This is a genomic window from Limosilactobacillus balticus (assembly GCF_014145615.1).
Classification (GTDB): Bacteria; Bacillota; Bacilli; order Lactobacillales; family Lactobacillaceae; genus Limosilactobacillus; species Limosilactobacillus balticus.
This window is the reverse complement of sequence record NZ_JACIVH010000064.1, coordinates 1-55,630: the sequence shown is the minus strand read 5'-3', so window position 1 is coordinate 55,630 and position 55,630 is coordinate 1. Positions and strand designations below refer to the sequence as shown.

The window sequence follows — 55,630 nt, the reverse complement described above, 5'->3', positions numbered from 1 at the left end:
CAACTTAGGTGCCTTACCTCACTACGCTGTTTATCCAAACTTCAAGTGGGGTAAAGCTATTCCACGTGCCGAGAACACTGAAGGTGGTCAAGTAATTGGTTGGACTTATAAGGCTAAAGGTTGGGAAAATGATCCAAATGCTTACGTTTACATTGTTGTTCAAAACAGTGACAAGAGTTGGGAAACAATTGCCAAGACAATGGGTCATCCAGAATGGGCTACTGATCCACGCTTCGAAGGTTGGCAAAACCGGCAATTACACAAGGAAGAACTTTACCCATTAATCGAATCATATACCAAGAATTACGATAAGTTCGAGTTAACTAAGAAGTTAGGTATCGCCGGAATTCCAGTTGGCCCAGTTCTTGACTGGCATGAATTGGAAAACGATCCGGACCTTAATGATGATGGAACAATTGTCACCATTGATCAAGGTGGTAACCGGGGTAAGTTCAAGACAATTGGTCTGCCATTTACTCTTGCTAACTATAAGCCAGATTACAAACGGGCACCAGATCTTGGTGAAAACAATAAGGAAATTCTTAAGTCTCTGGGCTACGATCCAACTCAAATTGACGAATTAGTAGAAAAAGGTGTCATTTCCAAAGTTAAGAAGCCAAGTAACCCTCGAACTAAAGTTATTAAGGGCGAAGAATAATATTAAAACTGAGAATAGTAAAAAATAAAGAGGATAAAAATATGAATCGTACCCTGTCAAGGGCACATGTAAATATATAAAGTTGTTAAGCAGCTTGATTCTGGTATTCTACTGGGGTTAAGTTGTTTTATTTTTCTTGATATCGTCTGTTGTTGTAAAAATTCATGTAACGGTGAATTGACTGCGCTATCTCTTCGAATGTGGTGAATATTTTGCCATTATAACTTTCGTCTTTGTAATATCCCCAGAAGTTTCCCATTTGAACGTTATCAATGAATCGACCATACTATGAGTAACTTGATGTTCAGTAGTAAACGCGCATACTCCTTAAAAGGATATTAAAACCCACAATCACTAGTCAATAACGGATGAAAGTTAGGAATCGTTGCATTTAACCATTCAGTTACCCATTTTTCATTCGTCCACTAGACTGTGAAATTACGATTTAATAGGTTATGTTCAAAGTTATGGCCCTTAGAGATAGTGCAACTATGTCTTGCTCGTCTGAGAACTAACCGCAAACCCAGTTCACGCATTAAACCTAAAACCCGTTTATGATTACAATGCCGACGGTAATCGTGATTGAGCACCATAGTAAAACGGTAACCCTGTTTACCTTCAAAGTGATAGTAAAGTTTTTGGATGAGTTGCTTCATTATTCGTTTGCTTGAGACTCTCAGGATGCTTCTTCCACTGGTAATTTTAGATCTTGAAACCTTACAAAACCGGCAAATAGGAAAATACTGGATAGTAGCACTTATTGCTTGGTATCGTTGTTCGTAGTCGATTTGTTCGATTTTCCTAGGGCGTGCAATTTTTAGTAAAAAGTTTTGTGTCTCCTTCTCAAGCTTCTGGATTTGGAGTTGTAGGCGCTGTGTTTCACTCAATGACTCACTTGAACGTTGAGATAACTTTTTCCCTCAGTTATTTTCAAGGCTTTGCGCGCCTTGTGATTCATACTTACGTACCCACGTGTAGACCTGTTGATAAGAAACATGGTACTTAAAATCTCTATTATAAACGAGAGCATCATGGACAATCATTAAACGTTCATCATATGTTATTTTGAGTGCTTTAGTTTTATTCATCGTGGTAGAACTTTCTCGGTACTGCCTCAAGGTTTTACCACTAGTATACTTGTGAACCCACTTTGTGAGAACGCTATGACTAGAAATATTATATTTACGGCAACATTCTTCTAAAGAGAAATCATCACTTAAGTAGTCAAAAATAGCTGCATATTTTAGGCTTAACGAGTATTTACGCTAGCTATGTGATTGCCTTGGCCCTTCAATACCATCTTGCGTATCCAAGTGTTAACAATGGACCATCCTAGACCTAGCTCACAAGCAACTTTGTTAATTGAATAATTATCTGAAACAACTCTTAGTACTACCACTAGTGTGCATAAAAACTCCCCTTCAGGATAAACATGGATTTTATATATTTCCATGTCCACCTAGAGGGGGGAACATATCACTTTTTCCTATCCATTTTTTTGCCTTGGTGACCAGTTTTTGTACCATAGAAGAGACAATTGCTACCTTCGTGTTATACAATCAATTCATCATAAAATCATGTGAAGTTATGCAGATGTTTCAAAATAATTCTATTCGAAATTTCCTTAGAAACAAAATATTCGCTGGTCACTTGCAAAATTGGTTTAAATAAACGAAAATAAAAAGAGTTAATATTGTTTAGAAAAGGACTACGCCAATGACAGATTCAGATCTAAAAAAGATTCATATTGTTTTTAATGGTCAGGATACTCCACCGTTAAAGATTAGCCAGCTTTTTGATGCTAATAAGTTCAATCGATTAACAGCAGTTACTGGTAATGTAACTGCCGACTTCATTAATCAGTATTTAAGTCGATTCATTAAAGTCGAAGTTGCGCTGAGCAGCCCTGAAAATTATGAAGCTAAAACTGGCGATGAAGTAATCACTAAGGTAGCTTTAACCAACGCATTGCTATCTGCTGCTAATAAAAAGCCTGCTAAAGTCTTTGAAGCATTAACTAGCGACAATCAAGCAAACGTGTTGAACAATCTTTTTCAAGTTGCAATTGCACCAACTCAGGCTATCCATTCACGTTTTTATCTCCTAAGTAATTCCGAGACCCATGATACTCGTGTGATTTTGGGAAGTCTTAACTTAGACAGTGCTTCATTTGATAAAGAGCGCAACCAATATGAAGAAATATTAGTCTTTGATGATGACATTCGGCTATTTCAAAATCTTGATAATCACTATAAGAATGACATCAAGCCAGTTTTGCGACCATTTTTTACCGAAAATCTTTTAAATGCAGCCCAAAATCAAATTGATGAAAGCCTAAAAGATAGTAAGGGAACTAAGAATGCGGTTGTAATTCTTGATAATGAAGTCACTGATCAAATTGCAGCTGCAGATATGACTGACTTAATTAGTCATGATGTTCAAAAACAAATTGATGAAAATAAAATTCCCGCAATGATTACTAGATCAATGCGAGATATCACGACTAACCGTTCTCAAGATAAAGAAGAAGCAGAACGACAAATTCAGCAACACGATACAATTTATACTTTGCAAAAAACAGCTGTATCGCCACGAGCAGCTAAACCAAAATTGAAATCGCGAGAAAAAATTTTTAAGCAAGTTCAAGATGCATTGATTAGTGGTATGACACCACAACAACGATCAGCAGAAAAGAAATACACAACGTTCTTATATGATCGTCCAATGGAAAGAAATCTGGTTAATAATAATAGTGGCCTGTATGTCCCCAATGATACTGGCACGCACCCAATCCAGTTCGGAAAAGTCGCAACTATTAGTCAAATTCGTGATGGGTTAAAGAGTATTGATGCAGTATTAAAAGGTTATCAGCAATACGTTGTTGACTACAACGATGATTATGGTAAACGATTCTATGAAGCTATTTTATATAGTTTTACGGCACCATTTTTATGGGAAATTCGTGCGAAAGCTAGTTTGAATCCTGAAGATGGTAATGACATTCCTAACTTCTTGATTTTAGGAGCGACTGCTGGTTCTGGAAAGTCAACATTATTACGGATTATTAATCAACTGACATGGAATACTGATCGGTCATTAATTGATTTCGGGACTATCTATCCTACAGATACACCGCAGAAAAAGGCCAAGACTGTCGATGCAATTGAGCATTACATGAAGCTTGGAAGTTCATATCCAGTTTTAATGGATGAGATTGAACCATACTTCTTCCAACAAGACCAATATAGCCGCCACTTGGTTGTTGATACGATGAATGAATTGGTTAACAATCCCCATGCAATTGCCCCGTTAATCGGAACAACAAATTATGATTCTGGTTTTACGATGCTTCGTGAAACTGCACGACGAACTTATTATCTTCAAATTGATAAGGTTATCGATGATCAGCAAAAAGGAGAAGCAAATAAATATATCTATAACGTACGCCAAACCTTAAATAATACGTTGTTTAAGGATTTTGTAATGCGGATGGCAAGCTTACTAGAAGACGATGAAACACCATGGCGAGCATTCGACGAAAAAACTGGTAAACTTGACTTCTTAGCAAATACCCGTAAGATTTTCCGCGATTACTATCAAATGGCGGATATGGAAGTACCTCCTTACTTTGCAGATGAAATTTGTGATGACTTTAAGGAAAGTTCTCGTAACCGCTGGGCTAAGCTTTACCTAACACAAGAAGAAGACTTTAAATATCGCCAACAAGATCATAGCTTGTTATTTGATATCTCAAAGCTTAATACTTTCAATGGATTTACTGCCGATAGTATTGAAAAGTACCGAAATGCATTACCAATTGAACTTTGTGTAGATGGTATCAATGGTAAACGGGGTAAGTTTGTGGAGATAAAAGCTGATGAATTCTTTAAATGGATTGGTGAACGCAACCCATATGCTGAGAACATTGAGGAGAATGAAGCGGATAATGAGGAACTGGTAACTACAAATACAGCTGAAAAAGTTACGGAATCGCCTGTGAAAGAACAAAAGAAGGGATTCTGGGCACGATTATTTGGCTAATATAAAAAGGTCTGGGACGCAAATAGCATTCAAGACCTTTTTATTTACTATTAATTTTTTGTGTCTTTTGTTTTGGATGATGTTTCAGGTTTTCAAGCCGTTTTACCAAGGGTTTTGCATATTTTATGTAGAGTGGATTACTCAGGAGCCAATTATGAAAACGTGGTGAGATTTTAGTGATACACCATATTGTGAGGAGGAAAAATGGGACTTGCGGAATTACAGGAAGAAGCATTCCAATTATGCCACCGATGAATGAAATGCTCCCTAACAAGATCCATCCAAGTTTTAAGACTAATTTGAAGATCATTAAGAATTTCCTCCTTTCTTTCATACTATAGTTACTATTATTTTATCATGAACGTACGAAAAAAGGGTGGAGAGCTGCTTAAGTTTTTATTACATTTAAATTAAGGAGAGAAATAAATTGACATTTTATACAATTAGTTATTTATCAAATCACCAACACATGAATCAACTATTCAATTACATTGCTATTATCATCTTTGTACTTCTGATTGCAGTAATGGCACTTTTATATTTACGGCATCGCCTTATTACCCGTTATCGTGATTTAGGAATAATTTTCTTTTTGCTATTGTTACTTTTTATTGGTTTTCAAGTTACTGATATGGAAAAAAGTACGACACAGCAATCCCAAACAACGCAGATGATTCCCTTTATTAAGGCGGTTGCTCGTGATCATAATGTTTCTCCACAAAAAGTAGTTGTTAACTCCACAACTTTAACGGATGGAATTCTTGTCCGAATTGAGAATCGAGATTACCGTGTCAATTTAAGTCAAACGGGAGATAATTATACCCTTACACGAGCACATGTTGTTAATCATCAGGTTAATTTAATGAAGTAGGAGAGAAGAATGGATACTTATTCGTTAATCATTATAAAGTTTGTCCTTGGTATGCTATGTTTGATTCTGCAGATTAATTTATTGGGGAAAGGGAATCTTGCGCCAACTTCCGCCATTGATCAAGTCCAAAATTATGTTTTAGGTGGGATTATTGGCGGAATTATCTATAATAGTGACATTTCTGTCCTTGAGTTTATAATGGTACTCTTGATTTGGACATTAATTGTATTTATTGTAAAGTTTGCGAAGGATCATAACATTTGGGTAAGAAGAATCATTGATGGACGACCACAAATATTAATTCAAAACGGCAAAGTATTGGTAGAGAATTGTATGCGCGCGGGAATTAGTGCTAATGACCTTATGTTTCGTCTTCGTGGTCATGGAATTTATGAAGTTGCCAAAGTCAAAAGTGGAATTTTAGAACAAAATGGCCAACTTGTAATCATCGAAAATGATGAAGCAAATGTTCGCTTCCCATTAATTAATGATGGACAGATCAATATTGACGTAATGGAATTGATTCATCATGATGAACAGTGGGTATTTGAACAAATCCATAAAGCAGGATATGGCAGTGTTGATGACATCTATCTTGGTGAATATATTAATGGTAAATTAACTTTAATTCCATATCCAAAAGTTTAAAAGGCCATCCCCTTTATAATTTTCAAGCGTATAATAAGAGGGAGCTACAAAATGAAATGATAAGAAGATGATTTGATGAAAAAGTCGTTAAAAATTGCCGGGATTAGTATTGGTAGTCTAGTTCTTCTTGCATTTGGTATTCAAGGTTTCTTATTACGAGGTACGCCTGGACAATCTTTATCACCGCAAAATTACCAAGATAAAGTGGAGTATTCTTCTGTTCCTACGTTACTTATTCCCGGTTGGGGTGGAAGTACGATTACTTATAATAAAATGATTAAGTACTATCAACAGAAAAATATTGCACAAAAAGTTCTAACGATTTGGGTTGCCCCTAACGGACGTATCTGGACAGAGGGAAATTTTCATGGGCAAAAGAATGCTTTAATTCAAGTTTTATTTACTTGGAACTATAATGGTACCTACCATCCACAGATTAAGCAACTGACGACTGTTTTGAATTATTTGCAGAAACACTATCATATGCAGAAAATTAATGTCGTTGCCCACTCATATGGGGGAACAGAATTTATTCATGCTTATATGGGTTCAAAATATCTTCAAGATCATATTCGGTTAAATAAAGTAGTCTTTTTAGGGGTACCAGTTGAAGAAAGCCTTAGCGATCAGTTAAAATATCGCTATCATTTAGTTAATAAGTCTACCGACAAGAATTTTCACCAATTGTTTTTGGAGATGAAAAATTGGCAATTAAATTATCCTGTTGAGATTTATAATTTAATGGGTAGTGAAGAAGGCAGTAAAACAACTGATGGGTCTGTTCCTCATATCCAATCGGAAATGTTAAAATCATTAGTTAAAATCCATCCATCGATTAAGTATCATCAAAAAGTGTATCCGAAAACTACTCACTTTCAATTACATCACCGCACAAAAATTTTGAACAATATCGCTAACATTTTATGGGAAAGGAATTAGAATGAACAAAGAACACGGGCAAGTAACAGGAATTATATGGCGTGGGCCTGATGACGTAGCTATATACCAACAATTAAAAGAATATGCAGATAAAAAAGATATCTCAGTTTCAAAGGCAGCCAAGCAGTTAATTATTACCGCTCTCAATAAAGATTAAAAAATCCTAATTGGTTAAGTTTATTATTCCATGATAGAATCTTAACTGTACAAAAATTAAAGGGGAGTTCACTTAATGACAAATCAAAAAAGTAAGACAGTATATTTCTGTGCAGGATGGTTTACTGATAAGCAAAATAAAGCTTACGCGGACGCAATGAATGCGATTAAAGCTAATCCTACAGTAGATGTAGAAAATTCTTATGTGCCATTACAACACCAATATAAAGGATTACGGGTTGATGAACATCCAGAGCTTTTACAAGATCGCGAATGGAGTACAGCAACTTACAATGGTGATCGTGTAGGAGTTTCAACTTCTGATATGCTTTTAGCAGTATATATTCCTGAAGAAGAAGATGTAGGAATGGGTGTTGAATTAGGAATGGCACGCGCACTAGGCAAATATATTATGATAGTAATTCCTGATGAGGACTTTGGTAAACCAATTAATTTAATGAGTTGGGGAATTGCAGATAATTTCATTAAAATGTCAGAACTTCCTAATTACGATTTTAATAAACCATCTTACAATTTCTACGATGGTGGAGTATATTAAAAAAAGATGTGCGATTTGAAACTCGCACATCTTTTTTTGTGATTGTTAGTTTACATAATATCTCTAACGGTTAATAAATTGATGTTCAATCTCTGACAATAGCCCAGCATGATTGTTATCGTATCTTGTAACTTTATCAGCAACTTTTAGCAGGTCATCAGTAGCATTTTTCATTGCATATCCATAACCAACTTCTGATAGCATCTCAATATCATTTGAAGTATCCCCGAAAGCAACTACTTGGTCTAGAGTTCCGTTTAGATAGTTTTCAACTAGTCTTTTTAATCCCAAGGCCTTATTTACGCCCGCTGGTAGGATATCAATGCCATAAGCTCCACTATAAGTTGCTTGAATTAAGTTTGGAAACTGCTCATTTAACTGATTTACATATCCTTGGATAATAGCTTGAGATAATTTGCGCTTGGCCCAACCAACGTTTAAGTTATAAATTGGCTCAGTAATTTTTTGCAGGTCAGAAAAATATGTGTGATGGGGATAAAAAGGGACTGGAACATCTCGATACTGCTCGGCAAGGATTGTTTGCGTTTTGCCAGATAAAGATAGGATGTCAGGGCTAGGGAATGTATGCTTAATAAAAGCATAAAGCTGTTGCAGTGTCGCAATTGAATGAGTCTTGTTGTACACAGAGTTGCCGTTTATTATCAGTCGTCCGCCATTTTCTGCTACAAATTCTTTTACAAGTGGACACGGCTGAAAGATCGTTGACAATGCATCGTAACTATTCCCACTTGCAATAATAAAGTGATAGTTTTGTCGTTGTAATAGTTCAATATCTTGATTTAAACGGTTAACGTCGAATTTATCATTATCATCTAGTAAGGTACCATCAACATCGATCGCAATAAAACGGTATTTTCCCATTTAATTTCCTCTCTGAAACACTAATTTGCAGAAGAATCTTGTGCTTTTTCTGCAACAGTTTAATTTTTAAGTTGTTGCTTTAGCTGTGCATTTTCTTTTTGTAGTTGATCAATCTTTTTTTGATACTTTTTTAATTCGTCCTTACTAACACGCGATGATTGTAATTCTTTTAATTGCTTATTAGTTTTGAGATGATTAGAAAATGATAGTAAGTAAATAATAATAGCCCCAATAAGTAAACAGATAAAGATTAGGAGCACTAGTGGCATCTTTACTTGTGCTCCAAAAAGATTGACTACTACAGTTGCTGTATTAAGTAAGGCAAAGATGGCAATTATAATTAGAATAACGATTGAGGCAATAGTTGTGGATTGCTTTTTCATGGAAAATTCCCCCTCATGTTTTTTGTAACACATCTATTATATTAACTTAAGAAGTACTGGTAAAGGAGAAGATCGCCTAGTCGTAAGTATACGCTACCTGTATTTGTATTTTTTAAATAAAATTGACAAATTCTCTTTATTTTTTTAATAAATGCGCTAAAATAAAAATGTAAGGCGTCCTTAGTGTAATGGATAGCACATGAGATTTCGGTCCTCATGATCCGAGTTCGACTCTCGGGGGACGCATTTTTGAGAAAATATGATGAAACATAAAAATCCTACAATCGTTGTTATATCAATGATTATAGGGTTTTTTAGTGTTTTAGAAAAGTATGGAAAAATATAAAAAAGTACAAAGTCGGTACACCTTTGGTACACTAGTGTACCAAACTAAAGTTGGTTCAAAGCATTGACAATCTTGTCATCAGTTTTTCCTTTGTATTCATCTATTAAATAAGCGTAAGTATTCATTGTTGTACGAATGTCACTATGACCAAGACGTTTGCTGATTGGGTATATATCCACACCTTTAGCAAGAAGTAAGGCAACGTGGCTGTGCCGTAAACTGTGGAAGTGAAAATTTTTGCGGTGAATACCCAATTCATCTAATAATTGTCGAAGCATTTTATTAACTGCGTTGCTAGTAGGAATAGTACCAAACTGAGTCGTAAATACCATATTACTAATATGCTTTTCCTTCAATTGAGAAAGCAATTGTAGAAGAGTTTGATTTACTTTGATAGTCCGATTAGACGATTTATTTTTAGTTGGCTTGAAAGAATGAGTGTACATATTCCAGGACTTGCTAACAGTAATGGTTTGATGTAGCCAATTAATATCATTCCATGTTAATGCTTGAATCTCAGATAGTCGCATTCCAGTATAAATGGCTGTGATAATCATATAACGACTGGTATAAATATCTTGCTGACTGATCCCAGCTTCAGCTTTTTCAAGCAGTTTTTTAATTTCTTCTACATTTAAATAATCAACTTTTACTTCTTTATCCTCATTAGCTACTAGTGTAACGTTTTGAGTAAAGTCCTTAATCAGATAATCATCTAACATCGCTGACCGGATACAAGCGCGAACAATGTTATTTACTTCTTTGACAGTATGTGGGGCGTGAGTAGCTCCATACTCATTAATAAATCTTTGATACATTTTGCGATCGATATGTTTGAATTCAGTATCAGCAAAGAAGCTATTTAATGCCTTTCGAGTAAATTCATAACGCTTATAAGTAATTTCAGCTACTTTAGGTTTCTTATACGTCTCAATCCATTGATCGTAATAATCAATAAATTTGATTGTTTTCTTAATGTTGATTCCTTTATTTAGTTTGGCTTTTTGTTCAACTGCCCAATCTTTAGCTAATACTTTAGTAGGGAAACCGCCTTGACTTTTAGTTTGTCGTTTTCCTTCACTGTCATACCATGAAATTCGAGCTTGCCATTTTCCATAACGTTTTATTATTGAAGCCATACTTGTCCCTCCATTATTAAATTGTGTATAATGAAAGGGTTGAATTGAGACCTGTAAATCTTATTCAACCCTGGTCCATCTCCTATGCCAGTAGGGGATGGGCTTTTTTCATTTACCAGCTTTTTAAGTCATCAGGGTTTGGACAAAGGATTAATTATTATTTTTAGGAGAAAATTTCAGGTTCATAAATTCTTTTAACCTTGAAATGAAATTTTCATCAACTTCAAATAAGTCATAAATACTTTTACCGTTGAATAAATTCTTATTTCCATAAGTATTAACAATTGATTCTAATTCATCAATCATATTAGATATAAGATATTGATCATCTAAGAGTACAATGATACTAACTATAATTGAAAAAAGTCCATTACGTGGCAGTTCAATTTCATTACCTGCTTTATAAAGAAATGAAATTGAGAACTCATCTAAAAAACGGATCTTTTGTGTATCAGTTTCACTAAGCTGCAATTTGAAAGTTCTATTACCATGAGCAGAAAGATTTCTAAACCTATAAACTTGTTCCAAACAAATTTTACAGAATTGCAATTTATCATCAGTTTTAACTAATCCTTGTGTAGACATTTTCTGGAGAAAGAAATTTACAACTTCTTTCTTTTCATTAATTGATAAAGCAGAATACCAATTTACCATTGAGCCAAAACTAATAATCTCTGCTGCAATCCACGGTGGCAGATTGCCTTCTTCTTTAATATAGTGTTGAGCAATTTTGCTAGTTTGCTTAGCATCCTCAATTGCTTGTATAAAGTCATTTATTTTACCGCGTTGAGATTTAGATTTACTATAATTTCTTTTATCTAAATACGTTTCTTCGTCAATAGAAAAGTTTCGAGCTACTATATTTGAAACGAGAGCTTTTAATCTCTCTTCTACCGCCAAGGAATATTTAAAAATAATATTGCTAACCTGAATATCTATCCAATGAACTTGATAGAGCATTTCAAAAGAAGTTCCTTTACGAAATATATCAGGTTCTTTCTGCTTTAAGAACATATCTTTATAGCCATTAATAATTGAATAGTATGGGAAAGTCATTAAAGCATTCTTGGCAAACTCATAGTCGTTTATTTCAACTCCACGACTTTTTAATATTGCTATTTGCTCATCAAACGATTTGTAAGGGTGTTTAAAATTTTTAACCATGCAAAAAGAGCCTCCCCACTATATAGCAGAAAGGCTCTTCTTCGCAGGTCACATCAAGGTAACCCATTTCAGACACCTTTATCATACCGTATAGTGTTAATCTCGTCAATCTATTAATCAACAAATTCAACAATATCTCCAACCGAAATTGCTGAATTAGGTTTAATATTTTTAACATCTGAAGCATTTACATGTAAATCTTCAAACCTTGTTTTTGAAGCTTCTTTAATAAGTGGAGGGATACTAGATGCATTTACTTCTTTTTTAACCTTTTTTCTAGCAATTGAATATTTATCACGAACATCGGTAATCTCTAGATAATCAATAGGAGGATTATAGCTTCCGATTATTTCATTCGTTTCGGGGTCTTTTAAATCCATTCCTTTTGACTCAACAACAATTTGTTGGCCAATTTTGGCATGTAGTTTTTCTCCTCTAAAAACATCGGGATTTTCGGGGTCATCTTCATATCCGTAGTTAATAATAATTCTTGTATTATCTGGAATTGCAATAACCTTAATTTCTTTAGACATTATATTTAACCTCCAAAATAAAATTTCTTATTTTTTATGTCCCCAAAAGTATCCAATCATTAAAGTGGCAAATGGAGAAAATACTGAAAAATAATTGGAATAGTCATTTTTTGATAGAAAAGTAGCTGCTTTAGGTATGATGCCTGCAAGTAGTATGAGAATGCAAACAAACATCATTATTATATCGGTTTTTGTCCATCTCTTTTTTGGATCATTGTCAAAAATATTTTTTGTTGCTTGTGGTATAGATTTAATTTCGAATTGAATTTCATTTAAAATAGTAGCTATTTTATTATCTTCATTTGGCTTATTAATTTTACTTTTCAATTCCGCGTTTTCGAGAACCAGTTTGTTAAATGATCTTTGCTCTTCTTCTGTCATGAACTTAATAACTTCTTTCCTTAAAAGATTAAATTTCCTTCCTTATTGCAGCAGGGGATGTTTTTTATTTAGTTGTTGTCGTCGTGCATTACATCATAGAGAGAGTCTCCGTTGTAAGCCATGTATAAGACTTTATCAGTATTTTCAGGATTAACAATTGCAATAGGTGTCTTAACATGGAGATCATCATGGAGAGATTCAGATAAATCATCGAAGGCACTGGTCATGTCATTCCAGTCACTATCAGATTCATCACCATCAAGAACTGCGATCACTTCATCCTCAAAATCTTGACCGATTGGCTTAATAGCAATGACATCATTTTCTTTGTCATAATAAACATCTGCAGTATCACCAAAATGATCTTGCATCATTGAGACGGCTTTCTTGATTTTAGAACGTTTTGACGCTTGAACTACTGTAATATTGCTACTATTCGTATTAACAACAACCGTCGTGGTAGCGAGAGAAACCCCAGCAAGGCCCACTGCCAACATAATCTTAAAACCTTTATTCATAAATAAACTCCTCCGATTTCAGCTTTTAACGTCAATCAGTTTATTGGACGTACATATTTACTTATTCTCTTTTACAAGTTTTTCTAATCTACTTAGATGATCTTCAAGGTCTTTGTTTTGCTGTTTCAGTTCAGCTAATTCTTTTTCCAGATCGTTATCCGTTGAAGTATCAAAGAAATTAGTAAGACTACTTGTTAGCATTCCAATGAAACCAATTCCTAGAAACATTAATAAAATTGCTGCAGTTTTTCCTAATCCCGTAGTAGGAGAGACATCCCCATATCCAACAGTCGTAGCCGTAGTAATTGACCACCATAATGCAGTGCTGAATGATACTTTTTCAGAAATGCAATATAGTGAGGAAGCAATAAGAATAACGGTTAAACTGATGTAGAGATAATAAATAAATCCGTTAGTCTTTAAAAACTTATGTAGTCTTCCAGTTAATCCAACTAACCGAAAAATTCTTAAAAGTTTTAATAGGCGGAATGCTCGTCCAATTCTAGCCATTCGGAAGACATAGAAAAGATTATTAACGGGGATGATAGATAGTAAATCAAAGATATTTTCTTTGAAGAATCTTTTCTTATCCTTTGCATAGAATAGTCTTACAAAGTAATCAATCGCAAAAACAATTAAAATTGAATTATCAATAATACTATAAGGCGGTGAAATGATATTAATTTCATGGGCATAATCTAAAACAATCAGAACAATTGAAATGATAGCAAGTAACGCCATGGAAATATCATAAATATAGAAATTTAATTTTTTCGTTTTACTTACTCCTAATTGAAACTATAGGAATGATGACCAAGAGATCTGCCAATAGTTTGATTATTATTAATTACTTTGACGTTTAGTCCCTTAATAGTGTCATTTTCTTTTATTTTTTTGTGATCAAGAAGGATAGCGGCAGCACTATTTTCTGCTTTCATAATGCTATCTTTCTTATCTTCACTACTAAGACTGTTGAAATCATTAGTTACATAAATATTTAATTTATTTTTGCCTGTATATTTAATTTTTGTGACATAGTTTGCCCAATCAAATTCATCGTTTGCAGATCCGCTATCCGTAGAACTTCCATTTTCATCAAGAGTTCCATTTGCCCAGCCTTTACTTTGAGCTAAAGTATCAGAAATTTCTTTATTTATACTTTTGTACTTATCCTTTGCAGCATATACATAATTATTATTTGCTAGTGAAGTAGTAACCGTTCCTCCACAAATTCCTAGTAAGCTAAGTGCGATTATATTTTTGAACTTCATAAGTAAATCTCCTTAATATAAATCTTAGTTTTTAATGTCAATCGGTATTTGGACGTAGATCATTATTTAATACTCCATGAAACATGAACAGCCTTACCAACAATTCGGCCTGGGTTATCTTTATCTAAGATAATTGGGTCGAATTCTTTATTATCTGGCATTAGCATAATTAGATTTCCTTGGTGCTTAACACGTTTCAATGTCGCTTCATTATCACCATCAACGAGAACAGCAGCTATTTCGCCATCTTCCACTGTGGGCTGTTCTCTAATGGTTACAATCGATCCATCGTGAATGGTTGGCTCCATACTCTTACCTTTACAACGGAGAGCAAAGAGGTTACCTTTTGGAACCGGCTTCTCAAAAATTTCTTCAACGTAGCCTTCAATGTTTTCTTCGGCTGTGATTGGATCCCCACAGGCAATCTCACCAATGAGGGGGATACTGATGCGTTGAAAGTTATCTCCTAATGGATAAATTATATTAGTTGGCCTTTTTTCTGTTTTATTATCAATAACACCTAGTACATTTTCAGGTGTGGTATGCAAAGCAGTAGCGAATTCATCAAGTCTATTAACTGGGAATTCGCGTTTTTTCTTAAAATATAGTGAGACAGTTGACTTTGACATATTAACGCGTCTAGCAAGTTCACTTATAGAGACTTTCTGCTCTTCACGTAAATTATTGAGGTAGTCAACCACTTCAGAGCTATTCCTCATAATTTTCACATCCTAAAATATTTTACACGTATTATTATATTCTTTTTGTTCCTAAAAAGAAACATCTATATATTGTTTTAATAATTATTCGTTGACAATAAAGAACATTGATTGTATTATATATATGTTCTCAAAAGAGAACGAAAGGAGGGGCGATATGTCATTTAATTTACAAAGATTAAAAGCGGAACGTATGGCAGAAGGATATACTCAAGAAGAATTCGCAAAGAAATTGGGGATGTCTAGAGGAGCCTATGCAAAACGTGAAGCAGGAATTGTTGATATTAGTGTTGAAGATTTATCGCGTATAATGGATGCACTTGGTTATGATGCTTCAAAAGTATCGATTTTTTTTGCTCCATCCGTTCGCTAATGAGAACGAATAAAGTATAAAAGGAGAGTAGCAATGTGTAAGAAAAATCACTTTTGGAATTCAATCGAATTTTGGAGCTACATAGTAACAATTATTGTTAGTTGTTTAGCTTCTATCGGCACATCCCTTTTATTAATAAAACTAGGATGGTTGTGATATGGCAAAGAGAGGCGCAATCTTGTGAAAGGAGGGTAGCAATGAAGAATAGACAAAAAGAAAAAGCCACCGTAAAGGCAGCTTCTTTAGAGAAAGAAGTTTCTAAACTGAAGGATGAGAATGCTTTCTTAAAGCAGTTACTAAAAGATAATCCCACCTCATTAAAAGTTGAAAAGATCATTCATATTACGGAACGAATTGGTTCTGGTAGAAGTGATGATCCAGTTCGAGAAGTTCATAAACTTTGGACCAATGATGGTAAGTTTATTACTTCTTTGACTTTTTATCCGGTCTAGAAACAGGTGGATTAGCGATCATTAATCGATAATTTATCCAGCTAATAAAGATTTGAAGATAAGCTTTGAGTTGATTGAGTGTTTCCTCACTATTGAATTGCTCAGGTTGATCCCAATGTGCATAGTCGTTTCCATAAATTCTAACTACGTCTGCAGATACTTGAGCTGTTTGATCATTTTTATAGAAGTGAGCAATTGCATCGTTTAGTGTGTATCCCGCAATCTTATCCTTAGATTCATCGGTAAATTTAACTGCATAATCTTTAATGAGAATTTCAAGAGCTGCTCGGTAGCCCATACCGGCAAGATCAAAGTCACCGACATTTTCAGATCTTTCTGCAGAATGATACATTCGTTCAAAACGCGATGAAAGATTAACTAGTTTAGAGTCCAACGGGGTTAACTTTGCAGAAGGGTAGATAAAAAGAAAATTAGGCTCGTGTTTAATATCTGGATAAATTTCTTGTAGGCTCCAATGGTATTTTTGGCAAGAGGTACAGAAATGACTAAATAAAATAATGGCACTATCATTTCTGTTAAAATACCCTTCTAATTTTGTGTTTGGATTATTTGAAACTCCACAGTTAGGACATAAATCTGTGATTTTATATTTCGACCTTGTACTCCAAGGCTGTATCAACTGAATTATATATGTACGTGTCTTCAAGTAAGATTACCTCCTAATAAATGGGAATTATAAAACTTTGCGTCAAATGATTCTGGAGTTCCAGATACTGTTTGACGACTTAGTGTTGAGAACACGGATTAAGTATATCGAATGTTTGTTCACGTTGCAATGTGTTGTATTAAGCAGGATGGAGGCATTACAGAATATTGTGGAAAAAAGTGGAAGCCGAACTTAAAAAGCAAAATATGAGTATTTACCAGTTAACTATTAAAGCTGGGTTACCGCGTTCTAATAGGACTATGTATGAGTTTAAGTACGGTCATATCAAGAAGCCGAGTTTTGAACTGATGTGTAAGATTGCTGACGCATTGAACGTTAGTTTAGACGTTTTTAGATAACTACTTGCTGGCACAGGTAGTTATCCGTAATTAAGAAGATTTACAGGTCTCATCGTTATAAATAAGGTAGGTGATTACTGATGGAAGCAACTTTAGATGAGCAAGATTACCAAACAATTACTAATGAAGTGCTCAAACGTATTAAGAAACAGTATGATTTGGTGCCTAAACAATATGAACCAATGTTAATTAGTCTTAAAGAATTTCGTCATAAGTATGGTCATGATAAGTCGCCAGCTTGGTTAAAGTTGTACTTGTTGCCAAAGATGCCAGGCGTCTTTGGATTGAACGCTGGAAAAGGCCATCCAGTAAGGATTGATGTGAGAAAGGCTACACGCTGGTTAGCACAACATGAAGATAAAGTTGACTGGAATAAATCATTACCACAATAAGAGGTGATTAAGTGGCATTTCTAATTGGATTACCAATATTAATTATTGCAATGTGTTTGTTATATGCACTGGTGTACAGCTTGCTATATGAGCGGAATAAACCATTGCTACTGAAAGAGAAGTATCGGAAGAAACATTGAAAGAAGGTAAAAAAATGACACTAAAAGGAATTGTTAATTCAAAATTTCTTGCCATGCTGATGGGTGCATGGATCACTTATTGCTCTGGAGTTGGTGACTATGGTGGAGCAGTATTCTTGCTGTTCTTCTATTCGCTGATGCTGTGGGATTGTAACAAAAAAGCCACCGGCGCTGGTAACACCGATGGCAAAATCCAATAACTGGATAAGAAATCTACAAGGAGATTATAACATATGTCAGAAAAAGATACTGCAGCAGAAGTTAAAAAACTTGCTAACAATGTGATTGATCAAGCTATTTTTATTTGTAATTTATGTGATCAATTTAAGCATGCTGAGACGTACAGCCATCATCTGAAGTTAGCAGAAGATATTGCTTACCACCTTAAGCGACTAAGCGAATCTCAAGACTTTGATGAATTGGTTAAGCAAATTTATAACTAGGGGGTTACACAATGGCACAGCGCAGAATGTTTAGTCAGAAGGTTACTGAGACAGATAAGTTCCTTGATATGGGGCTTACTGCTCAATCACTTTACTTCCATTTGGGGATGAATGCTGATGATGACGGTTTTGTTGGCAATCCTAAGTCAATTAAACGCATGATCGGCGCTAGTGAGGACGATCTTAAAGCATTAGTTGAAAAAGATTACTTGATTGTCTTTGAAGATGGAGTGGTTGTTATTAAGGATTGGTTAGTTTCTAACTATGTCAAAAAGGATCGATACACTCCGACAATTTATACCGAAGACATGAAATTAATTGGTCTTGATAAGAATAAACGGTACCAATTTGTAACCGATTTGGAACCAGAACGGAACCAAGTTGGAACCGAAATGTCTCCAGAATGTATCCAAGATGGAGACAAAATGGAACCAAACTGTATCCAAAGTGGTTCCAAAAATAAAAATCAAATTTCAAGTGAAAACTCTCAACCTCAACAGGGACAAGACTTTAACTCCATGGAGCCAAATTGGAACCAGAATGGAACCGAAATGGATCCTCAGGTTAGGTTAGGTAAGGATAGAGTTAAGTTAAGTAAGAGTAAAGATAATTTAAATACTACTACTAGTACTACTCTTAATTCATATTATAAAAAGCTCGAATCCCCAAAATCACAAAACGAATTAAAAGCGTTTGTAAATGAACTTGGTGGTGACGTGGTAGCATTTGCCATCACTTCCATGTTTGAGAATGCTGATCGTCCAACATTTGCATACTTACGTTCGATCTTAAATCGTTATCAGCAACAGGGATTAACTAATCTTGCAGCAGTCCAACATGATAATGATGTTTATAACGGGAAGTTGAGTATTGCTCCTGGCACTAAGCCTAAGATCCCTGTTTATCATCTGGGGGAATAAGCATCGATGGTACAAGTTGGAAAAAAGAGAGCTATTAAGTTCTGGAAGTATTACAAGGAATGGTATGAAACCTACAAATACGGGGATGTCCGTGATGTTACTTACCAAAGATATATTTTGACAGGTAAACAAATTAAGAAACTTGCTCCAGATCTAATGCTAGATAAAATAACCCGAGCTGATATACAAAAACTCATCAATGCTTATGGACAAACGCATGAAAAAGTAACTGTTCGTAATTTCTATCGCTTACTAGAAGCACCAATCAGAGATGCGGTCTATGAGGGATGGATTTCCCGTGATCCATGCTACAAGATTCGTATTACCTCTCAAGTTAAGAAGAAAAAGAAGCTTAAGAAGTGGCTAGAAATGGATGAGGTTCATAAACTTGAACAAGTCTTTAATGCTGATCAAAGCGGATATGGTGACTTCTTTGATTTTACATTACGTACTGGCTTGCGATTTGCTGAGGTTCTTGGCCTTACTCCAGCTGATGTTGATATGAATAACATGTCTATTTACGTCAATAAGACACTGAACTACAAGAAAATAGATTACTCTCAAGTTAAACCTGGTGACTTTATGCCGACTAAGAACAAGTATTCTGTTAGGCAAATCCTAATTGATTTTAAGGCATTAACTGACCTACAACGCCACCTGGATGGAGTAAAAGAAGATGAGTCAATCTGGGCTCATTGGTATGCTAGTGACTCTCGTACTAATACCCGAGGTGGTAATCACATTTATAATTCAGTGTTTAATAAAGAGTTAAAGGAAATGTGTGACCAGGCGGGAGTACCACCAATTTCAGTTCATGGTTTGCGTCATACTCATGCATCCCTGCTAATTGCTAACCGTGTTTCAATTCAAAGTGTTGCTAAACGGTTAGGCCACGGCAATACAGAAACAACCCAACGTGTCTATATCCACCTGCTAGACAAGCTAGCAAACGAGGATAACAACAAGATTATGTCTGTAATGACAGGGATTTGAGGTGGAATAATGCAGTTTGATACAAAAACCGTTAATAAGCTGTTAGAAATTGACGAGTCATATAAGGCTCCGGAAAGAATGCTGCAACTAATGCTTGATGATCAAAAGCGTCCAGAAGTCTTTAAGAAGTTCCTAGAAGTTTCAACGGACCTAAAGTTTGACTGGTTCCATGAATATTTTGAAGATGAGCAAGCTGAACGGAAAAGCAAGAAGCAGGATTTTACCCCTGATAGCATTGCGACCTTGCTTAATAGCTTAGTTGATAGCGATAAATCTAATGGCCACTATTTTGAGGTAGCTGCAGGGACAGGTGGAATTTTAATCAAGCGCTGGTGGGATGACTGTACAAATGATCGGGTTGGTAATCCATTACATGCTGATCCTAACTTAAAATTCTTGTCAATCTTTACTTATGACCCTAGAGCTTATTGGTATCAGGTAGAAGAAATGTCAGATAGAGCAATTCCTTTCTTGTTATTCAATATGGCAATTAGGGGGATGAATGGAGTAGCAATCCAATGTGATTCGTTAAGCAGGAAAGCAAAGGATGTTTATTTTATTCGTAATGATACAAGTAACTTTTTAGCATTTAGTGAAGTTATCAAAATGCCCCACACTGCTGAACTACAAGAACTTTATAACATTTCCGAATGGGTTGATAAGTTTGACTGATTTCATAACAGACAAATTAAGTGATGCCCTTGATGAACTGGAAAATTACCACACGTTTGACGGCAAATTTTGGAAATACAGTCGGCTGAGAGCAGAAGAACTTTTACCGGCTAATGATTGGCGGCTTCAAGAAATACTCAAATTTAGAAAAAAGGTAGGCGAGGAGTAATGGAATTAAAGAACTACTTACGACACGAATATGTTGCAAAACGGCGACAGGGAGATCAAAAGATGTTAGAAGATCAGCTATTCGATATCATGCAGGTTAATCTAGCTCATCAGCTACACGATAAGGGTCATTACAATCGGCTTTATCTCCCCATTGATATGGAAGCTCTGGGCTGTGATGACTTCGTGATGGAGCCTGAACTTTATCATTTGTTTAATCTTGGCATTGACGGGCGAAAAATTGCTGAGAAGTTAATTCATTTGATGAGACGCAATGGCTGGAAACTTAATTATTACTGTGAAGATGGTCAAATGTTTATTGATGTGGAGGAGAAGAGTTATGAGTAAGAAAAAAGCAATTAATTTTGATTTATCAGAAATTGCAGATGGTGGGGTGCAAGTTAAGCTTAACCGTGCATTACAACAAGTAGCGGACAATATCCTTGATCCCAATACGGACCCAACTAAAAAGCGGAAGGTACAACTTAATATCACCTTAGCTCCGAATGAAAAGCGGGATGCCTCAGATGTTACGGTTGAAGTTAAGACCACTCTTGCTCCAGAAGTTGGAGTACCAACCACGATGCTTTTAGGTCGTGATATTAACGGCAAGGTCCACGTTAATGAGTTGAAGTCAGGAGTTAAGGGTCAAACTTACATCGATCCGGATGATGGTAAGGCTAAGACGGATACTGGCGAACCAGTTGAAGAAGTGGAAAAAGAAGAAAAGCGCAAGATTATTGATTTACAAAAGGAGAACTAACTCATGGAAACAAAGATTAATGGTGAATTAACCCAATTTGAACAACTCGTAAATGATGCTAACGGCAATCAGCTTATTACAGGATTAAACGGCCGGCAGTATCTTCTTGATCATGATGGGAATGCAGCTTTACTTAATGATCCGATCATTGCTCATCCCCTCCAGTTGAACCAATTAACTAGCTTGATTGAGTGGTTGGAAAGTGAAGGATCGTCAATTAACGATGCACTAAAAATCCATGTGGTTAGTCCGACTAAGGTTGAGGTAATTGGAAACTTAGCTAAAGGTGGTCAACGTCCTTGTTTCGCTGAGGTTCGGGCAGTGGTTGATAGTCTTAACTTAGAAAGTTACTTAGATCAGGAAAGCATGATCATCATGCTGCAGTCACATTTTGAGGAGAATGACGACCGAAATATCATTCTGAAAGTTGTTAGTAATCTTCGTAGTGAGAGCATCCATCAACAGACTGATGATGGTGTGAGCCAAAGTGTTCAAATCAATTCTGGTGTTGCTAGTGTCGATGAGGTGAAGGTTCCTAATCCCGTTAAGTTAATTCCTTTCTGGACATTCCAGGAAGTTGATCAGCCAGCAAGTAAATTTATCTTCCGAATGCGTGAGGGGATGCAATCAGCATTATTCATGGCTGATAACAACCAATGGCAAGTAGAAGCAAAGAATAATATTAAACGATACATTCAGCAACTAGAACAAGAAACATTTGGCGAGATTAAGTATCCGGTGATTGCATAATGCAGACACAAATAATTTTTCATAACGGTCTTAAATTATCAGTACGAGAAACTACCAGGGAGATCATTAATCAATCTCTTTATGGTGACGAGATTATTGTTACTCGATTTAATCTTGGCCACTTAGAGCGTTTCAGAATTAACTACGATGATATGGCTAAACTCGTTGCTATTGATGAATGAGGAAGCAAACCATGAAGATTAACCGACGAACTTTACATGAAATTCTTGTTAAGTATCAAAAATTAATGAAAAGCGATGAGAGAAGAAAAGTGTATTGGATTAATCGCTTAATGATGAAAGACCTAGCAAGAAAATTTGAGCTACCGTTCTACAAAGGAACAAAGTATCGTGGCAAAAAACACTGGTTAGCTAATTCTTCACTTTATTGGGAATTGAGAAAAATTAATGAAAAGCAGAAGAGGGGATGAAGTAAATGACGCAACTATTAATTATCGGCGCTGTCTTAATTTTTACTGTTGGTTTTATCTTAGGAACTGTCCTGTCGATAAAACAAGCAAACTTCGAGGAGCGACGAACTAATCAAGCGAGGAAATCCAATGACAAGTAAACGAAAAGTACTTCAGCAATTGGCAAAGGAGCGAAAGGATCTGTTAGGTAAGATAGATCGGCTAGCTCAATTTATTGTTAAAGAGGGACCAAAGCTTTCATCCCCATTAGAATTAACAATGCTAAATGCACAGCTAAGGTCAATGCAAGCTTATTTAGAAAGCTTGGATGCAAGAATTATTTATCTGAGGGATGAGCAATAATGAATCTTCAATCTTTTGCATTAATCTTTTCGGTAGTGTCATTGATTATTGTTCTAGTATTATCTAGATACTAAATAAAAAAGCGCACCACAGTAATGGCACGCTCCTTCAAATTATCAAACATAAATATTATATCAAAATGGGGAGAGTGCTAAAAGTGGGGCTTTTGAAAGAATTAGATGTTGACGGAACTACTGACAATGTTCGTTACTTCTTCAAGGACGAATATGCACGCTTATGTCGCTTAGTAGGTGGAGGAATCAAGCTAACATCCCCACAGATTGACGGAATGCCAAGAGCAAGTGCCGCTGGTAATTCAATGGAAAATCAAATGGTTAAAGTTGCTAATTACCATCTCTTAGTTGAGACAATCGCTCAAGCACTCAACGCATGTAGTCTTAGAAGTAGGCGAATATTAATTGCTAAGTTTATTCAGAATAAAAAAGATTGGGAAGTAGCTAATCAGATTGGCTATGAGAAAACACGCTACTATCATTACTTGAAAATTGCTTGTAGTGAGTTTGCGGATACGCTGGAAAGATATACTAGTTTGCTCGGGGATGCTGACTTACTAGAAGACCTTCATGCATACAAGGACGAAAAAAGTGAACAACGAGTGAACAAACAGTGAACTATGAGTGAACTTCAAGCCCATTTTTAAGTGCGAAAATGATATTGTCGGAAGGTTAGCGATGTAGCCTTGTGACCCCCAATTGTGTCTGAGCAAGCCTTTAACTACTCAAATTTAGGATTCTGGCTTTAAGGAAAGAGATTTCTATGCTTAATACCACACGGGATCTCTTGTTAAGCTTGAGTGTGGATCAGATGTTTGACTGACTGATGGGTCTGAGCCCCATAATCCACGTTGAGACTATCATTAACTTCAAAAATAAATTTACGGTAACGATTAAATTTGGTTTGTGCGTTTTGGAAGATCTCCTTTATCATTAAATTTACATGCTACTCTGATAGTCTCGTAGCAACCGTGCTGTGATCAGCAGAAGAGTACGTAATCTAACTCAGCGGCTAAAGGATTACCGTATGAATGGACAGCAATCGTTACAGGAGTAGGCGGAAAACTACGACCGGGTGCGGTGATTGTGTGGTCCTGATTATACTTAGGCTTCAAGGCTGTATGGGTGCAAAGCCCTACTAAGTTTTTGTCTAGAATAACGTTAGACTACATATAAATCACCTTGCAAGAGTCTGGCTAATATAGCTAGGCTTTTGTATTATATGTAATGAGGTGAAAATAAGTTGGCTTATTATTCTAGTACATTTAATACACTGCACAAACCTAAAGAATCTGAAGATTTTTACAATTTTAAAAGCGGAGATATTTATAAATTTTTGGATTTTTTGTTTTTAACTATAGATGCTAATTTGAGAGAATTTGATTACTCATTGAAAACTCCAAAGAATATTCTTATATCTTTTGGAAAAGAAGAATTTCGAGTATTTTTAGGTGATGAAAAAGCAATAGTTGAGCTCAATACAATTTCTTACGAAAAAAAGGAGCAAGAAAAATTGCCCACACTAAAAGAAGCTAATGCTATTGGAACTCGGGAATTAGGTTTTACATTTGATTGTTACTTTGATGTAAGTATTATTCAATTTAAGGAAAGCATTTCAGTTGCAAAAGAAGCATTCGATAAAAATGATATCGAAAAGTTAAAATTGTTCAATGATATTTGCGATCGTATGAGTGGGTTTTTAAAACATAATATTACTAGTATTGATGCATCAATAGGAGTTTTTGTAAATTGTTGGTTAAAGGTGAGAAATCAGATTGTTAACGAGTTTGAAAGGAAGAGTGCGATTATGAATTTTAACCCTAGATTTCAAGCAAGAGATATTGTTGTAAAGCCTAATCAAGGTTTTTACGTTTTGCCTTTTGAAAATGGACCAGAGAATGCAATGCAAGCAATAAAAGATGCAATTAGCAGTAATAACATTGATTGCGATTTAATAAGATCCGCAGACAGATTTGACCCAACTCGCGGTAATAACATTGTAGAGAATATCTGGCAAGATATTTGTGCTTCTAGCTTTATTATTGCTGATATTAGTAACCGAAATCCTAACGTTTTTTATGAACTTGGAATATGCGATACGATTGGAAAAAAAGTAATAACATTATGCAGTCAAAACAGCCTAGAAAATGATTATAACAATCGACTACCATTTGATATTGCAACACAATATACAATAATTTATGAAGAAGATTATAATGGTTATAAAAAGATGACAGAAGATGTTATACAAAGAATCAAAGCAATTTTACAAATAGATAATGGACTAAATTAAAATAAAAGCCGACAGGTCAAAGCTTGTCGGCTAAATTTATACTCAAAAAGATTTGATTTTCTATTGTTGTTTATATGTTAATAAGGTATAATGATAGATGTAGATGAGGTAAGGAGTCGCGACCTTATCAATATTCTACAGCGATCCGGCGACAGCCTTTCTATCCGGATGGAGGCGAGTTCAATGGATGAAAGAGTTTATCTGGAAACATGAGGATGCAGTTATCGTTAATGCTCTCGTAGCAATATCAGTTGCAAGTATCAACTTTGCAATTGCATATGCGATAGTAAAAAAAGCTAATCGCAAATAGCGGTTAGCCAGCAAACTCGTTTTTTCCGGATCGCAAAGGGACGAGAGGTAGCAGCTCTTGTCCTTTTGCATATACAGTATACCATATTAATGTTAGAAGGTCGATATTATGGTTAGTGAAGCACAACAAAGAGCCAAGAAAAAGTGGGACGATAAGAACAAGGATAAGAATCGGATATATCGTTACCGTTCATATGCTCGTAAGTTTATCCGTGATTTAGCTACTGATGACGACTTGAAAGAATTAGACGAACTAATACATAAAAGATTAAATGATTAAGGCGATAGCAAATGGCTACCGTCTTTTATTTTGCCCTCATACATATTAGAAAGGGGATGAGTATATTGAAACCAACCAAGCTAACCTTTATCAATGGGAAACCAACACTGGTATCCTATGACAAGGTAGTTCGCAAGGATAACGACAAAGCATATAACTTCCATCGTAATGTTGAAGAGAATGATTACGTTAAGTTCTATCACTCAACGGAATGGAAGCATAAGCGACAAGAGATACTTGAACGTGATTATGGATTGTGTCAGCGTTGTGGAATGGATGCAGAACTGGTTGACCATATCATCCCCAGCAAGGACGATTGGAGTGATCGACTTAATAATGACAATCTACAATCACTCTGTCGGGGATGTCATAAGATTAAAACGAAACGTGAATGGATGAAACATCATAAAGGATTGGAACGTTATATGAATATCAATATTATTTGTGGTTTACCTGCAAGTGGTAAGACAACATACGTAAAGCAACACATGACTGATCATGATCTTATTTATGATTATGATGAGTTAATGCATGCATTATCTGGTTTACCAATGCAACAAAGCAATCACGACATCCACGATTACATTACACTATTCTTTGATCAGATGTTACGAAAGCTAAAGGCAGAACAGACATTCAATAATGTTTGGATCATTAAGACGTTACCAGATAAGCGGATTGATACATTGCTTAGTAACTATCATCGAATCAATCATATTGTTATCATGACTGATCCAAACGTCTGTGAGGAACGATTACGTGAACGGAAAGAACAAATTTCATTTCAGAAGATTTTGAACGGCTTCCAAACAGCTGATTTTACCGGCTATCGGGTCGTCAAGAATGGATAAGCCCCCCTTCATTTTGAACGGGGGTTAGATTTTTCAAAACGCTGGAACGCACATCGACTTTTTTGCACGATAAATTCCAACAATTTTTCATTTTTAGGCCCGATACTAAAAAATCCCCAAGCTGTTAAAAGCTTGAGGATATGCGTTTCTTGATGCTTTTATCATAGCACGGAGGTGAGCTTTTTGGCAAGAAAGCAAAAATTATTATCACAGTCAACGGGCCACCTTAGAGTGGTTGAACAAGAAGCAAAATATAAGGCAGAATTTATGGCTGCTGATGGGTTACCTGAGTTACAAAAGACTCCGCCGGCACATTTAGATAAAGTGGCCAAAGCAGAATACCGGCGAATTATTAGTTCTATCGGAAAGCTGCCATTGCGTAACTTGGACCGGAGCGAACTGGAATTGTATTGTACCTGGTACAGCATTTATAAAGATGCTTCCGTTCAATTAAATAAGGAACAGTCCAAGAAAAGAAAGAACATTGCTAAAATCAATAGCGCAATTAAGACAATTGATAAAGCAACCAGGGCAATAAAGGGTCTTGCATCTGATCTTGGGCTTAATGTTAATTCGCGTCTGCAGATGAACATGCCACAAACTGACAAGGAAGAGCATCAATCCTTGCGTGATAAGTTTAGGATTTCATGATGAATTACGCTAAAGATTATGCTGAAAAGGTCGTTGCTGGCAAAATAATTGCTGGTAAAAAAGTGATTTTAGCTGCAGAAAGGTACTTAACTGATCTTAAAAAGGCGGATAATGATGACTTTGAATATTTTTATGATAATGAACGTGCCAATAAGGTTATTCAATTCATGGAAATACTTCCGGATCCAAAAACGATGCGGGCGTATCCTTTAGCAGATTTTCAACGGTTCATCATTGCAAATATGTATGGCTGGTGGAAGAAGGATAAACCATCTGAACGGCGCTTCTGGAAAGGAATGCTATCAATGGCTCGAAAGAATGGTAAGTCGATTCTTATTTCCGGAATTGCATTGTATGAGTTCTTGATGGGTAACTCACCCGAATTCTCTCGGCAAATATTTTGTACTGCTAACGACAAAAAGCAAGCTAATATCGTTTTTAATATGATTAAAAAACGCTTGAATGCTCTACGTTCTAGTGATGGTGATACAAAACGTGGAACAAAGGTTAATCGTGATTTAATCAGTAACCTTGATGATTATTCTTATGTACGTTCTCTTTCTAAGGAAACTGGAACGGTTGATGGTTTTGAACCTCATGTTGGAATCTTAGATGAATACGCTGCAAGTAAGACTACTGAAATGATGGAATTACTAGAATCCGGTCAGGCCTTACTTCATAACTCGCTTATTATGATTATTTCAACAGCCGGCTTTGACTTGAATGTTCCAATGCATACAATTGAATATCCCTATGCGACGAAGGTTTTGAAAGGTGAAATCACTGATGATACTTATTTTGCCTACATTGCTGAACAAGATAATGTATCGGAAGTTGATGATAAAAGTACCTGGATTAAATCCAATCCAATTCTGAGTGTCCCAGCTTTACAAGACCAAGTATATGGGTATTTAGCCAAGCGATGGAAAGAAGCTAAACAAAAAGGAACAAAGAATTCTGTTCTAGTTAAGAACTTTAATATGTGGCGACAAGCCGAAGAGGATAGTTATATGGATATTGATACTTGGAATGCAGCTCAAATTGATCCAATTGACATTGATGGTCAACGAGTTTGGTTTGGGATTGACGTTGGTAAATCATCTGACCTTTATGCAATTAGTTGGTTAATTCCTCAAGAGGGGTATTGGTATGCGGATTCTTATGCGTTTGTCGGTACTAAATATGGTTTGGAAGCAAAGATTAAAGCAGACCGGTTAGATTATGTCCGGTTGCAAGGGATGGGCCAGTGTGAAATTACGAAGCTTGAATCTGGAGTTATTGATGTTGAACGGGTATATGAATGGCTGGATGGCTTTGTCAGAGAACACAATCTTGATGTTCAGGCAATTTGTTATGACCCGGCACAATATGGAACCTTGTTAACTCAGATTGAAAAAGGTCATCCGGAATGGCAACAAATATCTGTCCGCCAAGGAACTTTAACCCTTTCAATGCCAACCAAGCAATTTAGGGATGATATTTTAGATAAGCGAGTTCGACATTCTGGCAATGAGATTTTAACCGGTGCGATGGCTAACGCGATCCTTAAATCAGATAACAATGGTGTCCGGATTGATAAGAACCGTTATTCAAATAAGATTGATGCTGCTGATGCATTGCTAGACGCATATGCAATTTGTTTCCGTGAAAATATTGATGATTATTTAACAGATGAGGATGTGTTTAATGATGACTTTGGTTTCTGAAAAAGATAAATTTAGCCATGATATTAAGCAACTAGATGAATATGGCAACGATAGCAACTGGACCACCTTTATCACTAAAAATGATGTGGAACACCTATTAAAAGGGAAGATCATCAATGACTGTTCAGATGGAGAATATTTCCATCCATTGGCCTTAACTAAGGAAGCAATTGACTTTATTAATGGAGTTCAAAAGTAGGAGAGTGAAAAATATGGATAAAAAGGTCTTATTCTGTGATAACAAAGAAATGATGGTCGATCTGACGCCGGTTATTAAGGAATATCAAGATCGTTTAGAACGATTGAAAAAACTTGCTCCATACATTGAAAAGTTTGGTGTTACCAAAGCAGATTTAAAATTGTTGCTTCGGGTGATGTAACATGAAATTCTGGAAACTAAATGAACCAATTCTCCTATTTTTATTAGCTTGTATCTGTTTAGCAGTTACAGGCTTTTTATTTTCCACGAAGATTGGCTTGTTGATTATCTCAATTGAATTATTCGTAATGGCTTTTATCTCTTATGAAAGGGGGTGAAGTTGAGTGTTATTCCATACCGAGAAACGCGACTGGGCACAAGATTATATCGATCAGGGAATTCTTCCTGGGTTTAGCAATATGCCATCTTATAGTGGAATAGGTGCTCTTAGAAACTCTGATGTGCTAACTGCAGTCTCTCATGTTGCTAGTAATGTGGCTCGATTTCCGATTGTCATTTTGGATGATGATAAAAATGCAGTAAAGAATATCAAAAGCGTTGATTACTTGCTGAATAAGCACCCAAACGATATGTTATCTGCTTATCATTGGCGTTTCCTAATGACTGTTAACGCCATTTTAACAGGGGATGGTTTTTCACGGATAATTCGCGACCCTCATACAAAAGCACCGTTAGAAATACAATATTTTCCACCATCGCAAACCTATATTGATGATTCTGATGTAATGAATATTAAGTACGAATTTACACCCATCAATCAAAAAGGCGGTGGTCAAACAATCGTTGTGCCGGCTGAAGATGTAATTCATTTTATGTTCTTTACCTATGATGGTATTCATGGCCGGTCGCCGTTGTTGTCTTTGGCTGATGAGATTGGCTTACAAGATGATGGGATCAAAACTTTACGGCGGTTCTTTAAGTCAGGTCTTAAAGGTGGATTGCTAAAGGCTAAGGGTAAGTTAAGTCCAGAAGCGCGACTTAAAACACGAAAAGATTTTGAATATTCTCAACGTAATAGTAATGCAGGTAGTCCCATTATTATTGATGATCGATTTGAATACTCACCAATTGAAGTTGACACTAATGTTTTGCAACTAATTAATAGCAATAACTATTCAACTGCTCAAATTGCCAAAGCGTTGCATATTCCGGCATATAAATTAGCAGTTAATAGTCCTAACCAATCGATTAAACAGTTAAATGAAGACTTTATTACTTCTGATTTACCTTATTACTTCAAACCGATTGCAAGTAACTTGGAAATGACAATGCTGACTGATCGGCAACGTCATAACTGCCACATTGAATTTGATACTCGCAAAGAAACAGGGATGTCGATGGACGATGTGCAAAAGGGAGTTACGAATAATGTTATTACTCCTAATGAAGGGCGTGTTCGAATGGGATTAGTAAAGTCTGATAACCCAGATTTGGATCGTTTCCAATCAACCTTGAACACTGTCTTTCTTGATAAAAAAGAAGAGTATCAGAAACAATCAACAGCGAAGGGAGGTGGAATCGATGACAAGCGACTTGGAAACTCGACAGTTGATGATGCCAATTCAGATGAGAGCAGCAACTGATGAAGATGATGAACCAGTAATTGAAGGTTATGCAGCCAAATACAATAAGCCATCCGAAGTTTTGGGTGGCTTTACTCGCTTTATTGAGCAAATTGCTCCAGGAGCGTTCGATGACGCTGATATGTCAAATGTAGTAGCGACGATCAATCACGATCCTAACCAGGTACTGGGACGATCAGGGGTGAACATGACTTTATCTTCTGATGCAATTGGCTTGAAATTCACTGTTAAGCCAACTGATACATCATTTGCGCGTGATTTGATCGCCAATATCAAGGCAGGCGTTATTAATCAATGCAGCTTTGCTTTTACGGTGGCCAACACAGATGAGGCCCAAGACTGGGAAGAATCTAATCAGGATGGAGTTGATTATGAACGAACCATTCGACAAATTGATCGTTTGTTCGATGTATCAGTAGTTACAACACCTGCTTATCCGGATACAGAAGTTCAGGTCGGTCAGCGTTCGATCAATATGGTTAAGCAAATGCAGAGCCAAGAAAATAGAGATGCTACTGATCAGAAACGTAAAAAGATGTTACGTGAATTAGAACGACAAGAATTATTGAAGACACTCGAAGGAGGAAATTAAATGTTTCGCGAAAAAATTAAAGAATTGCTTGCTCAAAAAGAAGGTAAGCGAGCATTAATTAACGAAAAAACTAATGAAATGCGCCAACTACTCTCAAATGAAGACGCAACTGATGAAGACTTAACACGAGCTAAGTCATTACGTTCTGAAATTGAAGCTGCTGAAAAGGAAGTTCGGAGTATTGAAGATGACCTTAAGCTTTACCGTAAAGCAGCTAAGGGTAATCCAGCTCCAGATCCTCATAAGCGTTCCCAAAATAACGAGGACGAAAATGAAGAAAAACGTAATTTCAACGCATATCTTCACCAAGAACATCGTGATGGTACTACTGGAATTACTTCTTCAGACGCAAGCGTTACTATTCCTGAATCAATCATTTACAATCCTGAAAATGAAATTAAAACAGTAACTGATCTTAGCCAATTTGTTCAAGTATTTAACGCCACAACTGCTTCTGGTAGTTATCCAATTCTTAAAAAGGCAACTGCTCAAATGCATACTGTTGAAGAACTTGCAAAGAATCCTGATCTTCAAAAACCTGAATTTCTTAAGGTAGCATGGCAAATTGAGACCTATCGTGGAGCAATTCCTATTTCACAAGAATCGATTGATGATTCAGCAATTGATTTAACTGGATTAGTTGCTCGAAACGCAAAAGAACAATCCTTAAATACAAAGAATGCGGCTATTGCTACAATTTTTAAGGGATTTTCAGCTAAGACCGTTGATGGCTCTAATGCAATCGATGACCTAAAGAAAATTTGGAATGTCGATTTAGATGTGGCTTACAATAAGATGATTATTGCCAGCCAAAGCTTCTACAACTGGCTTGATACATTGAAAGATAAGAATGGACGTTACTTACTTCAAGATAGTATTTCTAGTCCGTCTGGTAAAGCGGTCTCTGGAATCAACGTTGCTGTAATTGAAGATGACTTATTTGGAGCAAAGGGTGAAGCTCATGCCTTTGTTGGTGATCCATACCGTGCAATTATTTTAGCAAATCGAAAAGATCTCCAGGTACGGTGGGTTGATAATGATATTTATGGTCAATACCTCCAAGCGGTTCTTCGTTTAGATGTGAAGAAGGCCGATGAAAACGCTGGTTACTTTGTTACTGGTCCATCAGCAGCGTCAAAATAACGCCGTCCGACAACGGGGCGGACGTTAAACCGACTAGTGCTGATACGGTAGACACAATCAAAAAGTACTTAGATGATCATGGAATTGCCTATACTTCAACCGATACTAAGGATCAACTGTTAGCAAAGCTAGGTGAGTAGGATGGAAACAGACTACACTTTCTCGAGTGATGAACAATTCTTTGCCAATCTAAAAAACTACTGCAAAATTGACCAGGACTTTGATGATGAAATTCTTAAAATAATTGTTGATGCTGCCGCATTGATGATTGCAAGGGCAATTAAATGGGAGAGTAAGCCTGCTGACTACTCTGACGAACCGCGATTCAAAATTGCACTTATGAAGCAGGTGAAAGAAGACTTCTACGAGCGAGGAATTACTGCAGATAGTTACCGACCAGTTCTTTCATCAGGAATTGATGGCCTTATTAATCAAATAAGTAGTGAGGTGAATACCGATGAAACTACGGAACATGACGGAACGGATAACATTTTACTCAGTCCAAATGGGGATCAATCCGGAAACTCATCGACCGATCAAGGATCAGAAAGTTAAGGAATTTACCGTGTGGGCAGAAGTTCCTAAGCTGTCAGTCCGTGAATTTATCCAAAACAGTTCAAACGTGGGGTTCAGAAAAGAATCACCCACGTTTTTAATTGCCTTCAAAACTCGTAAGGAAATTCAATCGAATTGGTTAATTAACTGGCGAGGAAAATGGTATGAAATCACGGGAATGGATCCTGATTATGCAAAGCGGGATCTAACAAAAATTACCGCCCAGGAGGTTGTCCAAAATGGCAGTGACCGGTGAAGCAGAGTTAATTGCTAACTTAACTAAACTTGAAAAGACGGAAGAAAAGAAGGCACGAAAAGCAACGCGTGATGGTGCTAAAGTCTTTCAAGAGAAATTAAAAGAAGTTACTCCAGTTGCAAAGAGTGGTGATCACTCTAATATGACTCCCTTAGCTGAACATACCAAACACGGTAATTTGAAAACTAGTGATGGTGATTATTCAATGGATGTTGGTTATGACAAAGAAAAAGGTTGGATCGCTCACTTTCCCAATGCGGGAACTTCTAAACAACATCCACAGCACTTTATTGAAAAAGCACGGGCACAATCTAAAAAAGAGATACTTGCTAAATATATTGAGGACTTGAAAGTATGAAAACTCCAGAGATGCAAGTAGCCGATTATCTGACGAATGATGAGCGCTTAGTCGCAATAATGGATGAGTTGCGACAAGATAAATTATCATATGTTCCAATTTTTACTAGTACGCCTGATGATCCATTTATTAAAGCGAGTTCAGCACCGTGGATTCGGATTACTCCCATACCTGGGGATGATGCGATCTATAGTGACGATGCTCGCTTTTTTGAATACCCACGTGTACAAGTTGATTTTTGGATTCGTGAAGAGAATGATGACCGGCTAATGGACATTCAAGAACGAATATATGAAACTCTCCACAGTCATGGCTTTGAACGTTACTACAAGAATTCTTATCCGGATCCGGACTTGGATAATTGCATAATGGTTACAGCCAACTTTGAAGGGTTTGAAGAAAGGAATGATATTTAATGGGAACACCAAATGCAAAAGTTGCTAAGTTTGGGGCCTCTAATTTTGAATATGGGGTACTAGACGAGAACGAAAAGATTAAAGATACCCGAAAGATAAGCGGATTAAGTGAAGTTAAACTAGAGTTAACTAATGACTTGAAGACAATAGCAGCCGATGATGGCCCCTATTTGGTTCTTTCTGGTGGAATTACCGAAGCAAAGGAAACACTTAATCTTTATGATGTTGATACTCAAATGAAGAAAGATTTATATGGAATTGATATTCAAAATGGTACAGAAGTTTACACTAAGAACCTTATGCCAAATTATGTAGCTACTATGTTCCGGACAAAACTTTCAAACGGGAAGCATTGTTGGGTTGGTTTAACCAAGGGGATGTTCTCGTTGCCTGGTATTTCAGTTAAGACCCAGGATGGTGCTCCAGATCCAGAAGCAGATGAAATCGAAGGTAATTTTGTTCCGCGTGGGGATGCAGATACTGGAACCATCCTTTTAATCGGTCGTGAAGATAATGAAGGATTTGATTTTGCTAAATTCCATGCAATGGTCTTTGGTGAAGAAGCTCCAGTAACTGATCCAACTAATACAAAAGATACTAAGCCAGGAACTGTTGTTGATAACGGATAAATAATTAATCAGACAGAGACGAGTTAAGTGAGACGATGAGGAGGAGATAGGAATGCCATTAAAATTAAAAGTTCAACTAGAAGGTAAGGATTCCGACTATGAACGGAAACGTCCGCCAATGTTGGAGAATCTGCTAGACGCATTAAAAATTCAACGACTTGAAACTGAAATGTTTGGTGGAGATAAGGGCCCAACGGATGAGCAAAATGCTAAACGAATGGACCTCTATGCTGAATTTGCTTCACGTTTCTGGGGACAAGGTTTAACCAAAGATGACATCTTGAAAGGTGTTAGTGCTGTTGATGGTTTTAATCAAATGGTTACAGCGGTTAATTTAACACTTGGCTACAATGCGGAAGAAGATAATAAAAACAAAAAATCAGCAAAAAAATAACAATTGAGATGATTGATGATTCAATCAAGAGTCTCAGCGATTTTATTAAGAATCAAATCAGTCAAGGTTATACGTGGAATGAAATTAGTAAACTCACACTTGCTGATTTGAAGTTAATGGATTATGTCTTTGAAGAAAAACAGACAACTATTGATAAAGCATTCCCATTCTTATTCTAGGAAAGGAGGTTAAATAATGACCCAATCATTAGGGCATTTGGCAGCGACTGTTAGTTTGGATATTAATCCATTTAAAGCGGCTAATGGTGTTTTAAAAGCGCAAATTAAATCAACAGCCAATGCTTTACGTGCACAAGAAGCGGCATTGAAAGCATCCGGTGGAAGTATTAATAATATGCGTGCTGCTTATGCGACTATGAGTCAACAAATGCGCAATTATAATGCGCAACTCCAGAATGCTAAGAAAGCAATGGATGATACTACCAGGAGCGAGCAGTCACGAGCTAAGGCAGCAACTCAATATAATAAAACGTCTGCGCAAATCGAACAATTACGTGGGCGAATGCAAGCTCTCAATCGTGATATTGAATTACAGTCGAACAAGTGGACGCAACTTGCTAATCGAACCCAACATTTTGGGAACGTGGCCACCAGTGTTGGTTCTAAAGTATCAGGACTTGGCCGAGGAATGTCAGAATATCTAACGTTACCTATCGCCGCTGGGTTAACTTATTCTGCAAAGAAGCTAGTTGATTTTCAAGATCAGATGCTTAAGACTAAAAATGTTATCCGGACCTCTGGAGAATCTGCCGCAGAAACTAACTATGCCTATAAGAAGATGACCGCGGATGCACGGAAGTATTCTGACGAGTATGGTGTTAGTCAGCAAAAGATCGCTGCCGGGTATCAAGATCTAGTAAAGCGTGGTTACACATCTAAAGCAGCAATCGGAGTAATGCGGAACGAATTGAAAGCCTCCGTAGCCACCGGGGATGATTTTAATGATGTAATCAATGTTGCCTCTCAAACGATGGAATCATTTGGTTTGGCAACTGATAAAGCAGGACGTCCCATCAAGAATGCTGCAGTCATGCAACGGCGATCTACTAAGACGTTAAATGAATTAGCCTATGCTGCCGATGCAACTTCAACTGACTTCCAGTCACTAGGTGTGGGGATGTCATATGTTGGATCAACTGCTCATCAAGCAGGTTTTAGTCTCTCGGAAACTGCTAGTGCGATGGGTATTCTTTCTAATAATGGTCTGGAAGCGGACAAAGCTGGTACTGGATTACGGAAAGTAATTAATTCTTTAGTTACTCCTACCGCAAATGGTCAAAAGGCATTAGCAAGTATCAATTTAAGTACTAAGGACTTCTTAGATAAAAATGGTAAATTGAAGTCAATGTCATCCATCTTCAAGACATTAGGCGATCACATGAAGGGAATGACCGGTAAGCAAAAAAATGACATCTTCCATGCGTTATTCGGGACTACCGGTCAACAAGCTGGTGCTATTTTAACTGAAAACGCCAACCGTTTACGGGAATTAAACAAAGAAGTTCAAAATTCTGCTAAGCGTGATTATATTGGTGATCTTGCACAAAAGAACCTTAAGTCTCCTAAAGTACAGCTAGCAATTTTCAAGGAATCACTAACGAATGCTGGAATGGATATGGCTAAGTATGTTCTGCCAGCAGTGATTCCGTTAGTACAAAATATTTCCAAGCTTGCTCATGGCTTCGGAGATTTATCACCAGCTGTTCAGAAGGCAATTGTAGCAACTACCTTATTCACTGCGGGAGCTGGCCCATTGTTCTTAATTCTCGGTAAGTTGACGAGCGGTGCTGGTAAAACTGTCCTTGCTTTTGGTAAGCTTGCTGCTGGTTTAGGTCGGGCACAGACTGCGATGAAGTTAGGCGCTAGTGGCTTAGATGTTATTGGTTCAGCCTTTTCAAAATCAACGTTTCAAGCTGCAAAGTTTGGAACAACCATGACTGGTGCAGGTGGTCGGGCGGTTCAAGCTGCTAACGGTGTTGGTGCTGCGACTGTCGCTTTACAAGGTACTGGTGTGGCTGCAGGTGAAGCAGGTGCTGCTACTGCCGCGGCTGGAGTATCTTTAGGAACAGTTGCCGCCGTTGCTGGAATTGCTACTTTAGCCATTGCCGGTGGAATTACTGTTTGGGAGCTTTGGGGTAAGAAAGCTGTCGAATCATCACAACGAACGAATCGTTGGGGATCTGATGTTGGTGCAGCTGCTGATAAGGCTTTATCAAAAATGCAGTCGACTTCTCAAGGAATTCAGAACACTCTGTCAGATATGGATGTTGCTGCCTCAACTTCAACAAAGAAATTAGCTACTGATTTTGACCGTGAGTTTACTAATATTGAAAATAGTGCAAAACAACATTTTGCTAATGCCAAGAAGGCAGAAAAAGGTTTGTCTCCAGAAATATCTAAAGCTATTGACGATGAGTTAGAAAAGGAGAAAAATCAATATAATTCATATGTGAATGATGCGGATGATGCCAATCAGCGTGTTCAAACAATTCTATCTGACCACAATAAAAAAGTTTCACAATTAAATGATACTCAGCGAGTCATGTTAAAGAACAACCAGCAGGAAATGCTTAACGATGAGATGAAAATTCTTAAATTAAGTGGAAGTAAGCGTGCTAAAGCAATGGCTGTCCTTAATAACGATGTTAAGCACATGTCCATGCAACAACGCTCAACAAGAATGGGAGATATAACAAGTGAAACTGCTGAAATGGAAAATCAATACAAGAAGCAGTCTTCAATGCTTGCTAAACGCTACGGAAAAGATTCTGAACTGTATAAGGTCGGTATGCGTGCTAATAAGAAAGCATTAACAGATTACACGAATAAAGCAGCTGCTGAATATATTCGCCTGGCCCGTGCTAATGGTGAGAGTACCAAATTAATTAAGAATGACCTAAAAAGTATGGGACTTAGTTATAAGGATGGCACTGATGAGATTAAGCGGCAATCCAAAGCTGCCGAAACAAACCTACAAAGCCTAGCGGTAAATACTACTAAATTAAGTGGAAAAGCTAAAAAAGCCGCTGATATGTGGAATGACTTAGTTTTCGATCCAAAAACTGGTAAGGTTCGGACTAATGCCCAGGAGGAAGTTAACAAGGCTGTTAATTCTAAAGATCAATGGAATCAAATTAAACTTCTAGAAAAGAAAGGAAAACTAAGCACAAATGCAGAACATATGGTAGCGGCTGCTTTAATCGCAAACGGAAAATGGGATAAAATGAGCTGGCCAGAAAAAGAAGTTTGGTTACATGATAAGTTTCATAAAACAATCGTTAAAGCATTAGAAGATTCAGGACAATGGAATAATCTTGATCTTCAAACTAAAGAGGCAATTGTCAAAGCTAAAGGTAAACAAGAAATGGCCGACATTCTGCTTGAATCCGGTGCATGGAATTCCTTGTCATTGAAGCAACAGGAAGCAGTAATTACTAATAAGGCAACTAAGCCAATTTATGAAGCACTGCAAAGTTCCGGACAGTGGAATAATTTAACCTTAAAACAAAAGGAAGCGATTATTGACGCTAAGGGAACTCCACAATTAGTTGATGCGTTAGTACAGGCTGGTGTTTGGAATAGTCTTTCGTTTAAGCAACAACGTGCTTTGGTTACTACTCAAGGTGCTGGTCAATTAATGGATGCGCTCAATAAAATTGGTCGCTGGAATCAACTTAGTCCTAAACAACAGCAAGCAATCGTAAATGCTAAGGGTGACCCCGAACTACAGCAACTGATCACTGATTACGGGCTGTGGAAAGGTATGCCGGCTAGTGCTGCAAAACAAATTATTGCTGATGATAAAGCCAGTGGTAATCTAAAAGCTGCTAATGACGCACTTCAATCTTGGCGTCATGCTAATCCAGGTCAGCCTAAGAATGCTCTTGCTATTGATAATGCTAGTGGACCGATGAGGAATGCTACTGGTGGTGTCAATGTATTTGCTAATTCAAACCCAGGTAGTCCTAAAAATGCACAAGGAATTGATAGTGCTTCTGGACCTATGTATAGTGCTCGTAATGGTGTAAACACTTTTGCGGGATCAAATACGGGACCAGCAAAAATTGCAAAAGCTAACGATAAAGCTTCTGGGCCAATTAAAACAGCACTTGATGCAATCCATAATTTTATGAGTATACCTAATACTATTGAGAAAACAGTTAATGTTATTTTTCATAAATCAAAGCATGCTCAGGGAACTAATTACCATAAAGGTGGATTGATGGAAGTTAATGATCAACCTGGCCCGGTCTTTCGTGAGTTAGTTCAATTCCCAGGTGAAACACCATTTATTCCTTATGGGCGTAATGTAGTCTTTCCAGCACCACGAGGAACAAAAGTTATTCGTGCTAGTCAAACGGCAAAAATGTTTAAGCACTTACCACAATATGCTAATGGTACTGATGATGCTGTTTCTGTATTAACTAACTTCAAGCCTAATATGCAAAGCACCCAAGTTGTAAATAATTACAATAACGGTGGCCAAAGTAATAACGGAATGCAAAAAGAGATGTTAGACCGGATGGACCAGATGCTCAACCGCTTTGGGACAATGCTGGGCTTAAACGCAGCTCAACTTTCTGCAATTAAAGCCGGTGCCTTTGATAAGAACCAGTTTTATGGGATTGAAGGAACTGATCAAGCATTATTTGATAATCAGCATCTTTAGGAGGTGGTCGTAATCGCTGTAAATATTCTTTACATTAAAATTGATGATCAAAAAGAAGTGGCCAGTACAGATATTACTGACCACTTAACTTTTCTTGGCTTAACTGAATCGCCTAGTATTGTTAATAATTACCGTGATGATTCCCAACAAGATGGTCAAATTTGGAGTTATTCCCGTTATGGTCAAACAACAATTACTGCTAAGTTCTTATTGCAGTTCTTTGATCGAAAAGACTTTAAGATGGCAAAACACGAAATTTATCGTGTCTTTGCACAAAAAGGAATCTTTAGGTTAAGAACAGGAGTTGAGCCGGATATTGTCCGTTACTGTCGGGCTAGTTCGTTTGAGATTAAAAGCGAACCAGAAGAAGTTAACTATTGTACGTTTGAAGTACCTTTCGAAAATCCTAGCGGAATGCGGTTTAGTAAATTGCATACGGATGAGATGAAAGATGAGGATTTCTTAGATTTGAATATGAACATGGATGAGGAAACTCCTTCATATCATTTCAAGGGTCAGAATAAATTTTTCATTTTTAATGATAGTGATATTACAATCGACCCGGTTGAACAGCGCCATGATCTAAAAATTACTATTAAGCATAATGGCGGAAAGTTCACGGTAAAGAATACAACCACTAATACTTCCTGGACGTACAATCAAAATCTATCCGGAAACGATACTCTTTTATTAAAGGGACGTCGGACATTTAAGAATAATAACCCAGACAGTGCCAATACCGATTATGGCTATATTACTTTAGCACCTGGAAAGAATGACTTTGAAGTTACTGGTGCAGATGATTTGGAAATTACATTCAGTTTCCCATTTATGTATCTTGGTTAGGAGGTGAGGACAATTAGTTTAGTATTGATGACACCTCATAAAGAGACAACTAAGGAGCCAATCGGAGACATTATTCTCTGGCCAACAATGCAAAGCGAGTGGTCTAAGAATTCGACCTTTCAATTGACTTTTTCAGTATTTGATTACGATTCAGCATTGTATGATCCATTAGATGTTGAAAGTTCGATTGTGCTTGAGGGACAGGAATATATTGTAAAAAATTGTGTTGAAAACTTTGATACTAATACGAAAAATATCACTGCTTGGCATGTCTATAATGAGATTAGTCGAATTTATAAACGAAGTGACCTTACCTTAAATAACAATCAGGATAGTAATGCTAGTAAGGATCAGTCTTATGGAGTTGAGGACTTACTAAAGGCTTGGATTGATGGAAATAAGCTAGGCTTTAGCTATGAAGTTCATGGTAATTTTGATAAGCAGTCAACTTCTAAGTTCGATAGCGGCAGTGGTAAAGAGATGCTTAGTAAGATTACTGAGTTATGGCCAAGTGCAGTTATATATCCGGATAACAAGAAGATACGAGTTTATTCAGAAGATGAGTTCTATAAGGATAATGGTCGAGTGATTGATTTTCCAAGGGATGCAAAGTCAGTTAAAACTACTCGGGACAGTCAATCAATTATTAATATGATTCGTTGTGTTGGTGGTAAGCATGAGGTTCAGCACACTGTTTATACCGGGACAGGTGGAACTAATGCTAATGGACCAACTGAGCCAGTCAACGGTGATTGGACACCAGTTATTCAGTATGCTGCTAGCTTTTATGGAATAAAACCGAATGCTCAGCAGCTTAATGTTTTACGGGCACAAATTCAACATGAATCAAGTGGCCGGCAAGATGCTCAACAACCTGGAGCCGACCCAGATGGAGATGGTACAGGGCCAGCACTTGGATTACTTCAATTTAAGCAACGGACTTTTAATTATTATTGTCGGGAACCATATACTAATGTTAAACATGGCTTTGATACATTAGTTACTTTCTTTAATATTCCTAATGCGTTAGGACAAATTAATGGTGTTACTGGTTGGAGTCCACATGGTGCTCCAATTACGAAAGATAAATTGATCATTTCACCACCTAATCCGTGGGGATGGCCTTTTCCAGATATTGGAGAAGGTCATTTTTCATTGGGACAAACTTTTGGAACGCACCCTCAAGATGGAGTAGGGCGAACTAATGGTTTTCATGATGGTCTTGATTTTGGTTCTGTCGATCATCCTGGACGTGATGTTCATGCGATTCATGGTGGGAAAGTCCAGAATATTGGATATATTGCTGGACTGGAAAACTATATAACCATTGTGTCGAATGATTATTTAATTTGCTACCAGGAAGCATTTTTGAATCGAGGAGATATTACTGTTCAAGTTGGGCAAGAAGTTAAGACGGGGGATGTTATTGGCCACCGTGATACTAGCCATCTTCATATTGGAATTACTAAGCAAAAGAATTTAATGACTGCATTGAAAAGTGCCTGGTCAAATGATGGAACCTGGCTTGATCCCTTACAAGTTATTCGTGATGGTATCGGTGGTAAAGAAACCAATGATACTGTCGGAAATGATACAACCACAGAATCACAGGAAGAGTATTATTTTCAACCGTTTATGGTAGTTGATCAAAAGTCAATTGACGAATGGGGAGAACATCCTGGACCTGATCTTGTTGATGAAAGATTTCAAGATGCGGATGCAATGCGTAAATATGCCTTAACTACTCTTAAACCTGATCCGGATTTAAATATTGAAGTTACACTCCAGGGAAATTCATTTATACCTGTTGCTGGTGAAATTCTAAGGGTGCTTGCGCGTGATAAATATTCAGGTAGTTATAAAACTGTTGGCTATACGATTTATCCGGAAGCCAAGGGACAGGATAACCAGATTACGTTAAATAATTCAAAAACGACTATTTTAGATTATCAAAACCAGAAAGCTAAACGTCTGCAAGAAGCTCTTGAAGAACAACGACTCCGGATTAGTGGATTAGCAAATAGCATGGATCAGCAATCTAAGTCATTAACACAAGTCGTGAATGATAAGAAAGAGACGGATAAGAATATGGAAGCAGTAGACCAGAATATTTACTGGATGCAAAATGGTCAGCATAATTTAGTAACTACGATGGCCGGCGGAACTGTTTCCAGTGAAAAATACAATGACAGTCCGGTAATTGAGGTTGAACAAGGCACTCTCAGAAGCAATGAATTTAATCTCAACGGTGTCTCCTCCATCTCAAGTCGTCTCATGGCTAAGTTAAATGCGACCGATAATTCAATTTCCGCTACTACTTATGTTGAATTCTTAAAGAGTGATGGCAGTTCAGCCGGCAAATCGAATGTTGTCTATATCGTCAATAACGGTGCTTGGCAATCCGCTGGCACAGTTAACATTAAGGTTCCAACCAGCACTACTAAAGGAAGATTAGTTTTTAATGTTTCCGGATCTGGTAAAGCATATGTATCACGGGCCCAGGTAAATATAGGTTATAAAGTGACGGATTGGAGTAGTTTGAAGTGAGAAAACAATAAAAGTCCCACCTAATTTAGGCAAGACTTTAAGGAGGAATTTTATGAATTGGCAAGTTGGAATCGTAAATGGTGCATTGTTTGCATCCTTGTGTGGTTGCTGTATTCAAGCCGCTTTATATCATGATTGGAAATGGATAAATATATTTTACTGGGGCTCTGTAATTTTAATTATTTTTCTTTCAATAATTTTTGATTAAACGTTATTGCAATTTTATCAATATATTTTCTATAGTATTCTTTTGACTCTAAGAGTGCCATCTCGTTTTCTGGATGGTCATATATTGTATATATAATATCTTTTTCCGGCCGATACGAATGAATTTTATTAATATATTCTTCACACTCTGGACAGTACATTAATACTAACAATTCAAGTTCTCTTTGTTTTTTGGAAAATTCGATTCCCTTATTGTGCCAAATTTGATAAGCAACATCAATCTCGCTGTGAGTAACTTTAAGATATTCCTCAAATAAATCTTGCATACGATCAGATACGAAATCGAAATGTTGTTCAGATAATTTAGTCTGTAATTCATATTTTTTCAAATTACGCTCTTCTTGATTGTTTTTTAGATTATTTTCTGCTATTTGCTTCTGTAGATTAAAATTATTTTGCTCTTTAATTTTATTCAACTCAGCAGCAGATTTTTCTTTCTTGCCACTGTAGTACATTTGAAGTCCATTACCTATTAAAGATAAGATTGCGATGATTGTAATTCCATCTATTCCAGTAAATTTCATTTTCATCACCTCTTTCCACCAATAAATAAGTATACCAAAGGAGGAGTTCTTATTTTGGAAAATAAAAATGTGATAAACGTTCTCAAATATATTGAAGAAACATCGCCACAAACGTTGATTAATGTGCTTAATTCTGACTTTGAGCAGACGGCCAAGCAATTTAATTCTTTCTGCCAGCTCGTCAATGACCGACTAGCGATCCATAATTCGTTGCATTACAATCACAGCCCAATTGATTCTGGCTTCAATCGAAGAACTCGAATGGACCTGATAAAGAACATCCGTGATTTGAACCAGGCCTTTGATCAGCTTGCCAGTCTGCTTAATCAATCGCCGTTCAGACAGGTAGATAAAGGGCGAATTATCCCTTATGACTTCACTGCTTGGATTGATGTCGGCATTAAGCTAACGAAAGAGCAAATCAACGACTACATCAAGCAAGTCGAAAACGTCCTAAAAGAATTATTTGATTTCAAAATAAAATATCATCTTAACGACTAAAGCCACCTCATTGCGAGATGGCTTTTCTGTTAGAAGGAGGAATTTAGAATGCAAACACAGGTCGTAACTTTAGATGTCTTAAAACCAATTGGGACTACTGTTGACCTATCCGATAGTTTCAATGCGCGGGTAGGGGATAAGATGACTCCCTTTCAATTATTTATTACTGAAGGTGGCGTGGCTAAAGATCTTAAAGGAATGCGTCCGGAACTAGAGGCCGAAGTCGGTAATGGTGCCTTACGTAATGGCGTAGCAGTCATGGCCGCTGGTGCTAAAGGCGTTCACTGGGTCGGCAGCACTAATAATGTAACTGGCTATAATCAATTAACCTTAGCCTTCCCAGCCGAAGTATTTCCCCAATCTGGTTTCTGCTACGGCCACTTAATCTTAGCCAATGACGCCGGCGTCCGCGAAACATCCGTTGATATCTGGTTCCAAGTCCTTGATGGCGCACCATTAATGGGACTAGTTGCGGATCACTACGACTCCGAATTGCAACTGGAATTAGCAAAGGCAAAGAATGCTAATAACCAGTTTTCTCAGGAAATGCGAGATACTTACAATCAGCAGGTTACAGATGCGCAAAATGCGTTGACCAGAGCAAGTAGCGATTTAAGTCATCTATCAGAATCCGTTGGTGCAGTACAAGCACAGATTGACGCTGACAATATCATTACTAAGCAACAATTTGATAATGGGATTGCTGATAATCATGACTACATTGATCAGAAGTTTAAAGAATTGATGGAAAAGATTGGTGATGCTACTCCACACTTTATCGATAAGGCTAGTGATCTTTCAATAACTTATCCAACTGGAACTAAAGGAATGTGGGTAGGCCTTGATGATAAAAATCGTTATCTTTGGTATAACAACGCTTGGACTAATTTTGGTCCATATCAAGGTGAAGGCATTAAGGACAAATACATTACCAATCGCATGATTGCTGATAATACCATTCAAGATAATGTAATTAATACGGTTCATCTATCCTCAATTCAAGATTCCTATGCTTATATCGGCGAAGCAACTGTCTGGAATGGTAAACAGACAGATCAGAGCGTCTTTATTGGTAAAGGACATAATGTAGCTTGGATTAAGAAAAGCACCGAAAGTAGTGATGAAGGAATCTTGTTCCCTGTTCGTCTACCATTTATCCCTACAGAAGATGGAGCAGCATATGTTGACTTTTACTATCAAACTGTCGATGCTGAAGGATTGGAAGATAAAGTTGATATCTGGATTACACAGAACGATGGAACAATTATTAAGTACCTCTGGGGTGGCAAGAAAAAGGAAGGATACGGGAAGATTAAGCTTCCTGCTTCTGATTTCGCTACTAATAATTATCCACAGAACTTTAGTATTTTAGTTGCAATTCATGGTGGCGCAGGAACCCTAGATGCAAGTGTCCGAGTTAGTTATAATCCCGACAATATCGAACAGCCAATACGCAACTATCAACTTGGTAACTTAATTAGCACTAATCATCCGCGCACAGGCTTATGGGATTCTGAATCATGGATTGATGCTTCTAAGATTCGCTCAAGCAACGAAGATCTGTTATCTAAAGCGATTGTCTGGAATGGTAAGCAGTACGATGCTCTCAATTACACTAATGGAGAATTAGTGAAGACTGCTGGTGATCTTAGTTATGACTCTGGAATTGCAGTACTCGTAGACGCCGATACTATCACTGATCAATATATTAAAGTTGTATATGGTTATCACGGCTCGGCCAATCCTGCAAATACTGTGGGTGTATTTTTAGGTGATGCTAGCTTTAACATTAAAGCTAGCCTTGGTGGCACCAGCGAAGTTGATGCGGCAGGTGTTGTAACTGCGCATATTGAGCCATGGGCGTTTACTAATTATGGAATTAGCAATAATCAATTTACTATCATTATCGGTGGTAAAGCCAGCGCGATCTACGTTAAGGAAATACAAGTGTCAACACTTCCTATTGAAAAAACACTTCCTAACGCGCTAACGCACGTTCACAACTACGTTGGAGAACCAGATGAGCAATTCTATGGTCAAAACGTAAACGATTTTTCTACAGCGACAAAGGCAACTATCGATGGATTAACACTAGGAACGTCGGGAACTGGCTATTCTGGTGACGATGGGCGCTTAAAGTCGATTCAAGCCTACGTTCCAGAACAGAAGTCTTATACCTTTACTGTCGGTAAAATTGACCAGAACAACCTACTTGTCAGCGGCCGGACTTTTGAAGTGCCACTAGGTAAAGGATTCAACGGCGTTGACATGACCGATTGGAATATTAAGATTGACAATGGGGAAATGCTCTTTATGGATTTGTCGGAAGCAGGTGTATATACGCCAGACGGCAGTCATCCAAGGTATCTGAACACAAAGCTTAGAGATGGCAGTCATCCTTCGACCAAAGCTGGTTATACGGGACAAATGTTCTACGATGCTGACTATCTTGTACCGTTTTCGTATTCAGTAGCAACAAAGAACATTCCACAACAAATCAGCACACTAAAAGAAGAACTAACAGTAACAAAGGAGCAACTGGCAAAAGAAAAGGCGAAGAAAGTAGACGTTATTACTTCTCCTAACGGTAAATCGTATCGATTAGTAGTAGGCGATGACGGCTCACTGTCTGCTGTTTCAACACTACCAAATAATGTTGTTATTTTTGGTAACTCACTTACTTTAGCCGATGGGTATATCGGCATGGCGGCTAGTGACCCGAACCATGATTACTACCACTACGTTACTGAATACATCAAGAGTAAGAACCCTAATGTTAAAATTAACGATCGAACCGGTATGGGTACGTGGGAATCGGCTACTACAACCGCCGACCGTGAAAAAGTTTTCAATGAAACCACAAAGCCGTTGCTTTCTGCAGACACAGACCTAGTAATTATCCAATTAGGTGACAACGTTAATACTCCAGAGAAGAAGGCCACGCTTGAACATGACGCTGGCGAGTTTATTCAAGAAATTCATTCCGTTTCACCTAAAGCTAAAATCTATTGGATCTATGGCTGGTTCGGTAATTATGAGAGTGTATTTACACCAATTCAAAATGCTTGTGATGCCAATGGAGCAACTGGGATTGACGTAAACGACTTGAATACGGCTGAAAATCAGAATCAGCTTGGTGCAACTCGTCATGGGATTAACGGTGAAACTTGGCAGATTACCAGACCAGGTGAAGCCATCCATCCAGGCGATAAGGGTATGAAAGCAATCGCAGATAGAGTTATTAGTAACTTTGATTTTTAGTTAATCTAAACATAGTCGCCGCAGAAATAAACAATACATAAATAAGCCTCGCAAGTGCGGGGCTTTTATTATGGGCGATTGTTAAAAAGAAAATATTGTACGTCTTATTTTAGACTTGAAGTTAATTGAAACCTTATAAGAAGTTCCGTGTCGTATTATACTTATAATATTTAAGTTAAGGAGTGTAAATATGACTAAAGAACAAGTAATTGAAAAGCTAATCGATCAGGTCAATCATAACATGGATACTTTTATCGGAATCTTGGGAATAGTATTGGCAGCTTTTTTGTATTTTCAGTGGAGACTATCTGAAAAGCAAATACAGAAGATGAAAGATAGTACTAAGCAAGAATTAGAAGAAAAGTACCATTTTCAAGAAATAATAAATAAGATAAATGAAATTGAGAAAAAAATTGGAAGAACAGAAAAAAAGCTGATTGAGTTAAACCAGAATATTAATAATAATAGGCAGAAAATAGATAGCGTTATCCAAGATGAGAATAAGAAATTTGCTGATTCGCTTGCAGCAGATGCAAAATTAGATGTTGATAAGAAAATAATGATTGCACGGCTTCAAAAGTTAGAACTTGAATCACAAGCTAACCTGTTTGTCACAATGAAAGATTTAGATGAATCTAAAAAATTGGCAGATGCTATGCAAACAAAAATTGATAAATTAATGGCAAATAAAACATTTGAACCTGTTATAGGTTCTTTATCTGCTATCTATAGAGTGTTGGAAAAATCCAACAATCAAGCCGCTAATGAGTTAGCCACTTATCTTAATAAGAAATATCCAATTGCTACCTATTTTATTGGCTTGGATAACTTTTAAGTGAATGGAATCGTCCTACCCAGGGCGTTTTTCTTTTACCCTCAAAAGGAGGTGAGGCAATGCATATCTTTACAATCCATTCCTTCCTAAGTCTTAGTTGGGCCGAGTGGGGATCTATTCTGGTAATTGGAACAGCTGTATTTGGCGGAGCGCATAAATTAATTAGCAACCTAATCAATAAAGTTCTTAATCCAATTAATCAGAATCTTCAAAAACTCAACAAGAATATTGAAGATTGGAATGAATGGCACAAACACGCCAATAAACGATTTGAAAATGGCGATAAGCACTTTATTCGTCACGATGAGCAGCTGCAAGATCACGAACGAAGAATTACAAATTTGGAGGAGAAAACAAATGAATATCATTAACGCAATTCCATCATACCTAATCACGGTTACCGCTTCGGTAACCTTTTTTGTTGCACTAAAACTAATGCAAAACTTTATTCACACCAAAGTCATTCATGCTAAAACCGAAACAGCACGAGCACGCTGGCTTTATGTTCAACAGCTGGCCGATACTGCCGTTGCTTCCCTGGTCGGTAAGAATATTGCTGGTCATGAGAAGTTTGTCCAAGCAACGCAGATTGTTCAAGCAGCACTAGAAAAGCAGGGTATCAAGAATATCGACCTTAACGCCATCGAGACTCTTGTCCAATCAGCTTATGAAAAGTCTGCATTGACACCAACCGTTGATCCGACATCGCAACAAGCACAATCGACTAAAACTGCCACTATTCCAGCCGGCCAAGCACCAGCAATCGATCCAATGAAAGGGGAAAAATAATATGCGTAATCAATTTATCGATGTTTCAAGTTACCAACCAGATACTGTTGCCTTTTTCCAAGCTGCGAAAGCTCAGGGTGCATTAGGAGTTGTTGTTAAATTAACGGAAGGGTCCGAAGATGGTTCTGCTTATGTTAACCCACGTGCGGCTGCTCAAATTCGTAACGCCTTGGCAGTTGGCTTGCGCGTATCCTGTTACCACTTTGCTCGCTATACATCAGTAGCTGATGCACAAAATGAAGCCCGGTTCTTCGTTAAGATCGCCAAGCAGTTTGGTATGTATGACGATACTTTGATGATTGATGATGCGGAAGTTCATTCGGCAGCAGATTATCAATCAGCATCCTTAGCCTTCCTCCAAGAAGTAGAAGCGCTCGGTTACAAGAATACCGGGATTTACTCCATGAAGTCCTTCTTCACTGGTGGTATTCTTAATTCACATGGCTTTGATACCCGGAAGATTTGGATTGCGGGATACGGTGTGACTGAACTGGGAATTGATAATGCAAGTGCTTGGCAATATTCCGATCATAGTATCATGGGAATTGATACCAGTTATGACTTTGACGGCGCCTTTACGACCGGTTCAGTATCAGGCAATGTTCCGCAAGTTGTTATTCCAGAACCTAAGCCGGTGCAACACGTCGGCCATCCAGCAAGCGGAACCTACATTGTCCAACCGGGTGATACATTGAGTGGAATTGCGGAAAAGTACGGAACTACATACCAGAACTTAGCAGCAATCAATAGTATTGGAAATCCAAACCAGATCAATGTCGGCCAAGTGCTCAAAGTCACCGGAAAAGCATCGAACGAAAATACTTACTTTGTTCAATCAGGCGATACGTTATTTGGAATCGCCACCAAATTTGGCACCACTGTCTCTGACCTCGTGAGCCGTAATCACATTGCTAACCCGAATGTGATCTACGTTGGTCAAAAACTTTACTTAGCCGGCAACGGTCAGTCCAATGCTTACACCGTCCAAGCAGGGGATACCCTAAGCGGAATTGCCGCTAAGTTTGGCAAGACCTGGCAAGCATTAGCTCAAAAGAATGGCATCGCAAATCCTAATATGATTTTCATTGGTCAAACAATTCAGATTTAAGTGAAAAATTATAGTAATAAACACCCTAGTAGCCGATTAATGGTTGCTAGGGTGTTTTGTCATATAGTAATCTAAATTAGATATATCATAAAAAGGAGAAAACCATGGTGTCTGAAAAGAAAAAATACAAGATATTTGATTTATCGACTCATGAAATGGCTGAAAGATCATTAGAACTATATAAAAAAGATGAAATTGAAAATGCATATTTTTACCACTTTACAACTTGTTCTTCACAGCAAAGGAACTATTTATATGATGGATTAAAACCACTTAGCAAAGTTATAACAGATTCTAGTACCTTGTTAGGATCATTTTTAGAAAAAAATAATATTCGTTTCTACTGTAAAAATAATAATCCTTTTATTTCATATAATGGGCACTCATACCTGATTGAATCTGGTGGAAGTTGGAATGATATTGCAGCACGTTTGGAAAATGATAACGGAATTAGTGGCTTTTTTATACCATATCATTTTGATTATTCTTGCATTTATAAGTGTCCTGAAATTTTAAGGTACCTTGATAGTGCCATATATGAATTAGATAATATTAGAAGTAGGCCATTAAAAGGGCCTCTTCAAACAAGATGGGAACAAGAGCATTTCAAAACTTACATATTAAAATGTTTAGTACCGATGGACAAAATAGAAGAAAAAAGGCCTAATTTTTTTAAGGATGCTGCAGAACTCGCAGCTAATAAAGATTTCAATGATATTGATGATATGTCAGAATTCGTCTACGTTGAAGATAAAGATTGTAATATGATAGAGGTTAAGGATGTAAAGGAATTCAAAATTTAATAGAGTAACATTAAACTGAATAGTTACTAAGGTAAAAAAATACCATGACTATATTCTTAAAGTATAATAAAAAACAGCGATAGCAAACACTACCGCTGAAATAGCATCTCGTACATTTCCTATCAGAATTAACCAAGTAATTCATCAATTAGATGTTTGAGAGCCTTTTTAATTACAACCTTTGCATAATGCATCAGTTGCTTGACGAGCCCGTTTGGCACGATCAGAATGAGAAGTATAAATGTCACGGGGATTTCACCCCTTTTGCGTGATAGTTTGGGTCGTTACTCCCGACACGCATTAATTATTGTATCATAAAATAATTATGTTATAATTTAAATATCAGATGAGAAGTATCGGCACGCAAATTGGATTCAGTTCGTTACTTGATCCGTACCGGTATAACGTGGGGCGCCCTGATAGGCGCTCTTTTTTATTTTAGTTAAGTTCGCACACGTTTGGCACACTAACTCCCTCGAAACGCTGATATATTAACAATCTTCTATGCTCGGGGGACGCATTTTTGTAAGATTGTATAAAAAATAAGCTCCGATAAAATGCTGATATAACGGCATTTTATCGGAGCTTTTGTTTAGTTAAAATGGTATGAAATGGTGAAAGTTTGTAAAGTTGGGGAACATTTGGGGAACATCGGCAATTAATGTTCCCCAAAATTAAAAGTTTTATCTAGGGCAGATGTAATCTGATCATCAGTCTTTTTCTTATACTCATCAATGAGATAAGCATAGGTGTTAGATGTTGTTCGAATATCACTATGGCCAAGCCGTTTACTAATAGCATATAGATCTATTCCATTAGCCAATAATAATGCGACATGACTATGCCTTAAAGAGTGGAAGTGAAAATTCTTCCGCTTGATTTTTAGATCAGCTAATATCTTTCGTAAGACTTTATTGACAGCATTAAATGATAAGAAGTGATTTATTAGCGGTTCAAATACTTGTCTAAAAAGTCCATTACAATCTTAAATACCTGTGGTTGAAGGAATTTCACATCCATGTGACTTGCACCTTCAATTTCATATAATTCAGCGGGAACATTGTTTTTTACTAATGCATCATAAAGCTTTTCACTATCTTTAATTGGAACAACAACATCCTCTGTCCCATGAAAAATAAGGAAGGGCGTAGAATGAGAATTTACATAGGTGAGGGGATTCGCAGCAGAATCAAGTTCAGGAGCGTTTTCAGGTTCAGCACCAAGCAAGTTACGGTAAACAAAATCAAAGTCATTTGATGCATTTCCTTTTTTAGCGGTTAAGGGATCAACAACTCCATAAAAAGGAACGGCTACTTGAACATCACTGGAGTAATCTAAATTAGCACCTTTGTCGAATTGGTTAAGACCGTTAGTAACACCTAGCATACTTGCCATATGACCACCAGCTGATTCTCCCATCGCAATAAATCGATTAGGATCAGCTTGAAAGCGTTTAGCATTAGCTCTCATATAACGAATAGCAGCTTTAGCATCTTCCAATTGCCCAGGAAACTGAACTTTATTGCTATCACGATATTCGACACCAACAACAATATAACCATGCCGAGCAAAATCAACCAAATTCGGCAGATGAACATTGTGGTCAGTATCCATCCATCCGCCACCAGCAAACCAAAAAATTACTGGATAACGTGTATCATCATTAGTTTGAAAATGCCGAATGACTGAAAGCTTCAAATCTCGTGTTGTATTACCAAGCCATCCAGGAACTTGCGTATACGTAATATCTGAATCTAGCCATAAACCGTCACGTACTTGGTCAACTTTAAGCGTATGTTTCATGATAAAAAACTCCTTTAAAATACTTTTGACATAGACTTCAGCAATAGTATTACATAAATATTTTAAAACACAAATCAAAAGTCTTAGTTTTGTTTAGAAAAGTTTTATTAAAGTAAAAATAAGTATTAAATAAATTCTTTTGAGAAAGCTAAAAATAGATATTCTGGGGGGAACTTTAAATTCTGTCGCATTAAAACTATAATTTTAATGACAGGTTAATTTTAAAATAAATCATTCCCTCTTTACGTATTCACTAGCAACTTTGCTTATTTTATGGTTAGATTAACTTAAATATATATATTTATAAGGAGCGATCATCTATGGAAATTCAATACTGGGCTGATATCGCGTGCCCATACTGCTATATGGGAATTACACAATTACAACGGGCGCTTAAGGAATTAAAGATTGCCGATCAGACACCATTAAAATTTATGTCATTTCAACTAGATCCAACGTTGCCAATAACAACTGATTTATCAATGACAGAATATTATGCAAAAACTCATCAACTAACTAAGCAAGAAGCTATTACACAAATAAAAAAAATTGATCAACTTGCTGCCGATATTGATTTACCAATTAAGATGGAAAATGCGATTCCTGTTAATACATTAGCTGCTCATCGCTTAATAAAATACATTGAGAGTTTAAATGATCAAGCATTACTTAATAAAGCTGTTAAACGTCTTTATCAACTTTATTTTAATGATAATGAATCAATTGCGGACTATGAAACCCTAACTGTTGCAATGAATGAAATTGGACTACCTGTTGCTGATGTTAAAAAAGTTCTTGAATCTAATCAGTATGAAGATGAGGTTCGAAAAAACGAACGGCGCGCATTTATGATTGGAATGCCAAGTGCACCACTATTTGTGATTAATAATAAATATTCAATCACTGGGGCGCAACCTTATGAAGTATTTTTAGAAGCCTTGAAAAAAGTAGAAAGTACAACTAAATAGGATTCAAGCAAATCAGAAGATAATTTCTGGTTTGCTTTTTTGTTTCCCCTGCTCTATTTGCAAAAGAAAAACTGTAATTCTTTATAAATTCTAACCATCCGGGTAGAATAAAACTGAGGAGGTCTTTAGAATGAAGGTAACAAAACTTGTTGTAGGAATTATTATGATTGTGCTCGCTATTATTATATTTGTTCAATCGATTGTAAGAGGTTTTGGGAATCCCGATCCTGCAATCCATATTTATGCTGGAACAGCTGAATTAATTGTTTCACTGTTATATCTGGCATCAGGAATTGTCTATATCGCTACTTGTGGTATTGATGGTTTAGGTGGCGATATTGCTGGATTATCGATGATGCTAATCAGCTGGGTTTTAGGTTTGCTAACGTGTACTATCTATCTCCCATTGCAACTATGGGCATGGTTGGCTTTAATTATTGGAGTTGGCTTTCTTGTTTGGCATCTTATGTTACGGCGTGAATAAAAGTGTACTGGTTATTAATGCTGTTCGATTTTACCCTACATTATTAGATTGCCTTATACACTTTCTGGTATGGATGAAAATTTCATGCCAGATTTTTTATACAAAAAAGAGGACATTTGCTGTCCCCTCGTTATATAATCAATTCACCACAAAAATCATGAAAGAAGGTTAAACAAATATCCCATAATGATTCTATCCTAAATATTCTTGGAATTAAAGATAAAATATTAAAGTTATTTCTGTTGAAAAGGCCGAACACAACGATAATCCTGTTAAAGAGTATATAACACTAATAACAGCTACTCTTTCTTATCCAATTAATCGTTGTCGTAAACTGTGGCTTTTACAAAACTCATGAACAAGCGCAATAGTGAATTACTAGAGTCAACCATCTTAGGCTACCAAAAAACAGATACAGAAATAAATACAGCTATTCAAACCTTACGTCATAATGAAATATATCTTAAATAATGCAAAGTTTGTCTATTCTAACGGGCCCCTTTAGAGGGTATCAATTGCAAAATCAAAACTCTAAATCAATTGTATTTTCGAATGACAGATATCCATTTTTAATCATAACCACCCGTCAAACAGGTGGTTTTTTGTTTCGTGCATTCGCTTTGCTCACGCACTCAACTAGGTCTAAAGACATTAATAAAAAAACAGCGAGTAATTTTACTCACTGTTTTAGACTAATTGGGCTAGCTGGATTCGAACCAGCGCATGACGGTACCAAAAACCGTTGCCTTACCGCTTGGCTATAGCCCAATTATATTAAATTGTTGAACAACTATTTAATTGCTCAATGGAGGATACAGGGCTCGAACCTGTGACCCCCTGCTTGTAAGGCAGATGCTCTCCCAACTGAGCTAATCCTCCAAAAGTGACCCGTGCGGGATTTGAACCCACGATACCAGCGTGA

At 36.9% G+C, this 55,630-nt stretch carries 72 protein-coding genes, 3 tRNA genes and 3 pseudogenes (1 of these 78 cut by a window edge); 57 read left to right on the top strand and 21 right to left on the bottom strand.

The features are described 5' to 3' along the window. A protein-coding gene (gene frc, locus H5S10_RS04940; protein WP_182588932.1) for a formyl-CoA transferase crosses the window boundary here: on the top strand, window positions 1–658 show its 3' portion. 686 nt of this gene lie to the left of the window's left edge; only the last 658 of its 1,344 coding nucleotides appear in the window; its start codon lies beyond the left edge, outside the window; it ends in the stop codon at window positions 656–658. A gap of 127 nt (window positions 659–785) precedes the next feature. Here frc and H5S10_RS10565 read toward each other — a convergent pair whose 3' ends face one another. The 4 genes and pseudogenes from H5S10_RS10565 to H5S10_RS10555 all read right to left on the bottom strand — a co-directional run. After that, on the bottom strand, window positions 786–917 hold the full coding sequence (locus H5S10_RS10565) for an IS3 family transposase (protein WP_182588931.1): 132 nt from the start codon (window positions 915–917) through the stop codon (window positions 786–788). A 166-nt stretch (window positions 918–1,083) separates the two neighbouring features. Further along, window positions 1,084–1,314, bottom strand: a complete 231-nt coding sequence (locus tag H5S10_RS10560; RefSeq protein WP_407657688.1) for an IS3 family transposase — start codon at window positions 1,312–1,314, stop codon at window positions 1,084–1,086. Window positions 1,315–1,578: 264 nt separating this feature from the next. Then, window positions 1,579–1,746, bottom strand: a complete 168-nt coding sequence (locus H5S10_RS04925; RefSeq protein WP_182586750.1) for a helix-turn-helix domain-containing protein — start codon at window positions 1,744–1,746, stop codon at window positions 1,579–1,581. 27 nt (window positions 1,747–1,773) lie between these two features. Continuing rightward, window positions 1,774–1,911 (bottom strand): annotated as a pseudogene (locus H5S10_RS10555) (helix-turn-helix domain-containing protein); the annotation flags it as partial. A gap of 463 nt (window positions 1,912–2,374) precedes the next feature. Between H5S10_RS10555 and H5S10_RS04920 the strand changes: the two are divergent. Continuing rightward, window positions 2,375–4,699 carry an ATP-binding protein gene (locus H5S10_RS04920; RefSeq protein ID WP_182588929.1) on the top strand — a complete coding sequence of 775 codons (2,325 nt, stop codon included), beginning with the start codon at window positions 2,375–2,377 and terminating at the stop codon, window positions 4,697–4,699. A 40-nt stretch (window positions 4,700–4,739) separates the two neighbouring features. Here H5S10_RS04920 and H5S10_RS04915 read toward each other — a convergent pair whose 3' ends face one another. After that, entirely contained in the window at window positions 4,740–5,009 is a 270-nt protein-coding gene (locus tag H5S10_RS04915; RefSeq protein WP_182588928.1) for a YbaN family protein, read from the bottom strand. A gap of 117 nt (window positions 5,010–5,126) precedes the next feature. On the opposite strand from H5S10_RS04915, the gene H5S10_RS04910 reads away from it, so the two are divergent. The 5 genes from H5S10_RS04910 (at window position 5,127) to H5S10_RS04890 (ending at window position 7,872) form a co-directional block, all read left to right on the top strand. Beyond that, the gene (locus H5S10_RS04910; RefSeq protein WP_182588927.1) at window positions 5,127–5,570 is read left to right on the top strand and encodes a DUF3290 family protein; all 444 of its coding nucleotides are present in this window, start codon (window positions 5,127–5,129) and stop codon (window positions 5,568–5,570) included. A gap of 9 nt (window positions 5,571–5,579) precedes the next feature. Next, a complete protein-coding gene (locus H5S10_RS04905; protein WP_182588926.1) occupies window positions 5,580–6,218 on the top strand; it encodes a DUF421 domain-containing protein in 639 nt (212 codons plus the stop codon). 75 nt (window positions 6,219–6,293) lie between these two features. Then, the gene (locus tag H5S10_RS04900; protein WP_182588925.1) at window positions 6,294–7,157 is read left to right on the top strand and encodes an alpha/beta hydrolase; all 864 of its coding nucleotides are present in this window, start codon (window positions 6,294–6,296) and stop codon (window positions 7,155–7,157) included. Window position 7,158: 1 nt separating this feature from the next. After that, on the top strand, window positions 7,159–7,314 hold the full coding sequence (locus tag H5S10_RS04895) for a hypothetical protein (protein WP_182588924.1): 156 nt from the start codon (window positions 7,159–7,161) through the stop codon (window positions 7,312–7,314). A 75-nt stretch (window positions 7,315–7,389) separates the two neighbouring features. Beyond that, entirely contained in the window at window positions 7,390–7,872 is a 483-nt protein-coding gene (locus H5S10_RS04890) for a nucleoside 2-deoxyribosyltransferase (protein WP_182586757.1), read from the top strand. 63 nt (window positions 7,873–7,935) lie between these two features. Here H5S10_RS04890 and H5S10_RS04885 read toward each other — a convergent pair whose 3' ends face one another. Together H5S10_RS04885 and H5S10_RS04880 are read right to left on the bottom strand one after the other, a co-directional pair. Then, complete coding sequence (locus H5S10_RS04885) at window positions 7,936–8,754, bottom strand: HAD-IIB family hydrolase (protein WP_182586758.1); 819 nt, start codon at window positions 8,752–8,754, stop codon at window positions 7,936–7,938. A 59-nt stretch (window positions 8,755–8,813) separates the two neighbouring features. Then, window positions 8,814–9,137 carry a LapA family protein gene (locus H5S10_RS04880; RefSeq protein WP_182588923.1) on the bottom strand — a complete coding sequence of 108 codons (324 nt, stop codon included), beginning with the start codon at window positions 9,135–9,137 and terminating at the stop codon, window positions 8,814–8,816. Between the two features lie 174 nt (window positions 9,138–9,311). On the opposite strand from H5S10_RS04880, the gene H5S10_RS04875 reads away from it, so the two are divergent. Next, window positions 9,312–9,383: transfer RNA gene (locus tag H5S10_RS04875), tRNA-Arg, on the top strand. 144 nt (window positions 9,384–9,527) lie between these two features. On the opposite strand, the gene H5S10_RS04870 is transcribed toward H5S10_RS04875, so the two are convergent. The 8 genes from H5S10_RS04870 to H5S10_RS04835 all read right to left on the bottom strand — a co-directional run bounded on the left by H5S10_RS04870 (window position 9,528) and on the right by H5S10_RS04835 (window position 15,208). Continuing rightward, window positions 9,528–10,622 carry a tyrosine-type recombinase/integrase gene (locus H5S10_RS04870; RefSeq protein ID WP_182588922.1) on the bottom strand — a complete coding sequence of 365 codons (1,095 nt, stop codon included), beginning with the start codon at window positions 10,620–10,622 and terminating at the stop codon, window positions 9,528–9,530. Window positions 10,623–10,772: 150 nt separating this feature from the next. Next, window positions 10,773–11,786, bottom strand: a complete 1,014-nt coding sequence (locus H5S10_RS04865) for an Abi family protein (protein ID WP_182588921.1) — start codon at window positions 11,784–11,786, stop codon at window positions 10,773–10,775. 113 nt (window positions 11,787–11,899) lie between these two features. Further along, window positions 11,900–12,319, bottom strand: a complete 420-nt coding sequence (locus H5S10_RS04860) for a hypothetical protein (RefSeq protein ID WP_182588920.1) — start codon at window positions 12,317–12,319, stop codon at window positions 11,900–11,902. 27 nt (window positions 12,320–12,346) lie between these two features. Beyond that, window positions 12,347–12,700 (bottom strand): hypothetical protein, encoded by a 354-nt coding sequence (locus tag H5S10_RS04855; protein ID WP_182588919.1) that lies wholly within the window; start codon window positions 12,698–12,700, stop codon window positions 12,347–12,349. A gap of 68 nt (window positions 12,701–12,768) precedes the next feature. Then, on the bottom strand, window positions 12,769–13,218 hold the full coding sequence (locus tag H5S10_RS04850) for a hypothetical protein (protein WP_182588918.1): 450 nt from the start codon (window positions 13,216–13,218) through the stop codon (window positions 12,769–12,771). A gap of 57 nt (window positions 13,219–13,275) precedes the next feature. Further along, window positions 13,276–13,974, bottom strand: a complete 699-nt coding sequence (locus H5S10_RS04845; RefSeq protein ID WP_325064751.1) for an ion transporter — start codon at window positions 13,972–13,974, stop codon at window positions 13,276–13,278. Between the two features lie 32 nt (window positions 13,975–14,006). Continuing rightward, window positions 14,007–14,489 carry a hypothetical protein gene (locus tag H5S10_RS04840; protein WP_182589003.1) on the bottom strand — a complete coding sequence of 161 codons (483 nt, stop codon included), beginning with the start codon at window positions 14,487–14,489 and terminating at the stop codon, window positions 14,007–14,009. 62 nt (window positions 14,490–14,551) lie between these two features. Then, window positions 14,552–15,208, bottom strand: a complete 657-nt coding sequence (locus H5S10_RS04835) for a LexA family protein (RefSeq protein ID WP_063164155.1) — start codon at window positions 15,206–15,208, stop codon at window positions 14,552–14,554. Window positions 15,209–15,365: 157 nt separating this feature from the next. On the opposite strand from H5S10_RS04835, the gene H5S10_RS04830 reads away from it, so the two are divergent. Both H5S10_RS04830 and H5S10_RS04825 read left to right on the top strand, forming a co-directional pair. Continuing rightward, a complete protein-coding gene (locus H5S10_RS04830; protein WP_086141463.1) occupies window positions 15,366–15,581 on the top strand; it encodes a helix-turn-helix domain-containing protein in 216 nt (71 codons plus the stop codon). Window positions 15,582–15,778: 197 nt separating this feature from the next. Further along, window positions 15,779–16,033 (top strand): hypothetical protein, encoded by a 255-nt coding sequence (locus H5S10_RS04825; protein WP_182588916.1) that lies wholly within the window; start codon window positions 15,779–15,781, stop codon window positions 16,031–16,033. Here the strand turns inward: H5S10_RS04825 and H5S10_RS04820 are convergent. Continuing rightward, a complete protein-coding gene (locus tag H5S10_RS04820) occupies window positions 16,005–16,700 on the bottom strand; it encodes a DUF4145 domain-containing protein (protein WP_182588915.1) in 696 nt (231 codons plus the stop codon). The two genes, H5S10_RS04825 and H5S10_RS04820, sit on opposite strands and share 29 nt — an antisense overlap. Window positions 16,701–16,867: 167 nt before the next feature. On the opposite strand from H5S10_RS04820, the gene H5S10_RS04815 reads away from it, so the two are divergent. The 37 genes from H5S10_RS04815 (at window position 16,868) to H5S10_RS04640 (ending at window position 43,612) form a co-directional block, all read left to right on the top strand. Further along, entirely contained in the window at window positions 16,868–17,059 is a 192-nt protein-coding gene (locus H5S10_RS04815; RefSeq protein WP_094528976.1) for a helix-turn-helix domain-containing protein, read from the top strand. A gap of 80 nt (window positions 17,060–17,139) precedes the next feature. Beyond that, window positions 17,140–17,451: a hypothetical protein gene (locus tag H5S10_RS04810; protein ID WP_182588914.1), complete on the top strand. Its 312-nt coding sequence runs from the start codon at window positions 17,140–17,142 to the stop codon at window positions 17,449–17,451. 154 nt (window positions 17,452–17,605) lie between these two features. After that, window positions 17,606–17,791 (top strand): hypothetical protein, encoded by a 186-nt coding sequence (locus H5S10_RS04805; RefSeq protein WP_182588999.1) that lies wholly within the window; start codon window positions 17,606–17,608, stop codon window positions 17,789–17,791. Window positions 17,792–17,824: 33 nt separating this feature from the next. Then, window positions 17,825–18,034, top strand: coding sequence for a hypothetical protein (locus tag H5S10_RS04800; RefSeq protein WP_182588913.1), 210 nt, complete (start codon window positions 17,825–17,827; stop codon window positions 18,032–18,034). A gap of 11 nt (window positions 18,035–18,045) precedes the next feature. Beyond that, window positions 18,046–18,954, top strand: a complete 909-nt coding sequence (locus H5S10_RS04795) for a DnaD domain protein (protein ID WP_182588912.1) — start codon at window positions 18,046–18,048, stop codon at window positions 18,952–18,954. Between the two features lie 6 nt (window positions 18,955–18,960). Then, window positions 18,961–19,947: a site-specific integrase gene (locus H5S10_RS04790; protein ID WP_003663742.1), complete on the top strand. Its 987-nt coding sequence runs from the start codon at window positions 18,961–18,963 to the stop codon at window positions 19,945–19,947. Between the two features lie 9 nt (window positions 19,948–19,956). Then, the gene (locus tag H5S10_RS04785; RefSeq protein ID WP_182588911.1) at window positions 19,957–20,619 is read left to right on the top strand and encodes a DNA methyltransferase family protein; all 663 of its coding nucleotides are present in this window, start codon (window positions 19,957–19,959) and stop codon (window positions 20,617–20,619) included. A 231-nt stretch (window positions 20,620–20,850) separates the two neighbouring features. After that, window positions 20,851–21,135: a hypothetical protein gene (locus H5S10_RS04780; protein WP_182588910.1), complete on the top strand. Its 285-nt coding sequence runs from the start codon at window positions 20,851–20,853 to the stop codon at window positions 21,133–21,135. Next, window positions 21,128–21,550, top strand: a complete 423-nt coding sequence (locus H5S10_RS04775; RefSeq protein WP_085649870.1) for a replication terminator protein — start codon at window positions 21,128–21,130, stop codon at window positions 21,548–21,550. The genes H5S10_RS04780 and H5S10_RS04775 overlap by 8 nt, the downstream gene beginning before the upstream one ends. Before the next feature lie 3 nt (window positions 21,551–21,553). After that, entirely contained in the window at window positions 21,554–22,300 is a 747-nt protein-coding gene (locus H5S10_RS04770) for a hypothetical protein (RefSeq protein ID WP_182588909.1), read from the top strand. Continuing rightward, window positions 22,300–22,482, top strand: a complete 183-nt coding sequence (locus tag H5S10_RS04765) for a hypothetical protein (RefSeq protein ID WP_065532950.1) — start codon at window positions 22,300–22,302, stop codon at window positions 22,480–22,482. Before H5S10_RS04770 ends, H5S10_RS04765 begins: the two co-directional genes overlap by 1 nt. A gap of 11 nt (window positions 22,483–22,493) precedes the next feature. Beyond that, window positions 22,494–22,730: a hypothetical protein gene (locus H5S10_RS04760; protein ID WP_065532951.1), complete on the top strand. Its 237-nt coding sequence runs from the start codon at window positions 22,494–22,496 to the stop codon at window positions 22,728–22,730. Window positions 22,731–22,735: 5 nt separating this feature from the next. Beyond that, window positions 22,736–22,870 (top strand): hypothetical protein, encoded by a 135-nt coding sequence (locus H5S10_RS10425; protein WP_267905335.1) that lies wholly within the window; start codon window positions 22,736–22,738, stop codon window positions 22,868–22,870. Further along, window positions 22,860–23,072 (top strand): crAss001_48 related protein, encoded by a 213-nt coding sequence (locus H5S10_RS04755; protein WP_065532952.1) that lies wholly within the window; start codon window positions 22,860–22,862, stop codon window positions 23,070–23,072. The genes H5S10_RS10425 and H5S10_RS04755 overlap by 11 nt, the downstream gene beginning before the upstream one ends. A 157-nt stretch (window positions 23,073–23,229) precedes the next feature. Further along, the gene (locus H5S10_RS04750; RefSeq protein WP_182588908.1) at window positions 23,230–23,703 is read left to right on the top strand and encodes an ArpU family phage packaging/lysis transcriptional regulator; all 474 of its coding nucleotides are present in this window, start codon (window positions 23,230–23,232) and stop codon (window positions 23,701–23,703) included. 626 nt (window positions 23,704–24,329) lie between these two features. Beyond that, on the top strand, window positions 24,330–25,379 hold the full coding sequence (locus tag H5S10_RS04745; protein ID WP_182588907.1) for a hypothetical protein: 1,050 nt from the start codon (window positions 24,330–24,332) through the stop codon (window positions 25,377–25,379). 418 nt (window positions 25,380–25,797) lie between these two features. After that, window positions 25,798–25,968, top strand: coding sequence for a hypothetical protein (locus H5S10_RS04740; RefSeq protein ID WP_003663929.1), 171 nt, complete (start codon window positions 25,798–25,800; stop codon window positions 25,966–25,968). A gap of 56 nt (window positions 25,969–26,024) precedes the next feature. Continuing rightward, a complete protein-coding gene (locus tag H5S10_RS04735) occupies window positions 26,025–26,819 on the top strand; it encodes an HNH endonuclease (RefSeq protein WP_182588906.1) in 795 nt (264 codons plus the stop codon). 183 nt (window positions 26,820–27,002) lie between these two features. Further along, on the top strand, window positions 27,003–27,470 hold the full coding sequence (locus H5S10_RS04730) for a phage terminase small subunit P27 family (RefSeq protein ID WP_182588905.1): 468 nt from the start codon (window positions 27,003–27,005) through the stop codon (window positions 27,468–27,470). Then, a complete protein-coding gene (locus H5S10_RS04725) occupies window positions 27,467–29,176 on the top strand; it encodes a terminase large subunit (protein WP_407657687.1) in 1,710 nt (569 codons plus the stop codon). Before H5S10_RS04730 ends, H5S10_RS04725 begins: the two co-directional genes overlap by 4 nt. Further along, window positions 29,157–29,375 (top strand): hypothetical protein, encoded by a 219-nt coding sequence (locus H5S10_RS04720; RefSeq protein ID WP_132140191.1) that lies wholly within the window; start codon window positions 29,157–29,159, stop codon window positions 29,373–29,375. Before H5S10_RS04725 ends, H5S10_RS04720 begins: the two co-directional genes overlap by 20 nt. A gap of 13 nt (window positions 29,376–29,388) precedes the next feature. Continuing rightward, window positions 29,389–29,556 (top strand): hypothetical protein, encoded by a 168-nt coding sequence (locus H5S10_RS04715; protein ID WP_153930672.1) that lies wholly within the window; start codon window positions 29,389–29,391, stop codon window positions 29,554–29,556. Window position 29,557: 1 nt separating this feature from the next. Then, window positions 29,558–29,713, top strand: coding sequence for a DUF1056 family protein (locus H5S10_RS10550; RefSeq protein WP_081120407.1), 156 nt, complete (start codon window positions 29,558–29,560; stop codon window positions 29,711–29,713). A 6-nt stretch (window positions 29,714–29,719) separates the two neighbouring features. Further along, window positions 29,720–30,979: a phage portal protein gene (locus H5S10_RS04705; RefSeq protein ID WP_182588903.1), complete on the top strand. Its 1,260-nt coding sequence runs from the start codon at window positions 29,720–29,722 to the stop codon at window positions 30,977–30,979. Beyond that, on the top strand, window positions 30,918–31,571 hold the full coding sequence (locus H5S10_RS04700; protein WP_152699492.1) for an HK97 family phage prohead protease: 654 nt from the start codon (window positions 30,918–30,920) through the stop codon (window positions 31,569–31,571). Before H5S10_RS04705 ends, H5S10_RS04700 begins: the two co-directional genes overlap by 62 nt. After that, the gene (locus tag H5S10_RS04695) at window positions 31,572–32,714 is read left to right on the top strand and encodes a phage major capsid protein (RefSeq protein ID WP_003663713.1); all 1,143 of its coding nucleotides are present in this window, start codon (window positions 31,572–31,574) and stop codon (window positions 32,712–32,714) included. Between the two features lie 141 nt (window positions 32,715–32,855). Then, entirely contained in the window at window positions 32,856–33,269 is a 414-nt protein-coding gene (locus H5S10_RS04690; RefSeq protein WP_182588902.1) for a head-tail connector protein, read from the top strand. Further along, window positions 33,172–33,525, top strand: a complete 354-nt coding sequence (locus tag H5S10_RS04685; protein WP_153705146.1) for a phage head closure protein — start codon at window positions 33,172–33,174, stop codon at window positions 33,523–33,525. Before H5S10_RS04690 ends, H5S10_RS04685 begins: the two co-directional genes overlap by 98 nt. Beyond that, entirely contained in the window at window positions 33,509–33,883 is a 375-nt protein-coding gene (locus H5S10_RS04680; RefSeq protein WP_102816552.1) for an HK97-gp10 family putative phage morphogenesis protein, read from the top strand. The genes H5S10_RS04685 and H5S10_RS04680 overlap by 17 nt, the downstream gene beginning before the upstream one ends. After that, window positions 33,880–34,299: a hypothetical protein gene (locus H5S10_RS04675; RefSeq protein WP_132140188.1), complete on the top strand. Its 420-nt coding sequence runs from the start codon at window positions 33,880–33,882 to the stop codon at window positions 34,297–34,299. Before H5S10_RS04680 ends, H5S10_RS04675 begins: the two co-directional genes overlap by 4 nt. After that, a complete protein-coding gene (locus tag H5S10_RS04670) occupies window positions 34,299–34,928 on the top strand; it encodes a major tail protein (protein ID WP_182588901.1) in 630 nt (209 codons plus the stop codon). The genes H5S10_RS04675 and H5S10_RS04670 overlap by 1 nt, the downstream gene beginning before the upstream one ends. A 52-nt stretch (window positions 34,929–34,980) precedes the next feature. Beyond that, window positions 34,981–35,322, top strand: a complete 342-nt coding sequence (gene gpG / locus H5S10_RS04665) for a phage tail assembly chaperone G (protein ID WP_152699486.1) — start codon at window positions 34,981–34,983, stop codon at window positions 35,320–35,322. An 8-nt stretch (window positions 35,323–35,330) separates the two neighbouring features. Next, complete coding sequence (locus tag H5S10_RS04660) at window positions 35,331–35,501, top strand: hypothetical protein (protein ID WP_003670999.1); 171 nt, start codon at window positions 35,331–35,333, stop codon at window positions 35,499–35,501. A gap of 16 nt (window positions 35,502–35,517) precedes the next feature. Further along, window positions 35,518–40,011: a phage tail tape measure protein gene (locus H5S10_RS04655; RefSeq protein ID WP_182588900.1), complete on the top strand. Its 4,494-nt coding sequence runs from the start codon at window positions 35,518–35,520 to the stop codon at window positions 40,009–40,011. Window positions 40,012–40,068: 57 nt separating this feature from the next. Continuing rightward, the gene (locus tag H5S10_RS04650) at window positions 40,069–40,857 is read left to right on the top strand and encodes a phage tail domain-containing protein (RefSeq protein WP_231796084.1); all 789 of its coding nucleotides are present in this window, start codon (window positions 40,069–40,071) and stop codon (window positions 40,855–40,857) included. 27 nt (window positions 40,858–40,884) lie between these two features. Further along, window positions 40,885–43,404, top strand: coding sequence for a phage tail protein (locus tag H5S10_RS04645; protein WP_182588998.1), 2,520 nt, complete (start codon window positions 40,885–40,887; stop codon window positions 43,402–43,404). Window positions 43,405–43,456: 52 nt separating this feature from the next. Then, a complete protein-coding gene (locus H5S10_RS04640; protein ID WP_182588898.1) occupies window positions 43,457–43,612 on the top strand; it encodes a hypothetical protein in 156 nt (51 codons plus the stop codon). Here the strand turns inward: H5S10_RS04640 and H5S10_RS04635 are convergent. Further along, a complete protein-coding gene (locus H5S10_RS04635; protein WP_182588897.1) occupies window positions 43,584–44,156 on the bottom strand; it encodes a hypothetical protein in 573 nt (190 codons plus the stop codon). The genes H5S10_RS04640 and H5S10_RS04635 overlap by 29 nt on opposite strands. Window positions 44,157–44,210: 54 nt before the next feature. Here H5S10_RS04635 and H5S10_RS04630 point away from each other — a divergent pair, with 54 nt between their 5' ends. The 7 genes from H5S10_RS04630 to H5S10_RS04600 all read left to right on the top strand — a co-directional run bounded on the left by H5S10_RS04630 (window position 44,211) and on the right by H5S10_RS04600 (window position 51,453). Beyond that, on the top strand, window positions 44,211–44,657 hold the full coding sequence (locus tag H5S10_RS04630) for a hypothetical protein (protein ID WP_182588896.1): 447 nt from the start codon (window positions 44,211–44,213) through the stop codon (window positions 44,655–44,657). Between the two features lie 48 nt (window positions 44,658–44,705). Further along, on the top strand, window positions 44,706–47,918 hold the full coding sequence (locus tag H5S10_RS04625) for an SGNH/GDSL hydrolase family protein (RefSeq protein ID WP_182588895.1): 3,213 nt from the start codon (window positions 44,706–44,708) through the stop codon (window positions 47,916–47,918). 190 nt (window positions 47,919–48,108) lie between these two features. Beyond that, window positions 48,109–48,753 carry a hypothetical protein gene (locus tag H5S10_RS04620; protein ID WP_182588894.1) on the top strand — a complete coding sequence of 215 codons (645 nt, stop codon included), beginning with the start codon at window positions 48,109–48,111 and terminating at the stop codon, window positions 48,751–48,753. A 59-nt stretch (window positions 48,754–48,812) separates the two neighbouring features. Beyond that, a complete protein-coding gene (locus tag H5S10_RS04615) occupies window positions 48,813–49,124 on the top strand; it encodes a hypothetical protein (protein ID WP_182588893.1) in 312 nt (103 codons plus the stop codon). Further along, window positions 49,111–49,542, top strand: a complete 432-nt coding sequence (locus H5S10_RS04610; protein WP_182588892.1) for a hypothetical protein — start codon at window positions 49,111–49,113, stop codon at window positions 49,540–49,542. Before H5S10_RS04615 ends, H5S10_RS04610 begins: the two co-directional genes overlap by 14 nt. Before the next feature lies 1 nt (window position 49,543). Further along, a complete protein-coding gene (locus H5S10_RS04605; RefSeq protein ID WP_182588891.1) occupies window positions 49,544–50,650 on the top strand; it encodes a LysM peptidoglycan-binding domain-containing protein in 1,107 nt (368 codons plus the stop codon). A gap of 107 nt (window positions 50,651–50,757) precedes the next feature. Next, a complete protein-coding gene (locus tag H5S10_RS04600; protein ID WP_182588890.1) occupies window positions 50,758–51,453 on the top strand; it encodes a hypothetical protein in 696 nt (231 codons plus the stop codon). 658 nt (window positions 51,454–52,111) lie between these two features. Here H5S10_RS04600 and H5S10_RS04595 read toward each other — a convergent pair. After that, window positions 52,112–52,378, bottom strand: a pseudogene (locus H5S10_RS04595) (tyrosine-type recombinase/integrase); the annotation flags it as partial. A gap of 20 nt (window positions 52,379–52,398) precedes the next feature. Next, entirely contained in the window at window positions 52,399–53,256 is an 858-nt protein-coding gene (locus H5S10_RS04590; protein WP_182588889.1) for an alpha/beta hydrolase, read from the bottom strand. 320 nt (window positions 53,257–53,576) lie between these two features. On the opposite strand from H5S10_RS04590, the gene H5S10_RS04585 reads away from it, so the two are divergent. From H5S10_RS04585 to H5S10_RS10545, 3 genes and pseudogenes are all read left to right on the top strand, one after another. Further along, a complete protein-coding gene (locus H5S10_RS04585; protein WP_094504622.1) occupies window positions 53,577–54,224 on the top strand; it encodes a DsbA family oxidoreductase in 648 nt (215 codons plus the stop codon). 130 nt (window positions 54,225–54,354) lie between these two features. Beyond that, window positions 54,355–54,708 (top strand): hypothetical protein, encoded by a 354-nt coding sequence (locus H5S10_RS04580; RefSeq protein WP_094504623.1) that lies wholly within the window; start codon window positions 54,355–54,357, stop codon window positions 54,706–54,708. A gap of 176 nt (window positions 54,709–54,884) precedes the next feature. Then, a pseudogene (locus H5S10_RS10545) lies at window positions 54,885–55,052 on the top strand (ISL3 family transposase); the annotation flags it as partial. A 352-nt stretch (window positions 55,053–55,404) separates the two neighbouring features. Here H5S10_RS10545 and H5S10_RS04575 read toward each other — a convergent pair. Next, window positions 55,405–55,476 (bottom strand) — tRNA-Gln (locus tag H5S10_RS04575). A 38-nt stretch (window positions 55,477–55,514) separates the two neighbouring features. Next, window positions 55,515–55,587 (bottom strand) — tRNA-Val (locus H5S10_RS04570). Window positions 55,588–55,630: the final 43 nt, after the last annotated feature.

Bases quoted from the DNA above. Each gene is read 5' to 3' on its own strand.
- H5S10_RS10565 (WP_182588931.1), bottom strand. From the start codon at position 917: ATGGGAAACTTCTGGGGATATTACAAAGACGAAAGTTATAATGGCAAA.
- H5S10_RS10560 (WP_407657688.1), bottom strand. From the start codon at position 1,314: ATGAAGCAACTCATCCAAAAACTTTACTATCACTTTGAAGGTAAACAG.
- H5S10_RS04925 (WP_182586750.1), bottom strand. From the start codon at position 1,746: ATGAATAAAACTAAAGCACTCAAAATAACATATGATGAACGTTTAATG.
- H5S10_RS04920 (WP_182588929.1), top strand. From the start codon at position 2,375: ATGACAGATTCAGATCTAAAAAAGATTCATATTGTTTTTAATGGTCAG.
- H5S10_RS04915 (WP_182588928.1), bottom strand. From the start codon at position 5,009: ATGATCTTCAAATTAGTCTTAAAACTTGGATGGATCTTGTTAGGGAGC.
- H5S10_RS04905 (WP_182588926.1), top strand. From the start codon at position 5,580: ATGGATACTTATTCGTTAATCATTATAAAGTTTGTCCTTGGTATGCTA.
- H5S10_RS04900 (WP_182588925.1), top strand. From the start codon at position 6,294: ATGAAAAAGTCGTTAAAAATTGCCGGGATTAGTATTGGTAGTCTAGTT.
- H5S10_RS04895 (WP_182588924.1), top strand. From the start codon at position 7,159: ATGAACAAAGAACACGGGCAAGTAACAGGAATTATATGGCGTGGGCCT.
- H5S10_RS04890 (WP_182586757.1), top strand. From the start codon at position 7,390: ATGACAAATCAAAAAAGTAAGACAGTATATTTCTGTGCAGGATGGTTT.
- H5S10_RS04885 (WP_182586758.1), bottom strand. From the start codon at position 8,754: ATGGGAAAATACCGTTTTATTGCGATCGATGTTGATGGTACCTTACTA.
- H5S10_RS04880 (WP_182588923.1), bottom strand. From the start codon at position 9,137: ATGAAAAAGCAATCCACAACTATTGCCTCAATCGTTATTCTAATTATA.
- H5S10_RS04870 (WP_182588922.1), bottom strand. From the start codon at position 10,622: ATGGCTTCAATAATAAAACGTTATGGAAAATGGCAAGCTCGAATTTCA.
- H5S10_RS04865 (WP_182588921.1), bottom strand. From the start codon at position 11,786: ATGGTTAAAAATTTTAAACACCCTTACAAATCGTTTGATGAGCAAATA.
- H5S10_RS04860 (WP_182588920.1), bottom strand. From the start codon at position 12,319: ATGTCTAAAGAAATTAAGGTTATTGCAATTCCAGATAATACAAGAATT.
- H5S10_RS04855 (WP_182588919.1), bottom strand. From the start codon at position 12,700: ATGACAGAAGAAGAGCAAAGATCATTTAACAAACTGGTTCTCGAAAAC.
- H5S10_RS04850 (WP_182588918.1), bottom strand. From the start codon at position 13,218: ATGAATAAAGGTTTTAAGATTATGTTGGCAGTGGGCCTTGCTGGGGTT.
- H5S10_RS04840 (WP_182589003.1), bottom strand. From the start codon at position 14,489: ATGAAGTTCAAAAATATAATCGCACTTAGCTTACTAGGAATTTGTGGA.
- H5S10_RS04835 (WP_063164155.1), bottom strand. From the start codon at position 15,208: ATGAGGAATAGCTCTGAAGTGGTTGACTACCTCAATAATTTACGTGAA.
- H5S10_RS04830 (WP_086141463.1), top strand. From the start codon at position 15,366: ATGTCATTTAATTTACAAAGATTAAAAGCGGAACGTATGGCAGAAGGA.
- H5S10_RS04825 (WP_182588916.1), top strand. From the start codon at position 15,779: ATGAAGAATAGACAAAAAGAAAAAGCCACCGTAAAGGCAGCTTCTTTA.
- H5S10_RS04810 (WP_182588914.1), top strand. From the start codon at position 17,140: ATGGAAGCAACTTTAGATGAGCAAGATTACCAAACAATTACTAATGAA.
- H5S10_RS04805 (WP_182588999.1), top strand. From the start codon at position 17,606: ATGACACTAAAAGGAATTGTTAATTCAAAATTTCTTGCCATGCTGATG.
- H5S10_RS04800 (WP_182588913.1), top strand. From the start codon at position 17,825: ATGTCAGAAAAAGATACTGCAGCAGAAGTTAAAAAACTTGCTAACAAT.
- H5S10_RS04795 (WP_182588912.1), top strand. From the start codon at position 18,046: ATGGCACAGCGCAGAATGTTTAGTCAGAAGGTTACTGAGACAGATAAG.
- H5S10_RS04790 (WP_003663742.1), top strand. From the start codon at position 18,961: ATGGTACAAGTTGGAAAAAAGAGAGCTATTAAGTTCTGGAAGTATTAC.
- H5S10_RS04785 (WP_182588911.1), top strand. From the start codon at position 19,957: ATGCAGTTTGATACAAAAACCGTTAATAAGCTGTTAGAAATTGACGAG.
- H5S10_RS04780 (WP_182588910.1), top strand. From the start codon at position 20,851: ATGTTAGAAGATCAGCTATTCGATATCATGCAGGTTAATCTAGCTCAT.
- H5S10_RS04775 (WP_085649870.1), top strand. From the start codon at position 21,128: ATGAGTAAGAAAAAAGCAATTAATTTTGATTTATCAGAAATTGCAGAT.
- H5S10_RS04770 (WP_182588909.1), top strand. From the start codon at position 21,554: ATGGAAACAAAGATTAATGGTGAATTAACCCAATTTGAACAACTCGTA.
- H5S10_RS04765 (WP_065532950.1), top strand. From the start codon at position 22,300: ATGCAGACACAAATAATTTTTCATAACGGTCTTAAATTATCAGTACGA.
- H5S10_RS04760 (WP_065532951.1), top strand. From the start codon at position 22,494: ATGAAGATTAACCGACGAACTTTACATGAAATTCTTGTTAAGTATCAA.
- H5S10_RS10425 (WP_267905335.1), top strand. From the start codon at position 22,736: ATGACGCAACTATTAATTATCGGCGCTGTCTTAATTTTTACTGTTGGT.
- H5S10_RS04755 (WP_065532952.1), top strand. From the start codon at position 22,860: ATGACAAGTAAACGAAAAGTACTTCAGCAATTGGCAAAGGAGCGAAAG.
- H5S10_RS04740 (WP_003663929.1), top strand. From the start codon at position 25,798: ATGGTTAGTGAAGCACAACAAAGAGCCAAGAAAAAGTGGGACGATAAG.
- H5S10_RS04735 (WP_182588906.1), top strand. From the start codon at position 26,025: ATGAGTATATTGAAACCAACCAAGCTAACCTTTATCAATGGGAAACCA.
- H5S10_RS04725 (WP_407657687.1), top strand. From the start codon at position 27,467: ATGATGAATTACGCTAAAGATTATGCTGAAAAGGTCGTTGCTGGCAAA.
- H5S10_RS04720 (WP_132140191.1), top strand. From the start codon at position 29,157: ATGATGACTTTGGTTTCTGAAAAAGATAAATTTAGCCATGATATTAAG.
- H5S10_RS04715 (WP_153930672.1), top strand. From the start codon at position 29,389: ATGGATAAAAAGGTCTTATTCTGTGATAACAAAGAAATGATGGTCGAT.
- H5S10_RS10550 (WP_081120407.1), top strand. From the start codon at position 29,558: ATGAAATTCTGGAAACTAAATGAACCAATTCTCCTATTTTTATTAGCT.
- H5S10_RS04700 (WP_152699492.1), top strand. From the start codon at position 30,918: ATGACAAGCGACTTGGAAACTCGACAGTTGATGATGCCAATTCAGATG.
- H5S10_RS04695 (WP_003663713.1), top strand. From the start codon at position 31,572: ATGTTTCGCGAAAAAATTAAAGAATTGCTTGCTCAAAAAGAAGGTAAG.
- H5S10_RS04690 (WP_182588902.1), top strand. From the start codon at position 32,856: ATGGAAACAGACTACACTTTCTCGAGTGATGAACAATTCTTTGCCAAT.
- H5S10_RS04685 (WP_153705146.1), top strand. From the start codon at position 33,172: ATGAAACTACGGAACATGACGGAACGGATAACATTTTACTCAGTCCAA.
- H5S10_RS04680 (WP_102816552.1), top strand. From the start codon at position 33,509: ATGGCAGTGACCGGTGAAGCAGAGTTAATTGCTAACTTAACTAAACTT.
- H5S10_RS04675 (WP_132140188.1), top strand. From the start codon at position 33,880: ATGAAAACTCCAGAGATGCAAGTAGCCGATTATCTGACGAATGATGAG.
- H5S10_RS04670 (WP_182588901.1), top strand. From the start codon at position 34,299: ATGGGAACACCAAATGCAAAAGTTGCTAAGTTTGGGGCCTCTAATTTT.
- gpG (WP_152699486.1), top strand. From the start codon at position 34,981: ATGCCATTAAAATTAAAAGTTCAACTAGAAGGTAAGGATTCCGACTAT.
- H5S10_RS04660 (WP_003670999.1), top strand. From the start codon at position 35,331: ATGATTGATGATTCAATCAAGAGTCTCAGCGATTTTATTAAGAATCAA.
- H5S10_RS04655 (WP_182588900.1), top strand. From the start codon at position 35,518: ATGACCCAATCATTAGGGCATTTGGCAGCGACTGTTAGTTTGGATATT.
- H5S10_RS04645 (WP_182588998.1), top strand. From the start codon at position 40,885: ATGACACCTCATAAAGAGACAACTAAGGAGCCAATCGGAGACATTATT.
- H5S10_RS04640 (WP_182588898.1), top strand. From the start codon at position 43,457: ATGAATTGGCAAGTTGGAATCGTAAATGGTGCATTGTTTGCATCCTTG.
- H5S10_RS04635 (WP_182588897.1), bottom strand. From the start codon at position 44,156: ATGAAATTTACTGGAATAGATGGAATTACAATCATCGCAATCTTATCT.
- H5S10_RS04625 (WP_182588895.1), top strand. From the start codon at position 44,706: ATGCAAACACAGGTCGTAACTTTAGATGTCTTAAAACCAATTGGGACT.
- H5S10_RS04620 (WP_182588894.1), top strand. From the start codon at position 48,109: ATGACTAAAGAACAAGTAATTGAAAAGCTAATCGATCAGGTCAATCAT.
- H5S10_RS04615 (WP_182588893.1), top strand. From the start codon at position 48,813: ATGCATATCTTTACAATCCATTCCTTCCTAAGTCTTAGTTGGGCCGAG.
- H5S10_RS04610 (WP_182588892.1), top strand. From the start codon at position 49,111: ATGAATATCATTAACGCAATTCCATCATACCTAATCACGGTTACCGCT.
- H5S10_RS04605 (WP_182588891.1), top strand. From the start codon at position 49,544: ATGCGTAATCAATTTATCGATGTTTCAAGTTACCAACCAGATACTGTT.
- H5S10_RS04590 (WP_182588889.1), bottom strand. From the start codon at position 53,256: ATGAAACATACGCTTAAAGTTGACCAAGTACGTGACGGTTTATGGCTA.
- H5S10_RS04585 (WP_094504622.1), top strand. From the start codon at position 53,577: ATGGAAATTCAATACTGGGCTGATATCGCGTGCCCATACTGCTATATG.
- H5S10_RS04580 (WP_094504623.1), top strand. From the start codon at position 54,355: ATGAAGGTAACAAAACTTGTTGTAGGAATTATTATGATTGTGCTCGCT.